Source organism: Geodermatophilus sp. SYSU D00696 (assembly GCF_054050235.1).
Map to the genome: position 1 here is coordinate 55427 of NZ_JBJGYY010000006.1, position 55942 is coordinate 111368.

Here is a 55942-nt window from a genome sequence, read left to right on the forward strand (position 1 = left end):
GAACAATCGCCCGGACCGGTTCTGCGGCCACTCACACGGGGGATGTCCCCGGTGGGGTGCGGCCTAGCATCGGTTCCGTGATCCTGTTGGCCGTCCTCGGCGGCCTCGTCGTCGGCGCGGTCCTGGGGGCCGTCGTCGTCCTGCTGGCCCGGCGGTCGTCCGCCGCGGCCGAGCAGGCCGGGGCCGACCCCGGGGACGCCGCGCGGGAGGCCGCGCTGGCCAGGAGACTGCTCGACCTCATGGACCCCGCCGTCGTCGTCCTCGACAAGGACGACGCCGTCGTGGTGGCCAACCCCGCGGCGCGGGCCCTCGGCATCGTCCGCGACCGGCGGCTGCTGGTCCCCGCCCTGCAGCAGGTGGTGCGCGAGGTGCACTCCTCGGGGAGCCGGCGCGCCGACGTGTCGCTGCCCGGCGAGCTCGTCGGTGGCGGCTCCCGGCTGGTCGGCGTCCACGGCATCCCGCTGGACGCCGTCCCCACCGTCGTCCCCGGCCCGGTCGCCCTCGTGCTCCAGGACGTCACCGAGGCCCGCCGGGTCGAGGCCGTCCGGCGCGACTTCGTCGCCAACGTCGGCCACGAGCTGAAGACGCCGGTGGGCGCCCTGGGGCTGCTGGCCGAGGCCATGCTCGGCGCCGCCGACGACCCCGAGACGGTGCAGCGCTTCGCCGCCCGCATGGCGCACGAGGCCGACCGGCTGGCCAAGCTGGTGCGCGAGCTGATCGACCTGTCGCGACTGCAGGGCGCCGAGCCGCTGCCGGAGCTGGTGCCCGTCGACGTCGACACGGTGCTCGCCGAGGCCGTGGACCGCACCGGGCTGGCCGCCGCCGCGAAGGGGATCACCATCGCCGTCGGTGGCCGGCGCGGGCTGGTGGTCCGCGGCGTCGAGTCCCAGCTGACGACGGCGGTCACCAACCTGCTGGCCAACGCCGTCGCCTACAGCCCGGAGAACACGCGGATCGCCGTCGGGGCGCGGGCGCGCAGCGGGCAGGCCGAGATCGCCGTCACCGACAGCGGGATCGGCATCCCGCGGGCCGACCGCGAGCGGGTCTTCGAGCGCTTCTACCGCGTCGACCAGTCGCGGGCCAGCAGCACCGGGGGCACCGGGCTCGGGCTGGCGATCGTCAAGCACGTCGCCAGCAACCACGGCGGCTCGGTCAGCGTGTGGAGCGAGGAGGGCCTCGGCTCCACCTTCACCCTCCGCATCCCCCTGGCGGTCGAGGACCCCTCCGACCGCCCCGAACCCGCCGGCGCGGCGCGCGACGCCGAGGCCGCGGTCCTGCAGGAAGGACGGTCATGACCCGAGTGCTGGTGGTGGAGGACGAGGAGTCCTTCTCCGACGCGCTGTCCTACATGCTCGGCCGGGAGGGGTTCGAGGCGGTCGTCGCCGCCACCGGGCCCGACGCCCTCGCCGAGTTCGACCGCGCGGGGGCCGACATCGTCCTGCTCGACCTCATGCTCCCCGGCCTGCCGGGCACCGAGGTCTGCCGGGCACTGCGCTCCCGGAGCAACGTCCCCATCATCATGCTCACGGCCAAGGACTCCGAGGTGGACAAGGTCGTCGGCCTGGAACTCGGCGCCGACGACTACGTGACCAAGCCCTACTCGGCCCGGGAGCTGGTCGCCCGCATCCGTGCGGTGCTCCGCCGCCGCGGCGACGTCGAGCCCGCCGACGACGGCACGCTCGAGGCCGGCCCGGTGCGGATGGACGTCGAGCGGCACGTGGTCGCCGTCGACGGCGAGCCGGTGGCGCTGCCGCTCAAGGAGTTCGACCTGCTCGAGCTGCTGTTGCGCAACGCCGGGCGGGTGCTGACCCGCGGGCAGCTCATCGACCGGGTGTGGGGCTCGGACTACGTCGGGGACACCAAGACCCTCGACGTCCACGTCAAGCGGCTGCGGGCCAAGATCGAGCCCGACCCGGCCAACCCCAAGCACCTGGTGACGGTGCGCGGCCTGGGCTACAAGTTCGAGCAGTGAGAGGACCCCTCCGCCCCCCACCGCTCGCTCGCGGCGGGACCCTGCGAAGGGGCCGTTCCAGCACGTCAGCGGGCCGCGGGACCGGCCGGGGTCACTGACCCCGGCCGGTCTCCTCCTGCAGCTCGTCGATCTTGCGCGACGCGTCGGCCTTGGTGATGTCGTCGGGCACGTCCTCGCCGGCCTGGCGGGCCAGCGTGTGCAGGTAGCTCTTCTGGGCGCCGGTGGCGGGCTCGTCGCCGGTCACCCAGTCCGACGGGTCCTTCTCCGCGGTCGGGTCGCCGGCCTGGCCCGTGTTGACGTTCGCTTCGCTCATGTGTTCGATCCTAGGCGGGGGTGAGCTCCGCCGCAGCCCGAGCCGGAGGGGTGGTGGAGCGCGACGCCCAGCGGCGTCCGGTCCGGTAGACGTGCACGCTCCCGCAGGAGGGGCACTCCACACCCAGGGCGATGTGGGTCGGGTGGTTGGTGACCGACCGGATGCGCCGGTCGGCGACCAGCTCGTCGGTCCGGGTCACGGGGCAGGTGATCAGCAACATGCGACGAGCGTGCTCCGCGGCCCCCCGCCGCACGAGTGGCAGGAACGACACGGTCCGCGTCTTTTCTGCCATGCTGTGCGCATGACCGGATCCGACCGTCCCCTCGTCGTCAGCGCCGTCGTCGCCGACGGTCTCGTGGGCAGCTTCGGGGTGGGCGTGGCCGCCGAGGTGTTCGGCTACGACCGGCGGCACATGGGCCTGCCGCGCTTCGACTTCGCCCTGGTCAGCGAGCGGCCCGGGGTCCTGCGCACCGACACCGGCATCGCGATCACCGTCGAGCACGGCTTCGAGCGGCTGGCCGCCAGCGACATCCTGCTGGTGACCGCCTGGGAGCTGGTCGACCACGAGCCCACCACCGCGCTCGTCGAGGCGCTGCGGGCCGCGCACGACCGCGGCGCGCTCATCGTCAGCCACTGCACCGGGGCCTTCGTCGTCGCGGCGGCGGGCCTGCTCGACGGCAAGCGGGCCACCACGCACTGGCGCTACGCCGGCGAGCTGGCCGCCCGGTTCCCGGCCGTGCGGGTCGACCCCGCCGTCCTCTACGTCGACAACGGGCAGGTCATCACCGGTGCCGGCACGGCGGCCGGCGTCGACGCGACGCTGCACCTGGTGCGCCGCGAGTGGGGCGCCGCCGCGGCGAACGCGCTCGCGCGCGAGATGGTCGTCCCGCCGCACCGCGACGGCGGGCAGGCCCAGTTCATCGACGCGCCGGTCGCCCGCTGCGAGGACGACCGGCTCTCGCTGGTCCTCGAGTGGGCCTGCGCGCACCTGGCCGAGGACATCAGCGTCGAGGTGCTCGCCCGCCGCGCGCTGATGAGCCCGCGCAGCTTCGCCCGCCGGTTCAAGGCCACCACCGGGACGACGCCGCACGCGTGGCTGCTCGGCCAGCGGCTGGCCGCCGCCGAGACGCTGCTGGAGGAGAGCGACGCGCCGGTCGAGGAGATCGCGCGGCTGGTCGGCTTCGGGACGGCCGCCGGCTTCCGCGAGCAGTTCGCCCGCCGCCGGGGCGTGTCCCCGCGCGCCTACCGGCAGACCTTCCGGACCGCCGCGGCGGTGCCCGTGGGGGAGGGCTCGGCCGCCTGACCCGGCCGCGGCTCAGTCGAGCGGGATCGGGCGGGCGACGCCGACCAGGGAGTCCAGCCGCCCGGCGTTGCTCGGCGCCAGCGGGCTGCGCACCACCCGGGTGAGGGCGAAGCCGGCCCGGGCCAGCAGCATCGCGTGCGTGCGCGGCGTGAAGTGCCAGATGTGCTCGGCCGGCTTGAGCGTCCACCAGCGGGTGCCCAGCAGCCGGGCGGGCAGCGAGGACACGTAGGGCGTGGAGAACAGCACGACGCCGTCGTCGGCCACCAGCGAGCGCGCCGTCCGCCAGAAGTCGAGCGGGTCGGGCACGTGCTCGACGGTGTCCCACGCGCACAGGACGTCGACGCCGGGCTCCAGCGGCGCCTCGGCGAGCTGACCGCAGAAGACGTCGAGTCCGAGGGCCTCGACGGCGTGCCGGGCGCCGGTGCGCGAGAGCTCGACGCCGCTGGTCCGCCAGCCCGCCGCCCGGGCGGCGTCGAGGAACAGGCCGTACCCGGCGCCCACCTCGAGCAGCCGGCCGCCGGGGGCCCGGCCGCGGACCCGGTCGAGCAGCGCCAGCCGGCCGGCGGTCCAGGTGCGCTGCAGCAGCATCGCGGGGTCGAGACGGCGGGGCTCCTGCGCGGCCTCCCCGTACACCCCGCCCTCGAAGTAGCCGACGTCGTCGTAGAGCCGCTGCAGGGCCGCCGGTGCCAGCCGTGGGCTGACGAACACCAGCGAGCACGACGGGCAGCGGACGACCCCGAAGGGCCGCAGGTCGTGCACGAGTCGGCCGCGCACGCCGCAGAGGCAGCAGTCGACCTCCTCGGTGTCCTCGGCGGTCCACGTCACCGGGGCGGAGGTCACCGGGGCAGCCACGGCGGTCAGCCTACGGAGCGGCCGGCGCTCCTCCCGGTAGCGGTGCGCGCCGCGCCGACCGGCGGGTCGTCGGCACCGCCGACCCCGCTGCCCTCCGCGCCGCCGGGGCCGGCCTCGGGGTAGCGCTGGGCGAGCAGTGCGGTGAGCCGGCGCCTGACCACGGGGGAGACCAGTCCGTCCCCGCCGGTCGGGGCGTCGGCGGCGAGCAGCTCGCCGGGGACGACGACGTAGCGGTCGGGGGCGGCGTCGGCCTGGGCGAGGAAGCCGGCGCGCACCGCGTCGGCGTCGGCGCCGGCCGGGGCCGCGGTGACGTCGGAGTCGACGACGACGGTCAGGTCGGGCAGCAGGCCGCGGGTGGCCCACAGCGAGGTGCGGGTGATGCGGTCGGCGTCGAGGCCCTGCCCGGCGCCGTGGAAGGCGATCGAGGTGTCCACGTAGTGGTTGCACACCACGACCTGGCGCCGCTGCAGCGCCGGGCGGATGACCGTGGCCACGTGCTCGGCGCGGTCGGCGGCGGCCAGCAGCGCCGCGGTGTAGGCGGCCACCGGGCGGCCCTCGCCGTCGGTGACCGGCTGGCCGGGCGCGGCCTCGGGCGCCGACGGGTAGAGCAGCTGGCGCACCTGGCGGCCGAGCGCGGTGTCGCTGGGCTCGTGGGTGGTGACCACCGGGTGGCCGGTGCTGCGCAGCACGCGGGCGAGGTCGGCGGTGTAGCGGCGGGTGAGGTCGCGGTCGGCGCCCTCCACCACGACGAACAGCCCGACGCCGCTGGAGGACGCCGAGAGGATGTCCGAGCTGCCCCACAGCAGCCGCAGCAGGTCCCGGGGGCGGGTGTGCGCCCGGCCGCGGGGGGCGACCTGCCGGACGGCGTAGCCGCTCACCAGCAGCGCGATGACCCCGCCGATCAGCAGGGTCAGCCCCGGGCCGGTCAGGGTGAGCAGCAGCTCCCCGACGCGCAGGTCGTGCGTGCCGAGCAGACCCGCCAGGCCCGGGCCGACGGCGACCGAGAGCAGCAGCACGATCCGCACCGACGAGACGACGAAGGCGAACACCCGCCCGCGCAGCCGGTCCTCGACCTCGAAGCCGATCAGCGTGTAGCCGATGATCCAGGCGATCCCGGCGAACAGGCCGACGAGGAAGGCCGCGGCGGTGGCCAGCACGAAGTCCCGCAGCACCGACATGGCCAGCAGGGCGATGCCGGCCAGGCCGATCGAGCGGGCGAACAGTGACCGCCGCGGCACCGTGGGCAGGATCCGCGGCCCGGTGAGCATGCCCAGGGCCAGGCCGGTGAACACGATGCCGAACACCACGCCGTAGCCGGCCGCGCCGGCGTCGAGCGTGGCGATGTAGAGCTGGGCGACGCCGATGATCAGGCCCCCGGCGCCGAACGCGCCGATCACGCCGACGTAGAGCGCGCGCATCAGCGGCTGGCCGCGCAGGAACGAGATCCCCTCGGCGACGAGGGAGAACACGTTGGTCGGCGCCTCGCGGTCGACGGCCGTGGGCGGGATGAGCCGGCGGGACAGGAACACCGTGACCGCCGAGACCGCGAAGCTCGCGGAGTTGAACAGCAGGGCGACCGTGATCGCCGTGCGCGCGTCGCCGCCCTCCTCGCTCCCGGGGAACACGCGGGCGACGGTGGACAGCAGGGCGAACAGCAGCGAGGCCACCGGCACCGAGCCGTACACGCTGAACAGCGAGACCTGGTTGGCCACCGCGAGCCGCTCCCGCGGCACGATCGCCACCCAGATCGCCTGCTTGGCGGGGTTGGTGAACAGCCCGACGGCCTCGACCAGGAACTGGGCGACGTAGAGCCAGGTCAGCTCGTAGCTGACCGCGATCGACAGGTACAGCCCGCAGGCGAGCAGCTCCCCGACGACGACGGTGATCCGCCGGTCGAGCCGGTCTGCCAGCGCCCCGGCCAGCGGGCCGAGCAGGAGGTCGGGCAGCAGCCGGGTGAGGATGACCCCGGAGATCGCCGCGCCCTGGACCGCGGTCGACTCGTCGCGGGTGAGCTGCTGGGCGAGCGCGGTGGTGGCGAGCAGGCCCAGCCAGTCGCCGAGGCTGGAGACGGTGATCGACGCCCACAGCCGCCGGAACACCGGGATCCGCACCAGCGCGAGCAGCGCGTTGTCGGCCCGGTGCCCGCTCGGCGACGACCCCGACGCGCGCGTGCCCGCCGGGTCCGCCGCCTGTCCGTCGCTCACTGTCCTCGCCGTCCGGTCGTCGCGGTCGTCCTGCGCAGGGTAGTGGCGCGGGGTGACGTCCGGGGGTCACCGCACCCGGACGGAGGAGAACGCTCAGTCCGCCGGCCGCCGCCGCTGCAGCGTCAGGGGGACCGGGGCGGGGCTGGCCGGGTGCGGCGCGACCAGCCCCTGGTCCAGCCGTGCCTCGGTGAGCCGGCGCAGCTCGGCGTAGGCGGCCGGGCCCAGCAGGGCGGTGAGCTCGGCGGCGTAGGTGAGCACGAGCGGCTCGGGGGAGACGTGCGCGGCGGGGGAGCCGGTGCACCACCAGTGCAGGTCGGCGCCGCCGGGGCCCCAGCCGCGGCGGTCGAACTCGCCGACCGTGCTGACCAGCACCGTGCTGCCGTCGGGCCGCTCGACCTCCTCCTGCTCGCGGCGGACCGGCAGCTGCCAGCAGACGTCGGGCTTGGTGTGGAGCGGGTGCAGGTCCTCGCGCAGCGCCATGCGGTGCAGCGCGCAGCCGGTCCCGCCGGGGAAGCCGGGCCGGTTGAGGAACACGCAGGCGCCGTCGACCAGGCGGGTGCGCAGCGACCGGATCCCGCCCTCGTCGTCGGCGGTGTCCTCCTCCGTCCAGGCGCCGCGCCCGACCGGCGCGAGCTGCCAGTCGTCGTCGGCGAGGTCGGCGACGGCGGCGGTGACCCGCGCGAGGTCGTCCTCGTCGCTGAAGAAGGCGCCGTGGCTGCAGCAGCCGTCGTCGGCCCGGCCGGGGACCACGCCGGCGCAGCCGCGGCCGAAGACGCAGGTCCAGGCCGAGGACAGCCAGGTCAGGTCGGCGCGGACCCGGTGCCGGGGGTCGGCCGGGTCGGGGAACTCCACCCACTCGCGGGCGAAGTCGGGATCGACCTCGGGCGGCACGTCCTCCACGGCGCCAGGCTAGAGAAGGGCCGCCTCCCCCTGACGCCGCCCTGCGCTGGGCACGAGTCCCCGGAGGGCGCCAGGCAGACTGGGCCCATGCGGCTCGGGGTGCTGGACGTCGGCTCGAACACCGTCCACCTGCTCGTGGTCGACGCCCACCGCGGGGCCGAGCCCACCGCCCAGCACGACGACCGCTGGCTGCTGCGCCTGGCCGAGCACGTCGGCGCCGACGACGTGCTGTCCAGGGAGGGCGAGAAGGCCCTGGTCAAGGCGGTGCAGAAGGCGTGCGTCCAGGCGGAGGAGGAGGGCTGCGACGAGGTCCTCGCCCTGGTCACCTCGGCCATCCGCGAGGCGCGCAACGGCATGGAGGTGCTCGCGCGGGTCCGCCAGCGGACCGGCGTCGACCTGCAGGTCACCAGCGGCGAGGAGGAGGCCCGGCTGACCTTCCTCGCCGTGCGCCGCTGGTACGGCTGGAGCGCCGGGCGGCTGCTGGTCCTCGACATCGGCGGTGGCTCGCTGGAGCTGGCCGCCGGCACCGACGAGGACCCCGACGTGGCCCTGTCGCTCCCGCTGGGCGCCGGCCGGATGACCCGCCGGTTCCTCCCCGAGGCCGCGACCGGGGGCCGTCCCGACCTGGCCGCGCTCCGCGCGCTCGGCGAGCACGCCGCCGACGTGCTCCGGCCGGCGGCCAAGAAGCTCCGCGGCGCCGGGCCGCCCGACCTGGTCGCGGCCACGAGCAAGACCTTCCGCACGCTGGCCCGGCTCACCGGCGCCGCGCCCTACTCCGCGGGCCTGCGCGTGCCCCGCGAGCTCAGCGCCGACGGCCTGGGCCAGCTGATCGGTTTCGTGTCCCGCATCGAGTCCCGCGCGCTGGCCGAGCTGCGCGGCGTGTCGCCCGACCGCGCCCACCAGGTGCCCGCCGGTGCCGTGGTGGCGCAGGCCGCCATGCAGGCACTGGATCTACCCTCCGTGCGGATCTGCCCGTGGGCCCTGCGCGAGGGCGTCATCCTCCGCCGGCTCGACACCTTGGGAGGCGCGTGATGGCACAGCCCCGCCGGGACCCCGATCCCGGGCGCGGGCCCGAGACCGGCGGGCGGCCGCTGGCCGACATCCTCCGCGAGGCCGGCATCGAGGCACCGCGCAGCGCCCGTCGGCGGCGGGGCGACACCGGCGACGTCCCGATCAAGCAGCGCCAGCGCGACGCCGACACCGACGCCGACCGGCCCAACCCGGGGCGCCGGGCCAGCGACACCGGCCGGGTGTCGGAGAGCAGGGTGTCGGACACCGGCCGCGTCGCCCGCGAGGCAGCCCGGCCTGCCCGGGAGCCGGACCGGGACACCGGGCGGGTGTCGCCGGAGGAGCCCGGCCGCGGGCCACAGGGACCCTCCACGGCGGCCATCCCCGGGATCCGGCCCTCGCGCAAGCCCGGCGTCCCCGGCGCCGACGGTCCCGCTCCCGCCACCGGGCCCATCCCGGTGGCCCGCGCCCGCGAGACGCAGGTCCTCGACGAGCCGCTGGGCGCCCGCGAGGGCGCGCTGGCGTGGCTGCGCTTCGCCGGCGAGCTCGTGGTCGCGCTGGCCGCCGGCGTCGGCATCTACTTCCTCTCCACCGTGGTGTGGGAACAGCTGCCCCAGCTCGCGGTGGTCCTGGTCCCGCTGGCGGTCACCGGGCTGGTCGCGAGCGTGGGGGCGTGGCGCGCGCGGACCGGCCGCGAGCCCACCGGCCCGAGGCTGGTCGCCGTCCTCGTGTTCGCCGGGACGCTGCTCACCATCGCCCCGGCCGCCGGGCTGCTCGCCGCCACCTGAGCCGGCGGGCGGGCCGGCTCACCCGTCCTCGTCGGCCTCGTCGTCGGTGGCCTGCGCGAACCGCTCGACGATCGCCGCGCAGAAGGCGTCGAGGTCGTCGGGGTCGCGGCTGGTGACCAGGTTGCCGTCGACGACGACCTCCTCGTCCACCCACGTCGCGCCGGCGTTGCGCAGGTCGGTCTGCAGCGAGGGCCACGAGGTCATCCGCCGCCCCCGCACGACGTCGGCCTCCGCGAGCACCCAGGGCGCGTGACAGATGGCCGCCACCGGCCGGCCCGCCTCGAAGAAGGCCGTGACGAAGGCGACCGCGTCGGCGTCGGCCCGCACGAAGTCCCCGTTGACGACGCCGCCGGGCAGGACCAGCGCCGCGTAGTCGTCGGGGTCGGCGGTGGCGACCGTCGTGTCGACCTTCTTCTGGTCTCCCTTGTCGAGGTGCTGGAAGGCGGTGATCGTGCCGCCCGCCAGGGACACCAGCTCCGGCTCGGCCCCGGCCTCCTCCAGGGCCTGCCAGGGCCGGTCGAGCTCCACCTGCTCGACGCCGTCGGTCGCGAGCACGGCCACCTTCATCCCGTCCAGTTCTCCTGCCATGCGGGCGCGGCTACCCGGGCCCCCCGGGCAGCACACCCGCGCGCACTACGGTCCCGACCGGGGACCTCGACAGGCGGGAGCGGGCGATGGGCGGACGGCGGGGACTGGCGGTCCTGGGCGGCGGCAAGATGGGCGAGGCCCTGCTGGCGGGGCTGGTGCGGCGCTCGGGCCCCGACGGCGTGGTCGTCTGCGAGCGGCACCCGGAGCGCGGGGCCGAGCTCGCGGCGCGCTACGGCATCGACGCCGTCGGCGTGGCGGAGGCCGCCGCGCGGGCGCGGGTGCTGCTGCTGGCGGTCAAGCCCCAGGACCTGCCGTCGCTGCTCGAGCAGCTCGCGCCGTCGGTGGACCCCGGGCACCTGGTGGTGAGCATCGCCGCCGGCTTCCCCACCGCCGCGATCGAGGCGGCGTTGCCCTCCGGGGTCCCGGTGGTGCGGGTCATGCCCAACACCCCGGCGCTGGTCGACCAGGGGATGAGCGTGCTCTCGGCCGGGAACTCGGCGGGGGAGGCCGAGCTCGACGAGGCCGAGGCGCTGCTGTCGACCGTCGGCCGGGTGGCGCGGGTGCCGGAGTACCAGCAGGACGCGGTGACGGCGCTGTCGGGCAGCGGGCCGGCCTACTTCTTCTACCTCGTCGAGGCGATGGTCGACGCCGGCGTGCTGCTCGGCCTGCCGCGGGCGCTGACCACCGAGCTGGTGGTGCAGACCGCGCTGGGGTCGGCGGTGATGCTGCGCGAGTCCGGGGAGCACCCGGCCCAGCTGCGCGACGCGGTGAGCAGCCCCGGCGGGACGACGATCGCCGGCATCCGCGAGCTGGAGCGCCACTCGGTCCGCTCGGCGCTCATCGCGGCCATCGAGGCGGCCGCGCAGCGCTCGGTCGAGCTCGGCCGGGCCGACGGGAGCCGGTGACCGTACCCCGTCTCACGGCTCCGTTCGTGGACGCTGCGTCACCGTGTCGACACATCTCCTTGCTGACGCGCCGATACAGCTGTGAAGCGAGTTGCATAGGTGTAGTTCTGCCCAGGACGGACCGTTCCGCATGTCCGTTTCTTCCATCGCTTCCGTCACGCGGGTCCCCCTACTCTCTGTGTCAGCACGTGTGAGTCCCGTAGTCGGTGGGGAAGCCGGCGCTCGACTCGTGCTGAGTCCGGAGACAGAGATGACCATGCCCCAGCGCACCAACGCCGCCTACGTCCGCCCGGCCGTCCCCGGCCCGCGCCCGATGGCCCGCCCGATCCCGGCCGCCGCCGTCGCCCGCCCCGTGGGCCCGCAGCACCCCGCCGCCGTCCCGGTCGGCCGCGCCGCCGTCCCGCAGCCGCGCGCCGCGGTCACCTTCCTGACCGTCGCCGAGGTCGCCAGCATGATGCGCGTCTCCAAGATGACCGTGTACCGCCTCGTCCACGCCGGCGAGCTCTCCGCCGTCCGCGTCGGCCGGTCCTTCCGCGTGCCCGAGCGCGCCGTCCAGGACTACCTCCGCGACGCCTACACCGACATCGCCTGACGCCGGCACGCCGTCGGCCCACCGGCCGACGAGGCCCCCACCCGCGACAGCGGTGTCTCGAGGAGTGGGGGCCGGAGGCTCCCGCGAGGAGTGACGGTCGGGCTCCGTGCGACGCGGGAGGGCACCTGGCCGCGGTGTCGCGAGGAGTGGGGGCCGGAGGCTCCCGCGAGGAGTGACGGTCGGGCTCCGCGCGACGCGGGAGGGCACCTGGCCGCGGTGTCGCGAGGAGTGGGGGCCGGAGGCTCCCGCGAGGAGTGACGGTCGGGCTCCGTGCGACGCGGGAGGGCACCTGGCCGCGGTGTCGCGAGGAGTGGGGGCCGGAGGCTCCCGCGAGGAGTGACGGTCGGGCTCCGCGCGACGCGGGAGGGCACCTGGCCGCGGTGTCGCGAGGAGTGGGGGCCGGAGGCTCCCGCGAGGAGTGACGGTCGGGCTCCGTGCGACGCGGGAGGGCACCTGGTCGCGGTGTCACCCGGAGGGTGACGGTGTCAGAGCGTCGCCACGGGGGCGCCGGGTAGGCTCGGGCGCCGAGCGACAACCCCGGCCCCGGCCGGAACCGTCGCACACGAGCTGATCCACACTCGCGTGGCGCCCGGTTCCGACCCCCGCGGTCGCCGGCGGGCGCCCCGCGGCCACGACGTCGGGAGCAGGACATGGGTTCGGTCATCAAGAAGCGCCGCAAGCGGATGGCGAAGAAGAAGCACCGCAAGCTGCTGAAGAAGACCCGCGTGCAGCGTCGCAACAAGAAGTGAGCTGAGGCTCGTGCCGCCTGCCGTCGTCCTGGTCACCGGCGTGAGCCGGTGGCTCGGCGGTGCGCTGGCGGCCGAGCTCGCTCAGGACCCGGCCATCGACCGGGTCATCGGGGTCGACACCGTCCCGCCCTCGGCGGAGCTGCTGCGCCGCCTCGGCCGCACCGAGTTCGTGCGGGCCGACATCCGCAACCCGCTGATCGGCAAGGTGGTCAGCACCGCGGGCGTCGACACGGTCGTCCACATGAACATCAGCTCCACCCCGGCCGGGTCCGGCGGGCGCGGGCCGATGAAGGAGCTCAACGTCATCGGGACGATGCAGCTCCTGGCCGCCTGCCAGCGCGCGCCGTCGGTGCGCCGGCTGGTGCTCAAGTCGACCAGCGCCGTCTACGGCGCCTCGCCGCGCGACCCGGCCGTGTTCACCGAGGCCATGCAGGCCCGCCGGGTCCCCTCGGGCGGCTTCGCCAAGGACAGCCTCGACATCGAGGGCTACGTGCGCTCCTTCTCGCGCCGGCGTCCCGACGTCGGGGTGGCCGTCCTGCGGTTCACCAACTTCATCGGCCCGCGGATCGACTCGGTGCTGAGCGGGTTCCTGCGGATGCCGGTCGTGCCCACGGCGCTGGGCTACGACGCCCGCGTCCAGCTGCTGCACGAGGACGACGCGCTGGGCGTGCTGACCCGGGCCACCACGGGGGAGTTCACCGGCACGGTGAACGTCGGGGGAGAGGGCACGTTGCTGTTGTCGCAGGTCATCCGCCGGCTGGGCCGGCTGCAGCTGCCGGTGCCCTCGCCCGCCCTGGGGTCCCTGGGCCGGCTCACCCGTCGCTTCGGCGGCGTCGACTACTCACCGGAGCAGATGCGCTTCCTCAACTTCGGCCGCGTCGTCGACACCACGGTGCTGCGCACCGAGTTCGGCTACACGCCCCGCTACACCACCGCCGAGGCCCTGGCCGACTACGCGCGCACCGTCCCCCCGGTGGTGTCGCCCGGCCTGGTCGCCGACGTCACCACCCGCGCGCAGGAGCTGGTCTCCCGGGCCGGGTCGGTCGCCTCCTCGGTGGGCTCGACGGTGCACGGCCGGCTGCGCCCGGCACCCGCCCCGCCGGGGCTGCGGGCGGTGCGCGATGCCTGAGGCCCGCGTCATCCGGCTGCGGCCCGACGACGAGCAGCCGCACGTCCCGCTGCCGGCGGACCCGAGCTGGGACGACCAGGTCGCCGGTGGCCTGGACTTCCTCCGCCGCCGGCTGACCGGCGAGTACGAGACCGACGAGTTCGGCTTCGACCCCGACCTCACCGACCACCTCCTGCTGCCGCTGCTGCGGCCGCTGTTCTCCCGCTGGTTCCGGGTGGAGACCCACGGCGTGGAGAACGTGCCCAGCACCGGAGGTGCACTGGTGGTGGCCAACCACTCGGGCACCGTGCCGGTCGACGCGCTGATGACCACCGTGGCCCTGCACGACGACCACCCGGCGCAGCGGCGGTTCCGGCTGCTGGGGGCCGACCTGGTCTTCGAGCTCCCGGCGATCGGGTCGCTCGCCCGCAAGTTCGGCGCCACGCTGGCCTGCAGCGAGGACGCCGAGCGGCTGCTCTGCGGGGACGAGCTGGTCGGGGTCTTCCCCGAGGGGTTCAAGGGCATCGGCAAGCCGTTCCGCGACCGGTACACCCTGCAGCGGTTCGGTCGCGGGGGTTTCGTCACGGCGGCACTGCGCACCGGCAAGCCGATCATCCCGTGCGCGATCGTCGGCGCCGAGGAGATCTACCCGATGATCGGCAACGCCCGGACGCTCGCCCGGCTGCTCGGGCTGCCCTACTTCCCGGTGACGCCGACCTTCCCCGCCCTCGGCCCGCTCGGGCTGGTGCCGCTGCCGTCGAAGTGGCTCATCGCCTTCGGCACCCCCATCGAGACGGCGTCCTACGGCCCCGCCGCCGCCGAGGACCCGATGCTGGTGTTCAACCTGACCGACCAGGTCCGCGAGACCATCCAGCAGTCGATCTACCAGCTGCTCCTGCAGCGCTCCTCCGTCTTCAGTTGATCCCGCGCCGGGCCGCACTTCGTGCACACACCGCGGCCCCGGGCGTCGCCCGAGCGCGCTGCGTGCACGAACCGCGCCGGCCGACGGGTCAGAACGGCCAGGCGTTGCGACGACGGAGGGCCACGGCGCCGCCGACGACGCCGCCGGTGAGCGCCGCCGCGGCGACCGTGGGGACGCCGATCCGCGCCGCCTTGCGGCCGGTGCGGAAGTCGCGCACGGTCCACCCGCGCGAGCGGGCGACGGCGCGCAGCTCGGTGTCGGGGTTGACCGCGATCGCCGTGCCGGTCAGCGAGAGCATCGGCAGGTCGTTGGCCGAGTCGCTGTAGGCGGTGCAGCGGGAGAGGTCCAGCTCCTCCCGCTCGGCCAGCGCCCGCACCGCCTCGGCCTTGGCCTCCCCGTGCATCAGCTCACCGACCAGGCGCCCGGTGTAGCGGCCGTCGACGACCTCGGCCACCGTGCCGAGCGCCCCGGTCAGCCCCAGCCGGTGGGCGATGATCCGCGCCAGCTCGACGGGGGTCGCGGTGACCAGCCAGACCCGCTGCCCGGCGTCGAGGTGCTGCTGGGCGAGGTTGCGGGTGCCCGACCAGATCCGGTCGGCCATCAGCTCGTCGTAGATCTCCTCGCCGGCCTGGGTGATCTCGGCGACCTCCCGGCCGGCGACGAAGGCGAGCGCGTTCTCGCGGATGTTGTGCATGTCGTCGGCGCTCTCGTTGCCGGCGACGCGGAACTTGGCCTGCTGCCAGGCGAACCGGGCGATGTCGCGGGAGCTCAGGTACTTGCGGGAGGCCAGGCCGCGGGCGAACCAGAACAGCGAGGCGCCCATCATCATCGTGTTGTCGACGTCGAAGAAGGCGGCGGCCGTGCGGTCGGCGACGACGACGGGGACCGGCTCGACCTCCGCGGCCGCGGCCGACGCCAGGCCCGCGACGTGCGCGCGGATCTCCTCCTCCGACGGCGCGCCGGCGTCCTCGCGCCGACGGCGCCGGAACGGCAGTCCCGGCACGGGCACCCTCCCCCTGGTCCGGCGGCCGCCGCGTGGCGGCACCCGGTCGACCCTATCGGCACCCCCGGGCGGGGCCGCCGGGCCTCAGCAGACCAGCGGCCGGACGCAGACGGGCAGCGGGGTGTCCAGGAGCGAGCCGGTCGAGCTGCCCGGGACGGCCGGATCCGACGGCGTCGGGCCCGCACCAGGCATCGGGAGCGGCGGCAGCGGCAGCTCCGGCAGCGGCAGCTCGGGCAGCGGGAGCCGCGGGACGGGGAGCTGCGGCACGGGCAGCTGCGGGACCGCCGGCCGGCCGGCCGGTCCCGGCGGCGGCGCCGTCGGCGCGCTGCTCCCGGTCGGCGGGGCGACGCCGGACGGGCTGCCCGCGGTCGGCGCCGCCGGTGACCCGCCCGGGCCCGCCCCGCCTCCCGAGCCGCTCCCCGGAACGGGGGACGTGGGTGTGGCGGGGGGCGGAGCCGCGGGCGATGCCGGGTCCCGGCCCCCGGCGGGTGCGGGTGCGGGTGTGCTGGCGCCGGACGGGGCCGGGACGTCGTCGCACGGCACGGGCAGCGGGCCGAGCTCGTCGGCGCCGGCGGTGACCGGCCCGACCGGGCAGGCGAGGCCCTCCCGCAGCCCCGCGGCCCGCGCGCCGACCTCGCTGACCAGGTCGAGCGACCCCGCGGCACCGGCGTCCGCGGGCAGCGCCCGCTGAAGCTCCGCGAGACCACTGCGCTGCTCGTCGGTCCAGTCGTCGAGCACGGTCAGCGGCGCGGCGTCGCGGGTTTCGGCAGCCCGGGTGAGCACCAGCGCGGCGCCCTCGGTGGTCTGCGCGTCCATCGCCGCCAGCGTGTCGCGCACCAGGTCGGCCGGTGGCGCGCCGGGCGTCGAGCCGACCAGGGCGTCGAGCTCCGCCAGCCGGGTGGTGGCGAACCCGAGCAGCGTCAGGCCGCGCTCGTCGCCGGCCAGGGCCAGCCGGGTCTGCTCGGTGCCGCGCTTGACGCCGTAGAGGACGTCGCCGGGCTGCGCGCTCCCCGACAGCGCGACCACCGCGCCCAGGCCCGTCACCGCGACGGCGACGCCGGCGACCGCGGCGACCGCCCGGGGCCGCCGGACGCGCGCCAGGCCGCGGGAGCGGGCGGGGACCGGCTCCGGGGCGCGGACGGCGGCCATCGTGACCAGCCGGGCACGGGTGGCGGCGCGGAAGCCGGGTGCCGGGTCGCCGTCGAGGTCGGCGGCGAGGGCCCGCAGGCGCTCCTCGACGGCCGCCTCGCGCTCCCGCACGGACACCCGGCGGGACGCCCCCGCGGCAGCGTGGCGGTCGCTCACCTGGCTCCTCCGGTCGGTCGGTCGGCTCTCGGCCGACCGGGGCAACGACGCCGGGCCGGACGCGTTCCGGCGTGTCCCCCGTCCGGGGTCCCGGGCGTCACCGCAGCCCCTCCGGCAGCAGGGCGGCCAGCCGCCGCACGGCGCGGTGCTGCAGCGCCTTGACCGCGCCGTCCCTCTTGCCCATGACCGCGGCGGTCTCCGCCACCGACAGCCCCTGCAGGAAGCGCAGCGAGATGCACTCCTGCTGCTCGCTGCCCAGCCGGCGGACACAGGCCAGCAGCTGCTCGTTGGTCAGCCGCGCGACGACGACGTCCTCGGGGCCGTCGGTGGCGCGGTCGGCGTCGCGCATGTCCGCGGTGGTGACCTCCAGCCGGAACCGGCTGCTCTTCACGTGGTCGAGGACGAGGTTGCGCGCGATGGTCACCAGCCACGCGCCGACGTCGCGGCCCTGGAACGACAGCGAGTCGATGCGGCGCAGCGCCCGGACGAAGGTCTCGCTGGTGAGGTCCTCGGCCAGCGACCGGTCGCCGACCCGGTGGAGCAGGTAGCGGTGGACCGTCGTCACGTAGTGGTCGTACAGCCGGCCGAACGCCTCGGCGTCCCCGTCCTGGCTGCGGCGCACCAGGCCCCACACGTCGACCCGGTCGGCGGGCAGGACCTGCCCCAGGGCGGCGAGCTCCGCGGCGAGGCCGTCGTCCGCCGGCGCGTCCACGGCCGGGAGGGGGGACGGCCGCTCGTCCACCGGGCGCGACTGCGGCATGCGGGACGTCGACCTCCTCGTCGGCCCACCCGACGGAGGTCCGGCCCCTCGGCGGGTCCCGCGCTGCTGCGGGTCGCCACCCATGGTGACAACACCACTGCGATCCGTCCACGCCAGCGGGCGGAGTGGTACCTGCCGGTACCCTTCTGCGGGACCCGCGTCCGCCCGCAGGAGGTGTCCGTGACAGGGCCGGTGACCGAGCCCCGACCCGGGCCCACGCCCCCGACGGGGCTGGCCGCCCTCGTGCGCGCCGCGGCCGCCCGACGTCCCGACGCGCCGGCGGTGGTCGACGGTGCGACCCGGCTGACCTGGGCCGAGCTCGACGCCCTCGTCGACCGGGCCGCGGCCGGTCTCGCCGCCCGTGGGCTCGCCCGCGGGGACCGGGTGGCCGTGCAGCTGCCCAACGGCGTCGACTGGCTGCGCGCGGTGCTCGGAGCCCTGCGCGCCGGCCTGGTCGTGGTCCCGGTCAACACCGCCTACACCGATCCCGAGCTCGAGCACCTCCTCACCGACTCGGGCGCGTCGCTGCTGGTCGCGGCCGCCGCGCGCGAGCCCCTGGCCGGGGTGGCGGTGGTCGCCGGGCCGCCCGAGGCCGACGGCCCACCGCCTCCGGACGACGACGACCCCGCCGCGCTCGCCCTGCTGGCCTACACCAGCGGCACCACCGGCCGGCCCCGCGGCGCGATGCTGACCGCCGCCGCGCTGCGGGCCAACCAGGAGCAGTGCCTCGCGATGGACCCGCCGCCGGTGCGCCCCGACGACCGGGTGCTGCTGGTCCTCCCGCTGTTCCACCTCTACGGCCTCAACACCGGGTTCGGCCTGGTCGCCGCCACCGGCGCGTGCGCGGTGCTCGTGCCGGCCTTCGACCCGCGCGCCACCCTCGACGTCGTGGAGCGCGAGAGGGTCACCGCCGTCCCCGGGGCGCCGCCGGTGTACCAGGCCTGGCTCGCCGTGGCCGCCGACGAGGGCGGCGACGCGCGGCTGCGCCGGGCCCTGTCGTCGGTGCGCACGGCCTCCTCCGGTGCCGCGCTCCTGCCCGCGGCGACCTGGCGGGCGGTGCGCGACCGCGCCGGCGTGCAGGTGTGGGAGGGGTACGGCCTCACCGAGGCCGGCCCCGTGGTGGCCAGCACGCTGGCCACCGGGCGGGCCAAGCCGGAGTGCATCGGCGGTCCGCTGCCCGGCGTCGAGGTGGCCCTGCGGGAGCCCGGCGGCACCGATGCCGAGGACGGGCCGGGCGAGCTGTGGGTGCGCGGTCCCAACCTCTTCTCCGGGTTCTGGCCCGACGGCGCCGACGGCCCCGGTGACGACGGCTGGCTGGCCACCGGCGACCTCGCCCACCGCGACGCCGACGGCGACCTGCACCTGCTCGACCGCCGCACCGACCTGGTGCTGGTCAGCGGGTTCAACGTCTACCCGGCCGAGGTGGAGCGGGTGCTCGACACCCACCCCGCGGTCGCCGAGAGCGCGGTCATCGGCGTGCCCGATCCGCGCACCGGCGCCGCCGTCGTCGCCGTCGTCGTCCCCGCGCCGGGCGCGGAGGTGGACGCCGCGGAGCTGCGCGCGCACGCCGCCGCGTCGCTGGCCCGGTACAAGGTGCCCTCCTCGGTCGTCGTCCGCCCGGCGCTGCCGCACTCGCTCACCGGCAAGGTGAGCCACGCGCGGCTGCGCGAGCTGGGCCTCCTCGAGGTGACCGCGCCCGACGCGGCGGAGGTGGCGGGGTGACCGGGCCGCCGCTCCGCCTGGAGCTGCTCACCCGGGAGAACTGCCACCTGTGCGTGACGGCGGCCGAGACGCTGGTGCGCATCGCCGCGGAGGCCGGCGTCGGCAGCCGCGAGGTCGACGTCGACGCCGATCCCGAGCTGCAGGCCGAGTACGGCGACCGCGTGCCGGTGGTGCTGCTCGACGGCCGCGAGCACTCCTACTTCACCGTCGACGTGCCCCGGCTGCGCCGCGACCTCGGCCTGACCTGACCTCCGGGCCCGGGCGCAGCTGCCCGGCCGGGTATGGTCTCGGACACAGCGCCACGCATCCGCGCAGGCCGGGCGCCCGTGGGCTCGCCTGCGACTTTGTTCGCGCGTTCACAAGCGGTTACCGTGGCAGTCGCCGGGTGGTCGACCGCCCGGATCCCCGATGTCGCCCGCCCCCCTCGGCTCCCGCCGTCGCCCGGGCGCGACCGCTGTGGAGTAGGCCCGTGATGCAGTCGCGGCCCCGGATCCCGGAGGCCACCGTCGCCCGGCTGGCCGTGTACCTGCGGGTGCTCGGCGGCCTCGCCGACAGCGGTCGCACCACCGTCTCCTCCGGCGAGCTGGCCTCGGCGGCCGGGGTGAACCCGGCCGGGCTGCGCAAGGACCTCTCCCACCTCGGCCCCTGCGGCACCCGCGGCGTCGGCTACGAGGTCGCCACGCTGCGCGACCGCATCGCCGCCGTGCTCGGCATGGAGACCGCGCACGCGTGCGTCCTCGTCGGCATCGGCAACCTCGGCGCGGCGCTGGCCGGGTACGGGGGCTTCGGCAGCCGCGGCTTCGAGTTCGTCGGCCTCTTCGACGCCTCCCCGGCCCGGGTGGGCCAGCGGATCGGGGGCCTGCCGGTGCGGCCGGTGACCGAGCTCGAGGACGTCGTGGCCGCCACCGGAGCGACCATCGGGGTCATCGCGACGCCCGCCGAGGTCGCCCAGCGGGTCGCCGACCGGCTCACCGCGGCCGGGGTGAGGAGCATCTTGAACTTCGCGCCGGTCACGCTCACCGCGCCCGCGGGGGTCGACGTCCGCCAGGTCGACCTCTCCGTCGAGCTGCAGGTCCTGGCCTTCCTGGACAAGCAGCGCGGCGCCGTCCCCGGCACGCCGCTGGACGCCGGCCTCGCGCCCGCCGGGGGGATGGCATGAGCCTGCTCGCCGTCGGCATCAGCCACCGGACCGCGCCGGTCGCGCTGCTCGAGCAGTTCGCGATGACCCGCGACGACCAGGTCAAGGCGCTGCACGAGCTGGTCGGCAGCGACCACGTCAGCGAGGCGCTGGTCCTGGCCACCTGCAACCGGGTCGAGGTCTTCGCCGAGGTCGACCGCTTCCACGGCGGCGTCGCCGAGGTCAGCCGCGTGCTGGCCCGCCAGGCCGGCGCCGGGGTCGAGGAGCTCACCCCGTACGTCACCGTCCACTACGAGGACCAGGCCGTCGCCCACCTGTTCACCGTGGCCGCGGGGCTGGACTCGATGGTCGTCGGCGAGACCCAGGTGCTCGGCCAGCTCCGCGCGGCGTACGCCCTCGCGCAGGAGGAGGGCACGGTCGGCCGCTGCCTGCACCCGGTGGCCCAGCACGCGCTGCGCGTGGGCAAGCGGATCCACTCCGAGACCGGCATCGACCGCGCCGGTGCCTCGCTGGTGACGGTGTCCCTCGACCACGCCGAGGACCGCATCGGCCCGCTCGCCGGCCGTCCGGCGCTGGTCGTCGGCGCCGGCTCCATGGGCGCGCTCGCGGCCAGCACGCTCTCGCGCCGCGGCGCGCTGGTCACCGTCGCCAGCCGCTCGCCGGAGTCCGCTGCCCGCCTGGCGGCCGCCGTCGACGGCGGCACCGCCGAGATGGCCGACCTGCGGACGGCGGTCGCCGACGCCGACGTGCTGGTCACGTGCACCGGCGCCACCGGGCTGGTCGTCGGCACCGACGTCGTCGCGGCCGCGATGGCCGGCCGGGCCGACCGGCCGCTGGCCGTCGTCGACCTGGCCCTGCCGCGCGACGTCGACCCCGGCGTGGCCGCGCTGCCCGGCGTGCACGTCGTCGACCTCGCGCTGCTGCAGGGCGAGCGCTCGGCCACCGGGGGGACCGGGGCGGTCGCCGCCGACGACGTCGCCGCCGCGCACGCGCTCATCGAGGCGGAGACCGCGCTGCTGCGCGCCGAGCGGCAGGCGGCCGCCGTCGCGCCCACCGTCTCGGCGCTGCGCAGCCAGGCCGCCGAGGTGGTCGACGCGGAGCTGCTGCGCCTGGCGGCCCGGCTGCCCGACCTCGACGCCCGCGCGCGCAGCGAGATCGCCCGCACCGTGCGCCGCGTCGTCGACAAGCTGCTGCACGAGCCGACCGTCCGGGTCAAGGAGCTGGCCAGCACCCCCGGCGGCGTCGACTACGCCGACGCCCTGCGCGCGCTGTTCGGCCTGGGCCTCGGCGCCGAGGTGCCCGCCGACGGCCCGCGGCTGGCCGAGGCGGTCGCCGTCGACCCCGACGAGCTGCGTCCCGGAGGCGGATCGTGACCTCCCAGACCATCGCGACGCTGCGGCTGGGCACCCGTGCCAGCCAGCTGGCCCGCACCCAGTCGCAGACCGTCGCCGACGCGCTGACCGCCGCCAGCGGCGTGCCGGTCGAGCTGGTGCACATCAGCACCGAGGGCGACCGCTCGGCCGCGGCCATCGCCCAACTCGGCGGCACCGGCGTCTTCGTCACCGCCATCCGGCAGGCACTGCTCGAGGGCACCGTCGACGTCGCCGTGCACAGCTACAAGGACCTGCCCACCGCGCCCGAGCCCGGGCTGGTGCTCGCCGCCGTCCCGCCGCGGGAGGACCCCCGCGACGCGCTGGTCGCCCGCGACCGGCTGACCCTCGGCGAGCTGCCGCCCGGCGCCCGCGTGGGCACCGGGGCGCCGCGCCGCATGGCGCAGCTGCGCGCGCTGGGCCTGGGCCTGGAGGTCGTGCCGATCCGCGGCAACGTCGACACCCGGATGGCCCGCGTCGTCCCGGGCGACCTCGACGCCGTCGTCCTCGCCCGCGCCGGGCTGGCCCGGCTGGGCCGGCTCGACGCGGTCACCGAGGTGCTCGACCCGCTGCAGGTGCTGCCCGCGCCCGCGCAGGGCGCGCTGGCCGTCGAGTGCCGCGCCGACGACGAGCGCACCCTGCAGCTGCTCGCCGCCCTCGACGACCCCGGCACCCGCGCCGCCGTGCTCGCCGAGCGGACCACGCTCGCCGCGCTCGAGGCCGGGTGCAGCGCCCCGGTCGCCGCGCACGCCGAGCTGGCCGAGGGCGACGACGGTCCCGAGCTGTACCTGCGCGCGTCGGTCACCGCGATCGACGGCAGCGACGGCGTCCGCGGCTCGGTGACCGGCCCGGTCGGCGACGCCGAGCGGCTGGGCCGCGAGCTCGCCGCCGACCTGCTCGACCGCGGCGCCGCCGCGCTCGTGGCGGCCTCCCGGTGACCCGCCGGGCCCACCCGGCCGGGCGGTACGCCCCGGCCCCCTCGACCCCCGCACACGCCCACCCCAGGGCCACGACACCAACAAGGACCAGGAGCTCGTGATGACGCGCTTCCGCAAGACCCCAGGCCGCGTCGTCTTCGTCGGCGCCGGCCCCGGCGACCCCGGCATGCTCACCGCCCGGGCCACGGCCGCACTGGCCGAGGCCACGGTCGTGCTGGTCGACCCGGACGTCCCCGCCGCCCTCACCGACGCCGTCCGCGACGGCCGCCCGGGCCTCGAGCCGGCCCCGGTCAGCGGCGAGCCGGCCGACGTCGCCAAGGGCGCCGTCGCCGCGGCGAAGAACGGCGACGTCGTCGTCCGGCTGGTCGCCGGCGACCCCTACACCTCCGAGCACGCGGTCAAGGAGGTGCTCGCCGTCGCCCGCACGTCGGTGCCCTTCGACGTGGTGCCCGGCGTCGCCCCGGCCACCGCGGTGCCGGCCTTCGCCGGCGTCGCCCTCGGCGGCACCTCGCTGACCGCCGACCTGCGCGACGGCGACGTCGACCTGCCCGCGTTGGCCGCCGCGGCCGCCGCCCTCGCCGCGCCCGTGGTGCTGCAGGCCGGCGCCGAGCAGCTCCCCGACGCCGCGGCGCGGCTGGTCGAGGGCGGCCTGTCCGGCAGCACCCCGGTCGTGGTGACCGCGGGCGGCTCGGGCACCGGCCAGAAGAGCGTCGTCGCCAAGCTGGCCGCCGTCGCCGAGAAGACCGCCGACCTCGGCGGCCTCACCGGCCCGGTCGTGGCCACCGTGGGCTCGGCCGTCGACAAGCGCGGCAAGCTCTCCTGGTGGGAGAGCCGGCCGCTGTTCGGCTGGCGGGTGCTGGTGCCGCGCACCAAGGACCAGGCCGGCGACATGAGCGAGCGGCTGCGGGCCTACGGCGCGGTGCCGGTCGAGGTGCCCACCATCGCCGTCGAGCCGCCGCGCAGCGCCGCCCAGATGGACCGGGCGATCAAGGGCCTGGTCACCGGCCGCTACGGCTGGATCGTGTTCACCTCGGCCAACGCCGTGCGCGCGGTCCGGGAGAAGTTCGCCGAGCTCGGCCTCGACGCGCGGGCCTTCGCCGGTGTGAAGGTCGCCTGCGTCGGCGAGCAGACCGCCGACGCGGTGCGGGCCTTCGGCATCGTGCCCGAGCTCGTGCCGAGCGGCGCGCAGTCCAGCGAGGGCCTGCTGGCCGACTTCCCCGAGTACGACGACGTCCTCGACCCGATCAACCGGGTGCTGCTGCCGCGCGCCGACATCGCCACCGAGACCCTCGCCGCGGGCCTGCAGGAGCGCGGCTGGGAGGTCGACGACGTCACCGCCTACCGGACCGTGCGGGCCGCGCCGCCGCCGGCGCCGGTGCGCGAGGCGATCAAGGGCGGCGGCTTCGACGCGGTGTGCTTCACCTCGTCGAGCACGGTCCGCAACCTGGTCGGCATCGCCGGCAAGCCGCACGCCAAGACCGTCGTCGCGGTGATCGGCCCGGCCACCGCGGCCACCGCGCAGGAGTTCGGCCTGCGCGTGGACGTCCAGCCCGAGACCGCCGCGGTCGGCCCGCTGGTCGACGCGCTGGCCGAGTTCGCCGAGGCCCGGCGCGCGGAGGCCGGGCAGTGAGCCCGGCGCAGGGCGGGTCGAGCCCGGGCTTCGCCCGCGGGCGCCGGCTGCGGTCGACGCCCGCCCTGCGCCGGCTCACCGCCCAGACCCGGGTGGCCCCGGCCGACCTGGTGCTGCCGGTGTTCGTCAAGGAGGGCATCGACGAGCCGGTGCCGGTCGGCTCGATGCCCGGCGTCGTCCAGCACACGCTGGACTCGCTGCGGAAGACCGCGCACGAGGCGGCCGGGGCCGGCGTCGGCGGGCTGGTCCTGTTCGGCGTCCCCGCGGAGAAGGACGAGGCCGGCTCGCAGGCCGACGCCGCCGACGGGATCGTCAACGTGGCGCTGCGCCGGCTGCGCGAGGACCTCGGCGACGAGCTGGTGCTCATCGCCGACCTGTGCCTGTGCGAGTACACCTCGCACGGGCACTGCGGGCTGGTCACCCCGGCGGGCGTCGTCGACAACGACCCCACCCTGGACCGCTACGCGTCGGTGGCCATCGCCCAGGCGCAGGCCGGCGCCCACGTCGTCGCCCCCAGCGGGATGATGGACGGGCAGGTGGCCGCGATCCGCCGGGCGCTCGACGGCGCGGCGTACACCGAGACGCCGATCCTGGCCTACGCCGCCAAGTACGCCTCGGGCTTCTACGGCCCGTTCCGCGAGGCGGCCGAGGGCGCGCCGCAGTTCGGCGACCGCTCGACCTACCAGATGGACCCGCCCAACGCCGACGAGGCGCTGCGCGAGGTGGCCCAGGACCTGGCGGAGGGCGCCGACGCCGTCATGGTGAAGCCCGCGCTGCCCTACCTGGACGTCGTGGCGCGGGTCGCCGACGCCGTCGACGTCCCGGTCAGCGCCTACCAGGTCAGCGGCGAGTACGCGATGGTCGAGGCGGCCGCCCGCAACGGCTGGATCGACCGCGAGCGCGCCATCCTCGAGACGCTCACCGCCATCCGGCGGGCCGGTGCCGGCCAGGTGCTGACCTACTGGGCGGTCGAGGCCGCGCACCTGCTGCGCCGGTGACGCACGTCGAGCCCGGCGGCTCCTGGCGGCCGTTCTGGCTGACCGCCGCCGCGCTCGCCGTTCTCGGCGCCCTCGACGTGGTGCTGGCCGGGCCCGGCCTGCCGCCGCCGGCCTGGGCGCTCGTCGCGCTGGCCGCGCTCGGCGTCGCCGCGGCCCTGTGCTCGGCCGCCCGCCGGGTGTGGACGGTCCGGGTGCAGGGCGGCGGTCCCGATGGCGCGCTGTCGGTGGGCCGCGAGCGGGTGCCGCTGGCCGACGTCGACGCCGCCCACCTGCGCGCCGTACGCGAGGGGACGGCGGGCGTCGATGCCGGCGCACCCGTCCTCGGCGGCGGCTGGTCGGTGCCCCGCGGGCGCACCGGCCTGCCGCTGCGGCTCGCCGACGGCCGCACCGTGCTGGTGCCCACCCGCGACCCCGCCGCCCTCACCGGTGCCCTGCTCGCCGCCCTGCCGGGGAGTGGCACGTCACAGGCCGCCGACCCCGACGCCGCCGACGGGCTCCCGGGAGGCAGGGGGACACTGGGGCCGTGACCTCGCTGGACACCACCCGGTACGACTACGCGGCACCCGTCTCCGCGGACCTGTTCGCCCGCGGGAAGCGCGTCACCCCCGGCGGCGTCAACTCGCCGGTGCGCGCCTTCCGCGCCGTCGGCGGCACCCCGCGGTTCATGGCGCAGGGCACGGGCCCGTGGCTCACCGACGCCGACGGCCGCCGCTACGTGGACCTGGTGGCCTCCTGGGGCCCGATGATCCTCGGCCACGCCCACCCGGCCGTGGTCGAGGCGGTCACCGCCGCAGCCCGCCGCGGCTTCTCCTTCGGCACCCCCACCGAGGGCGAGCTGGAGCTGGCCGAGGAGATCATCGACCGGATGCCCCCGGTGGAGCGGGTGCGGCTGGTCAACTCCGGCACCGAGGCGGTGCTCTCGGCGGTCCGGCTGGCCCGCGGCGCCACCGGCCGCCCGCTGGTGGTCAAGTTCGCCGGCTGCTACCACGGCCACGTCGACGCGCTGCTGGCCTCGGCAGGTTCCGGCGTGGCCACCCTCGGCCTGCCCGACACCCCCGGCGTCACCACCGGCGCGGCCGCCGACACGATCGTGCTGCCCTACAACGACGTCGCCGCCGTCGAGGCGGTCTTCGCCGAGCGGGGCGCCGAGATCGCGGTCGTGGTCAGCGAGGCCGCCCCGGGCAACATGGGCGTCGTCCCGCCGCGGGAGGGCTTCAACGCGGAGCTGCGCCGGATCACCGCCGAGCACGGCGCGCTGCTGCTGCTCGACGAGGTGATGACCGGCTTCCGGGTCTCGCCCTCGGGCTGGTACGGCCTCGACCCCGTCGACGCCGACCTGTTCACCTTCGGCAAGGTCATGGGCGGGGGGCTGCCGGCCGCGGCGTTCGGCGGGCGCGCCGACCTCATGGAGCAGCTGGCACCGACCGGGCCGGTCTACCAGGCCGGCACGCTGGCCGGGAACCCCGTCGCCGTCGCCGCCGGGCTGACCACGCTGCGGCACTGCACCGACGACGTCTACGCCCGCTGCGACCGGGTCGCGGTCACCCTGCGCGGCGCGACCAGCGCGGCACTGTTCGCCGCCGGCGTCCCGCACCGGGTGCAGCAGGCCGGCTCGATGTTCTCCGTCTTCTTCGTGCCCGACGAGCGGCAGGTGCGCGACTACGACGACGCCCGCACCCAGGACACCGCGGCGCACCGCGCGTTCTTCCACGAGATGCTCGCCCGCGGCGTGTACCTGCCGCCGTCGGCGTTCGAGTCCTGGTTCGTCAGCGCCGCGCTCGACGACGAGGCCGTGCAGCGGGTGCTCGACGCGCTGCCCGCCGCCGCCCGCGCGGCCGCGGCCGCCGACCCCGCCGACGCGCCGTCCGACGCCGAGTCGAAGGACGCCCAGGAGCTGCAGCCCTGATGGAGACCACCGTCGTCCACCTGCTCCGCCACGGGGAGGTGCACAACCCCGACGGCGTCCTCTACGGCCGCCTGCCGGGCTACCGGCTGTCCCCCGCCGGGGAGGTGATGGCCGAGCGCGCCGCCGAGTGGCTGACCGGCCGCGGCGTCACCCACCTGTACTCCAGCCCGCTCGAGCGGGCCCGGCAGACCGCCGCCCCCGTCGCCGAGGCGCTGGACCTGCCGGTCGCCGTCGACGACCGGCTGATCGAGGCCGGCAACGCCTTCCAGGGCCTGCGGGTCGCCGGCGGCCGCGGCGTGTTCCGGACGCCGGCGCACTGGTGGAAGCTGCGCAACCCGGTGCGGCCGTCCTGGGGCGAGCCCTACGTGGAGATCGCCGCGCGGATGCTGCTCGCCGTGGAGGCCGCCCGCGACGCCGCACGGGGGGCCGCCGCCGTCTGCGTCAGCCACCAGCTGCCGATCTGGACGCTCCGGCTGCACCTGGAGGGCCGCCGGTACACCCACGACCCGCGCCGCCGGCAGTGCGGGCTGGCCAGCGTCACGTCGGTGACCTACGACGGCGACGAGGTCACGCGGATCGACTACGCGGAGCCGGCCGGCGCCACCGACCCCGACGCGGTGCCCGGCGCATGACCACCCCACGGGAACGCTCCGCTGGCGCTCCACGTCCCCGCGGGGGCCCCGGGAGGCGGCTGCTGCCCGCCGCGGCCGCGGCGCTCGCCCTCCTCGCCGGCTGCTCGACCGGCGAGGGCCGGGCCGACGTCACCGACGGCGGCGAGTACCGGTTCGTGGCGGCCACCCCGGCCGGCGAGGTGATCCCCGAGACCGAGCGCGCCCCGGCCCCCGACTTCGGCGGCACGCTGCTCGGCGGTGGCGACTGGACCTCCGACGAGCTGGCCGGGCAGGTCGCCGTCCTCAACTTCTGGGGGTCGTGGTGCCCGCCCTGCCGGGTGGAGACGCCGGAGTTCCAGGAGGTCTACGCCGAGGTCCGCGACGAGGGTGTGGCCTTCCTCGGCCTGAACGTCAAGGAGGTCGACGAGCAGTTCGCGCAGGCGTTCGTCGACAGCCAGGGCATCGAGTTCCCCTCGCTCTACGACCCCGCCGGCGAGGTCGCGCTCGCCTTCCGGGACTACCCCGCCACCGCGATCCCGTCCACGATCGTCCTCGACCGCGACGGCCGGGTGGCGGCCGTCTACACCGGCGCGGTCGCGCAGGACGACCTGCGCGCCGTGGTCGACCGGCTGCTCGGGGAGGGCTGAGGTGGGGCAGGAGTTCGCCGCGCTGGTCACCGACGGCCCGCTGCTCGTGGCCGCGGCCGTCGCGGCGCTGGTCGGGCTGGTCAGCTTCGCCTCGCCCTGCGTGCTGCCGCTGGTGCCCGGCTACCTGTCCTACGTCACCGGTCTGGTCGGCAGCGGGGTGCGGTCCACCGCGCCGGCACCGACCGGTGACGGCGCCACCGCGGGTGCCACCGCGGGTGCCACCGCCACCGCCGTCCGCACCGACGAGCGCTCCCCGCGCGGGCGGATGGTGCTCGGCGCGCTGCTGTTCGTCCTCGGCTTCACCGCGGTCTTCGTCGCCGTGGGCACCGCCTTCGGCGGCCTGGGCCGGCTGCTGGTCCAGTACGACGACGTCATCACCCGCGTCATGGGCGTCGTCGTCATCGTCGTCGGCCTGGCCTTCCTCGGGCGGCTGCCGTTCCTGCAGCGCACCGCGCGGCTCTCGGTGCGCCCGGCCGCCGGGCTCGCGGGCGCGCCGCTGCTCGGCGTCGTCTTCGGCCTGGGCTGGACGCCGTGCCTGGGCCCGACGCTGTCGGCGGTCTACTCGCTGGCCTACACCGAGGCCACCGCCGGCCGCGGCGCGCTGCTGTCGGTGGCGTACTGCCTGGGGCTCGGGATCCCGTTCGTGCTCGTCGCCCTCGGCGCCCGCTGGGCGGTCGGGGCGACGGCGTTCCTGCGCCGGCACGCCCGTGCGGTCACCCGCTTCGGCGGCGCGGTGCTGGTCGTGGTCGGGTTGCTGCTGCTGACCGGGGCCTGGACCGAGATGATGGCGTGGCTGCGCTCCTGGCTGGCCGTCACCGGGCTGGGGGAGTCGCCGCTGTGACCACCACCGCCCCGCCCCGGCAGGCCCCGGCCCCGCCGCCGCCCGCGCGCCCGTCCGCCGCCCGCCGGCTCGGCGGGTTCGCGCTGCGCCAGTGGCGCCGGCTCACCGCCATGCGCACGGCGATCGTGCTGCTGTTCCTGCTCGCGCTCGCGGCCATCCCCGGCTCGCTGCTGCCGCAGCGCTCGCTGTCGCAGAGCGCCGTCGGCCAGTACTTCGCCGACCACCCGACGCTCGCGCCGCTGCTGGACCGGCTGTACCTGTTCGACGTCTTCAGCTCGCCGTGGTTCGCCGCGGTGTACCTGCTGCTGTTCGTCTCGCTCATCGGCTGCGTGCTGCCGCGCGCCCTGGAGCACGCCCGCGCGCTGCGCACCCCGCCGCCCCCGGCGCCGCGCCGGCTGACCCGGCTGCCCGACTCCACGCAGCTGCCCACGCCGCTGCCGGCCGCCGACGCCCTCGACGCCGTCGAGGAGGAGCTGCGGGTGCGCCGCTACCGCGTCGTCCGCCGCGAGCGCGGGGGCGTCGCCGAGCTCTCGGCCGAGAAGGGGTTGCTCAAGGAGACCGGCAACCTGGTGTTCCACCTGGCCCTCGTCGGTCTGCTGCTCGGCCTGGCCGGGGGCAAGCTGTGGGGCTACGAGGGCAGCATCCTGGTCACCGAGGGCCAGCGGTTCTGCAACGCGTTCCAGCAGTACGACACCTACTCCGCCGGGGCGCTGGTCGACAGCGGTGACCTCACCCCGCTGTGCGTCGGCCTCGAGGACTTCCGCGCGGAGTACGAGGAGGACCTCACCGCCGCGTCGTTCACCGCCGACATCACCTACGGCGCGCCGGGCGAGGAGGGCCGGCCGACGACGATCGGCGTCAACGACCCGCTGCGCGTCGACGGCGACCGCGTCTACGTGACCGGCCACGGCTTCAGCCCCCGGTTCACCGTGACGCTGCCCGACGGCACCGCCTTCGACGACGTCTCCGCGCCGTTCCTCCCCACCGAGCAGTCGACGATGGCCAGCGAGGGCGCCCTCAAGCTCCCCGACCTCGGCGCCGGGGCGGAGGACCAGCTCGCGCTGCAGGGCTTCTTCGCCCCCACCGGCCTGGTGCAGGGCGGCATCCTCACCTCCATCGACCCCCGGCCCCTCGCACCGCAGGTCGCGATCGTGGCCTTCCAGGGCTACCTCGGCCTCGACTCCGGGCTGCCGCAGTCGGTGTACTCCCTGGACGCCTCGCAGATCGAGCGCGGCCGGCTGGCGGAGGTCGGCCGGGCGAACCTGTCGGTGGGGGAGTCGCTGACGCTGCCCGACGGGACGACGGTGACCTTCACCGGCTACTCGCAGTTCGCGGCGATGCAGTTCTCGCACGACCCCGGCCAGCTGTGGGTGCTCGGCGCCGCCGTCGCGGTGCTGGCCGGCCTGCTGGGCATGCTGCTGCTGCGCCGCGAGCGCCTCTTCGCCCGCGCCACCGCCGCGCCCAGCGGCGGTAGCGTGCTCGACGTCGGGGCGCTGACCCGTGGCAGCGGCGACGGCGCGCCGCGGTTCGCGGCCCTCACCGACGACCTGCGGGCGGTCCTCGCCGCCCGTGCCCCGACCCACGACGTGACCCGCACCCCGCCCGACGGCGGGGCCGCACCGGAGACCGGAGGCGCACCCGCGTGACCGCCGACCAGCTGTCCGCCCTGTCGGACACCCTGTTCTCGACCAGCGTCGGTCTCTACTCGCTGGCCGTCGTCGCCTTCTGTGCCCAGCTGGCCTTCGGCCGCCGCCCGGCCCGGGAGCAGGCACTGGTCGGCGCCGGCGCCGCCGGGGACGCCGGCGGCCCGGCCGAGGGCGGGGCGTCCCGGGCCGGCGCGCTGTCCGACGACCCCGCGCCGGTGCGCCGCTGGGGCCGGGTGGCGATGCTGCTCACCGCCGCCGGCGCGCTCACCCACACCGGCGTCCTCGTCGCCCGCGGGCTGGCCACCGACCGGCTGCCCTGGGGCAACATGTACGAGTTCGCGACCGCGGTCGTGCTCGTCGCCGTCGTGGCCTTCCTGGTGCTCGCGCTGCGCTCGCCCGGCCTGCGGCACCTGGGCCTGTTCGTGCTGGCGCCGGTGGTGCTCAGCATGGTCGCGATCGGGCTGTTCCTCTACGTCGAGAGCGGCCCGCTGGTGGCCGCGCTGCGGTCGAGCTGGCTGGCCGTGCACGTGACGACGGCGATCCTCGGCTTCGGCATCTTCTTCGTCAGCGGCATCGCCAGCGTCCTGTACCTGGTGCGCTCGCGGTACGAGGCCCGCGGCGGCGACGTCTCCGACGCCCGGATCGTGGGCCGGATGCCGTCGGCCGCCTCGCTGGACCGGGTCGCCCACCGCACCGCGGTCTTCGGCTTCCCGATCTGGACCTTCGCCGTCATCGCCGGTGCCATCTGGGCCGAGAGCGCCTGGGGCCGCTTCTGGGGCTGGGACCCCAAGGAGACCTGGGCCTTCATCGCCTGGGTGGTCTACGCCGCCTACCTGCACGCCCGCACGACCGCCGGCTGGCGGGGCCGCCCCGCGGCCTGGGTCAACGTCGTCGGCCTGGCGGTCATGGTGTTCAACCTGCTGTACGTGAACATGGTGTCCACCGGGCTGCACAGCTATGGCGGGGTCGACTGAATCGCGTCCCATCCACCTCCCAGACCCCTCCCACCCCTCCTGCAGGGGGTGTGGACGGCCACGGCGGGGGTCGCGTGCTCCACTTGACGCCATGACCGCACGCACGGGGGGCTCACGCACAGGAGGCTGCTGTGGGTAGGCACACCGCCGCCGACGGCGCAGGGACCGACCCGATCGTCGCCGCGGCACTCGCCCGCCAGGAGCCCGCCGCCGCGGGCACCCGTCACGCCTCCGCTGCCGACGAGGGCACCGAGGAGGGCACCGAGAGCGGCCTGGGCTGGCCCGGGGACACCACCACCGGCGGCGGCCTGGGCTGGCCCGGGTCCCTGGACGAGGTCCTCCGCGAGACCGCCCGGATGGACGCCGTCCCCGACGTCCCCCGGGCCGGAGCGGCCGGGGACGTCGCACCGGACGAGGCAGGTCCAGAGGCGGGGGCGGAGCTCGGGGCGCCGACCCGGCGCGGCTGGCGGCGGGTGTTCGGCGGCTCCGCCGCCTAGGAGCCGTGCACTTCCGCGGAAGCGCGCGAGAGGGGCGTCGCGAGGGTCAGGCGGGGGAGCCGTCGTCGCGGCGGACGCGGCGGCCGAGCTCGCGCAGGAACTCCGGGTCGTCGTCGGGAGCCACCGGACGGGTGGCACGCGACGGGCGCGGGCGGCGGGCCGGCCGCGGCGGGCGCACGGCACCGCCGGCGGCGGCGGTCGCCCGCAGGACCAGCACGACCACGGCCACGGCGACCACCAGCAGCACCACGAACGCCACCTGGCGCACCCCCTCGGATCGGGCCTCACCGCCACTGTACGACCGCTGGGATACTGGCGGTGCCGCGCGGGACGCGCGCCCGCGCAGACCCCCGCCCCGTCCGGATGGAGCCCGACATCGACGCCGTCGACCGGCAGCTGATCGACCTGCTGCGCGCAAACGGCCGGGCCAGCTACGCCGAGCTCGCCCGCCAGGTCGGCCTGTCCGCCCCGGCGGTGCACGAGCGGGTCGGCAAGCTCGAGGCGGCCGGGACCATCACCGGCTACCGCGCGGTCGTCGACCCCGTCGCGCTCGGGCTCGACGTCACCGCGCTGGTCGGCGTCATCGAGAGCGACTCGGTCGACGACAACGGCGTCGAGGCGGCGCTGCGCGCGATGCCCGAGGTGGAGGACTGCTGGCGGGTGGCCGGCAGCGAGGCCTTCGTGCTCAAGGTGCGGGTGACCGACATCCCGGCACTGGAGGCGGCGATCAACGCGTTGAACAGGATCGAGGGCGTCGCCCGGACCCGCACCACCGTGGTGCTGTCGACGAAGTGGGAGGGCCGTCATGGCTGAGCAGGAGCGCACGCCGGTCACGCCGGTGGGCCCGGACGGGCGGCCCGCGGTGCGGCCGAGGGTGCTGCCCTGGCTGCTCGTGCACACCATCGGGCGGCTGGCCGTCTTCGCGCTGCTGACCGTGGTGCTGTGGATGGTGGGCCTCGACCTCTGGTCGGGCCTGCTGTTCGGCCTGCTGCTGTCGATGCCGGTGTCGTACTTCCTGCTGCGCCGCTCCCGCGAGCAGCTCAGCGTCGCGCTGGTCATGCGCTCGGAGGAGAAGCGCCGCGCCAAGGAGGAGTTCCGCGCCCGGCTCTCCGGCGACGCCGCCTGACCCGCGGAGAGGGTCAGCCCGACAGGGCGAGGCCGGTGGCGAGCAGCACCCCGGTGGCCAGCGTGAGCAGCCCGGTGGCCTGCAGCGCCGCGATGAGCGCCGGCCCGCGGCCACCCGAGAGCACGACCCGCGACGGCGGCACCGCCAGCGGGGCCGCCAGCAGCGCCAGCAGGGCCCACGGCCGGACGACGCCGATCGCGACGACGACGGCGAACGCCCCGGCCAGCAGCCCGACGTAGAGCAGGCGGGTGGCACGGTCGCCCAGCAGCACCGCCAGCGTCCGCTTGCCCACGACCGCGTCCCCGGCGATGTCGCGCAGGTTGTTGACCACCAGCAGCGCCACCGACAGCAGCCCGACGGGCACCGCGGCCGCCAGCGCCAGCCCCTCGACCCGGCCGGTCTGCGCGAACGTCGTCCCCGCGACGGCGACCAGGCCGAAGAACACGAAGACGAACACCTCGCCCAGCGCCCGGTAGCCGTAGGGCAGCGGGCCGCCGGTGTAGGTCCACGCGGCCGCGATGCAGACCGCCCCGACGGCGACCAGCCACCAGCTCGACAGCGCGGCGAGGACCAGCCCGGCGACGCCCGCGACGGCGAAGGCGAGCAGCGCGGCGGCGAGCACCTGGCGAGCCGGTGCGGCGCCCGAGCCCACCAACCGCATCGGGCCGACCCGGTCGGCGTCGGTGCCGCGCTTCCCGTCGGAGTGGTCGTTGGCGTAGTTCACCGCCACCTGCAGGGCGAGGGCGACCAGCAGCGCCAGCAGCGCCGGCACGGGCCGGAACCCGTCGAGCGCGGCGGCGGCGCCGGTGCCGACGAGCACGGGCGCCAGCGCCGCGGGCAGGGTGCGCGGCCGGGCGCCGGCCACCCACTGCGCGGGCGTGGCCATCAGCGGCCGCCGGCCAGCGCGGCCGCCAGGCCGCGGCGGTCGGGCTTGCCGGTGTGCAGGGTGGGCACCGCGTCGACCAGGTGCAGCTCCCGCGGGGCGCTGGGCCTGCCGAGCCGTTGCGCCACCCACGGCCGCAGCGTCGCGAGGTCCGGGCTGGTCCCCGCGGCCGGGACGACGGCGGCCACCACCCGCTGCCCCCACTCCTCGTCGGGCCGGCCGAAGACGACGGCGTCGGCGACGTCGGGGTGCTCGCGCAGCACGCCCTCGACCGCCTGCGGCGCGACGTTCACCCCGCCGCTGACCACCACGTCGTCGAGCCGGCCGGTGACGGTCAGCCGCCCGTCCGGCCCGGTCGACCCCGCGTCGCGGGTGCGGAACCAGCCGCCGGCGAAGGCCTCCGCCGTCGCGCCCGGGTCGCGGCGGTAGCCCAGGGCCAGCACGGGACCGGCGATGGCGACGCCGTCGTCCTCGACCCGGACCCGGACACCGTCGAGCGGGACGCCGTCGTAGACGCAGCCGCCGCACGTCTCGGTCATCCCGTAGGTGGTCACCACGGCCACGCCCTCCCGGCGGGCCCGGGCCAGCAGGGCGGGGTCAGTGGCCGCGCCGCCCACCAGGACGGCGTCGAGGGCGCGCAGCGCGCCGGGCTCCGAGTCGAGGTACCGGCGCAGCTGGGTGGGCACCAGCGAGGCGTACCGGCGGCCGGCGGGCATCCGCGCGACCGCGGCGGCGAGGGGCTCGCCCGGCGCGAGGACCGTGGGCGCGGTGCCGGCCAGGGCCGACCGGACCAGCACCTGCAGCCCGGCGACCGCCGACACCGGCAGCGCGAGCAGCCAGGCGCCGGGTCCGCCGAGCCGGTCGGCGGTGGCGCCGGCCGAGGCCCGCAACGCCGCCGCGGACAGCAGCACCCCGCGGCCGCCGCCGGTGGAGCCGGAGGTGACGACGACGACGTCGGCGCCGTCCTCCAGCGGCTCGTCCGGCGCGAGGACCGCGCGGGCGGCCGCGGCGGCGGGACCCGACGGGAGGACGGCCACCGGCGGACCGCCGTCGAGGGCCGCGCGGACGGCGGGCAGCACGGTGCGCAGCACGCCGTCGGGATCGTCCGGCGCGGGGAGGACGGTCAGCTGCCGGGGCACGTCGAACCAGGGTACGAGGCGCGCGATCTACGCTGGCGGGCGTGATCACCGCCGCCCTCCCGCCGGGGATCGAGGAGGCGGCGGTGTGGTCGGTGCCGATGCGCACCCGCTTCCGCGGCATCGACGTGCGCGACGGCGTCCTGGTGCGCGGCCCGGCCGGCTGGGGCGAGTTCTCGCCCTTCTGGGACTACGGCACCGTCGAGAGCCGCCGCTGGTGGCCGGCCGCCGCCGAGGCCGCGCTGCACGGCTGGCCGGCGCCGCTGCGCGACGCGGTGCCGGTGAACGTGACCGTGCCCGCGGTGGGCCCCGAGCGGGCGCGCGCGATCGTGGTGGCGTCGGGCTGCCGGACGGCGAAGGTCAAGGTGGCCGAGCCCGGGCAGACGCCGGCCGACGACCTCGCCCGCGTGGAGGCCGTCCGCGACGCGCTCGGCCCGTCCGGCGCGCTCCGGGTCGACGCCAACGCCGCCTGGGACGTCGACACCGCGGCCGCCCGCATCCGGGAGCTCGACCGGGTCGGCCTCGAGTACGTCGAGCAGCCGTGCGCGACGCTCGACGAGCTGTGCGCGCTGCGCCGGCGGATCGACGTCCGGATCGCCGCCGACGAGGCCGTCCGGCGCGCCGGCGACCCGCTCGCGGTCGACCTGCGCGGGGCCTGCGACGTCGTCGTCCTCAAGGTGCAGCCGCTGGGCGGTGTGCGCGCGGCGCTGCGGGTCGCCGAGGCGCACGGGCTGCCGTGCGTCGTGTCCTCGGCCCTGGAGTCCTCGGTGGGCCTCGCGGCGGGCGTCGCGCTGGCCGCCGCGCTGCCCGAGCTGCCCTTCGCCTGCGGCCTGGCCACCGCAGCGCTGCTCGACGGCGACGTGAGCGGCGATCCGCTGGTGCCCGTCGACGGCGCGCTGCCGGTGCGGGCGGTGGTGCCCGACCGGCGGGCCGCCGTGGCCGCGCCGGACGACGTGACCGCCCGGTGGTCGGCGCGGCTCACCGCGGTGCTCGCCGCGTGAACCCCTCCACCGCGCTGGCCCGCGTGCTGGTCGACGAGCTGGTCCGCGGCGGGGTCCGCGACGCCGTCCTCGCCCCCGGCTCGCGCTCGGCCCCGGTCGCGCTCGCGCTCGCCGCCGCCGAGCGGGCCGGTGCCGTGCGGCTGCACGTGCGCATCGACGAGCGGACCGCCTCCTTCCTCGCCCTCGGCCTGGCGCGCGCCTCCGGCCGCCCGGTGCCGGTGCTCACCACCTCCGGGACGGCGACCGCGCATCTGCACGCCGCGGTGCTCGAGGCCGACGTCAGCGGCGTCCCGCTGCTCGCGCTCACCGCCGACCGGCCGCCGGAGCTGCGGTCCACCGGTGCCAACCAGACGATCGAGCAGCCCGGCCTCTACGGCGGCGCGGTGCGCTGGGCGGCCGACGTCGGGGTGCCCGAGGCCGGGCGGGAGGCCGCGCAGAACCGCTACTGGCGCTCGGTGGTGTCGCGGGCGCTGCTGTCGGCCACCGGCGCCTTGTCCGGCGACCCCGGCCCCGTGCAGCTGAACCTGTCCTTCCGGGACCCGCTGCTGCCCGACGGGGAGCCCGGCCCGCTCGATGGCCCGTGGGCCGGTCGCGCCGGCGGTGCCCCGTGGACGGCCGGGGCGCCCGCGCCCGTCCCGGCCGGTCCGGTCGGGGACGGGCCGCGCACCCTCGTGGTGGCCGGCGACGGACCACCCGCGGCCGGCCGGGCCTGGGCCGCCGGGGCCGCTGCTTCGGGCTGGCCGGTGGTCGCCGAGCCCAGCGGCGGCGCGTGGACCGGCGACGCCGTCCGCGGCGGGGCGCTGCTGCTCGGCGTCCCCGCCTGGCTGGACACGCACCGGCCCGAGCGGGTCGTGGTGGTCGGCCGGCCCACGCTGTCGCGGCCGGTGTCGGCGCTGCTCGCCGACCCGCGGGTGCGGGTCGAGACGGTCGCGGCGACCCCGCGCTGGCCCGACGCGGGCCGGTCGAGCGCGCTGGTCTCGCGGGCCGCCCCGCCCGCCGGGCCGCCGTCGGACCCCGGCCGGGCCGGGAACCGGGCCGGGGCGTGGGCCGGGGCGTGGTCCGACGCCGCCGCCCGCGTCGGGACCGCCGTCGACGCGCTGCTCGACGCGGCGCCGGGCCTCACCGCCGCCCGCCTGGCCCGCGACGTCGTCGCCGCGCTGCCGGCCGGGGCGCTGCTGGTGCTCGGCTCCTCGACGCCGGTGCGCGACGTCGACCGCCTCGCCGTGCCGCGCGGCGACGTCGCCGTGCTGGCCAACCGCGGGGTGGCCGGCATCGACGGGACCGTCTCGACCGCGGTCGGGGCGGCGCTGGCGCACGGCGGCCCGACGGTGGCGCTCCTGGGCGACCTGACGTTCCTGCACGACCTGCAGGGCCTGCTCACCGGCGAGGGCGAGCCGCGTCCGGACCTCACGCTCGTCGTCCCGGACAACGACGGCGGCGGGATCTTCGCCCAGCTCGAGCCCGGCCGGGCGGCGTACGCGCGCGACTACCGGCGGGTGTTCGGGACGCCGCACGGGCGCGACCTGGCAGCGGTCGCGCAGGCGCTGGGCTGGACGGCGACGGCGGTCTCCTCGGCCGGCGAGCTGCCGGCCGCGCTGGCGGCGGGCGGGCCGCGGGTCGTCGTCGTCCGCACCGACCAGCGCGCCGAGGCCGACCTCGCCGTCGCGCTCCGGGACGCCGCCGCCCACGCCCTCGGCTGACCGGGCGGGACGGGCGGTGGAGGACCGGTCCGTCCCGTGGCGTCCATCACGAGCGACGTGCCCGCAGGGTCCCGGGGGGCCGGTCGCCGGGGCCGCGCCGGACCACGCGGACCGGGGGGCGAGTCGCCGGTGACCAGCGCGTTCCCCACTCCCGGCCCGCCGGCGCCGCAGGCGGTCGGTTGGTCACGGCGGCGTCACGCGCTACCCCACGTGTCCCCTCCTAATCGCAGTGTGACCGGCGACACAGCGACAGTTGCCATGACCGTAGGTAGCTTTTTGGCTGCGCTCAGCAGAACGGAGCGCGGCGCCGGTCCGCCAAACCCTGCCCACCGGTCGTCCACACCAACACCCAGGGCAGGGGTGGGGGACCCACTTCCGGCGCGCGACGGCCCACGGGGGCCGGACCCGAACGCGCCTCGGGGTGAAGCCGCGGACCGCGGCCGGGCACCGATCGCCCGAACCCGACAGCTCACCTCGCCGGCGGTGATCGGGAGATCATCACCATGCCCAAGCACCGCGCACCCCGCTACGTCCGCACCAAGAAGGTCATCGCCCGGGCCCCTGTCGCCGCCGGCGCCACCGTCGTCGGTCTCGGCGTCCTCAGCTCCCCGGCCTCCGCCTCCACCAGCCACGACTGGACCGACGTCGCCCAGTGCGAGTCCAGCGGCAACTGGAGCATCAACACCGGCAACGGCTACTACGGTGGCCTGCAGTTCAGCCAGTCCACCTGGGCCGGCTTCGGCGGCACCGAGCTCGCCGCCCGCGCCGACCTGGCCACCCCGGCCCAGCAGATCGAGATCGCCGAGCGCGTCCTCGAGGGCCAGGGCATCGGCGCCTGGCCGAGCTGCGGCAAGTACCTGACCGAGGGCACCACCGCGGCCGCCGCCGAGGCGCCCGCCGCCCCCGCTCCCGCCGCCGAGGCACCCGCCCCGGCCGCGGAGGCCGGTCACTCCCACGACCACGCCGACGACGCCGCCACCGAGGACTACACCGTCCGCTGGGGCGACACCGTGAAGAAGATCGCCGCCGCCCACCAGCAGGGCTGGCGCGAGCTCTACGAGCGCAACGTCGACGTCATCGGCAGCAACCCGAACCGGATCTACCCCGGTCAGGTGCTCGCCGTCAGCGGCGCGGCCCCGGCCCAGGCCGCTCCGGCCCCGGAGGCCCCCGCCGCGACCGCCTCCGCCGGCGAGTCCGCCCCCGCGCCCGCGGTGGCCCCGCTGGCCGAGGTCGCCCCGCAGGTCGCCTCCGCGATCGCGTCGATCACCAACAGCGCCGGCCCGGTCAAGGCGGTCGTGCAGGCCGCCGCGAACGCCGTCGTGAGCAACGTGCCGGGCGCCGCCGACATCACCCTCGGCGGTACGCGCGGGAGCGCGGTCGACCCGAACGGGCACCCGTCGGGCCTGGCGCTGGACTACATGGTCATGACCGACAACGCCCTCGGTGACGCCATCGCCCAGTACCACGTCGACCACTGGGACGAGCTCGGCGTCGAGTACGTCATCTGGGAGCAGCGGATCCTGACCTCGCCCGACGGCGCGTGGAAGGCGATGGCCGACCGCGGCAGCGTGACCGCGAACCACCACGACCACGTGCACGTGAACTACGTGGGCTGATCCTCACCCCCCGACGAGGGCCCCGGCCGCTGCCCAGCGGCCGGGGCCCTCGTCGTCGGACCGGTCAGCGGCCGCGAGCCGTCCAGTGGGCGAGGTACGAGCGGTGCAGCCACGCGTCCACCCAGGCGCGGTCGGGCGCGGCCGGCACCGCCGGGCTGTCGCGCAGCGCCAGCAGCCGGGCCTCGGCGTCGTCGACCGCGGCGACCACCTCGGCCAGCGGTACCTCGCCCCGGCGGATGCTCCGCAGGTACGTGCGGTGGGGCTCGGGCACCGGCAGGGTGATCCGGCCGGTCGTCAGCAACTCCACCCCCTGGATGCCCAGCCGCAGCGCGTGCATCGCGTACTTGACGTCGAACCCGTGCGCGGCGACGAGTCCAGGGCGGTTCGTGTGCGCGCCGGCTGCGCCGGTCATCGCCGCCCGCTGGCCCCTCAGGTAGCCGAGGAAGCGGTCGGCGGCCACGCGGGAGACGAACCGGTCGGCGTGCGCCACCAGGTCCGCGCCCGCGGCGTCGCGGACGACGACCTCCTCGTCGGGCACGAACAGCAGCAGCAGGACGGTGGGGTTGCCGCCCAGCGCCAGCCGCGCCCACTTCCGCGCCGCGTACACCACGACGTCGAGGTCGCCGGCGCCCGACCGGTTGGCGAGCCCGCCGGGGCGGTCCCACGCGGTGTGCCGGTGGTACTGCTCGAACGGCACGGTCACCGGCGTCGAGAGCCCGGCGGGCACGCGCGCGGTGCCGGTGACGTACTCGGGCGGCTCGAGGCAGATGCCCATCTCGTCGCGGTCGTCCTGCCCCGTCACCGACGTGCCGTGCACGCCGGACCCCACCTGCGCGCGGAGGATCGTCCCCTGCTCGGCGATCTCCCGCGCCCGCGCCGAGGCGTGCGGGTGGTCGAAGGGCGACGGGAGGGAGCGGTCGCCGGCGATGGTCGGGACGGCGGTCACCGGGCCACCCAACCAGCCCGGACGCCGGCCGCCGACCCGTTTCCGGCTCAGCTCTCCAGGGCGGCCTGGAACGCGGCGAACTTCGACTGGGTCTCGGCGAGCTCGGCCGCGGGGTCGGAGCCCGCGACGATGCCGCACCCGGCGAACAGCCGCGCGGTGCACGGGTCGTCCTCGCCGAGCCGGGCACAGCGCAGGGCCAGGCCGAACTCACCGTCGCCGCGGGCGTCGAGCCAGCCGACCGGTCCGGCGTAGCGGCCGCGGTCCATGCCCTCGAGCTCGGCGATCAGCGCGGTGGCCACGTCGGGCGGCGTGCCGCCCACCGCGGCGGTCGGGTGCACCGCCTCGACCAGCTCCAGCAGCCCGGCGCGGCCGCGCGCGCCCGAGCGCCGCTGCGTGCCGGTGACGTCGGTGGCCAGGTGCCGCACGTTCGCCAGCGTCAGCAGCGACGGGGCCTCCGGCACCGAGAGGGCGGTGCAGAACGGGTCGAGCGCCCGCACCAGCGAGTCGACGGCGAGGGCGTGCTCGGCGCGGTCCTTGGCGCTGCTCATCAGCCCGGCGGCCAGCCGCTCGTCGTCGGCGCCCGCGCCCCGCGGGGCGGTGCCGGCCAGCACCCGCGCCGACAGCTGCCGCCCGGTGCGGCGCAGCAGCAGCTCGGGGGTGGCGCCGAGCAGCCCGTCGACGGCGAAGGTCCAGCAGTCGGGGAAGCGCGCGGCGAGCCGGTCGAGCAGCCGGCGGGCGTCCAGCGGCACGTCGGCGGTGACCAGCAGGTCGCGGGCGAGCACCACCTTGGCGAGGTCGCCGTCGTCGATCCGGCGCACGGCGGCGGCCACCGCGCCGCACCAGGACGCGGGGTCGAGGGCCCCGTCGGCGTAGCGCAGCCGGGTGGGCGCGGCGGACGGCGGAGCGGGGTCGCCGGCTGGCACCTCACGGGGGTCGGCGTCGCCGGTGGTGGTCAGCCAGGTGACCCCGTCGCGCCGGCCGACGACGACCTCCGGGACCACGAACACCGACGTCCCGGCCGCGGGGTCGAAGGCGACGCTGGCGAAGACCACCGGCCCCGAGCCGGGGACGCCCACCGCGTCGTCGACCGCGAGCGCGGCGCTGCGCGCGGCCCACCAGGCCGCCGCCTCGGCCAGCGCGCCGGGACCGGAGACCTCGAGCCGGTCGGCCTCGCCCCAGCCCACCAGCCCCTCGCCGCGGCGGACCCAGGACAGCGCGCCGTCGCGGGGCAGCAGGCCCAGCAGGTCGGGGGAGTCGGGCAGCGCCACCGTGGTGACCGCGGGCGCGGCGGCGTCCGGGGAGGTCACCGCCGCGGCTGTCACGCTCCCCAGCGTAGGCAGCCCGGTAGCGTCGGCGCCGTGGCGGACCGGCGAGACAGCGCGCACACCGCCGGACGGCGGGCCGGGCTGGACAAGCAGCCGCACGAGGTCGCGGCCATGTTCGACGGCGTCGCGCGCCGCTACGACCTCACCAACACCGTGCTCTCCGGGGGCCGCGACGCCGCCTGGCGGCGCGCCACCCGCGAGGCGCTGGGCGCCCGGCCGGGCGACGTCGTCCTCGACGTCGCCGCCGGCACCGCGGTGTCCACCGTCGAGCTGGCCGCCGGCGGGGTGCACGCCATCGCCTGCGACTTCTCCCAGGGCATGCTGCGCGCCGGCGCCGCCCGGCCGGTCCCGAAGATCGCCGGCGACGCGATGGCGCTGCCGCTGGCCGACGCGAGCGTCGACGGGCTGGTGATCTCCTTCGGGCTGCGCAACGTCGCCGATCCCGACGCCGCCCTGCGCGAGTTCGCCCGGGTGGTCCGCCCGGGCGGCCGGCTCGTCGTCTGTGAGTTCTCCAGCCCGACCTGGCGCCCGTTCCGCACCCTCTACACCGAGTACCTGATGCGGGCGCTGCCGCGGATCGCGCGCGCGGTGAGCAGCAACCCCGACGCCTACGTGTACCTGGCCGAGTCGATCCGGGCCTGGCCCGACCAGCCGGCGCTGGCCGCGCGCATCCGGGCCGCCGGGTGGGCCGACGTCGAGTGGCGCGACCTCACCGGCGGCATCGTCGCCCTGCACCGCGCCCGCCGCCCGTAGCGGACCAGGACCGGACGGCGGCACCGCGGACTACCGTCCGGTCATGACGACACCGACGCCGATGCCCGAGCCGCCCGGCCCCTCGCCGTCGCCGGTCGACCCGATCTCCCCGCCGTCGCCGGCCCCGCTGCCGCAGCCGAGCCCCACCGACCCGACCGCCCCGCCGCCGACCGGCCCGCAGCCGGTCTGACCGGACCGCGCGGTGCACGGGCCGCCGTTCGCCGACCGGCGCGACGCCGGCCGGCGGCTCGGCGCGCGCCTGGCCGACCCCGCCCGCGACGCGGCCGTGCCGCTCGGCCCGGACGCGCTGGTCCTGGGCCTGCCCCGCGGGGGCGTGCTGGTCGCCGCCGAGGTCGCCGCGGCGCTCGGCGCGGAGCTCGACGTGGTCGCCGTCCGCAAGCTCGGCGTGCCCCGGCGCCCCGAGCTGGCCATGGGCGCGATCGCCGCCGTGGGCGACGCGGTGGAGAGCGTCGGCGTCGAGGCCGTCCTGGCCCGGGTCGACGTCGACGGCGAGGCCGCCGCCGAGGTCCACCGCGCCGAGCTCGCCGAGCTGCACCGCCGCCGGTCGGCCTACCGCGGCGACCGCCCGCCGCCGGTCCTGACCGGGCGCACCGTGGTCCTCGTCGACGACGGCCTGGCCACCGGCGCCACGATGCGGGCGGCGCTGGCCGCCGTCCGCGGGGCCGGCGCGGCCGCCGTCGTCGTCGCCGTGCCGGTCGGCCCGCCGGCGCTGTGCGCCGAGTTGGAGGCCGACGAGGTCGTCTGCCTGGTCACGCCGCAGCCCTTCGGCGCGGTGGGGCGCTGGTACGACGACTTCGGCCAGACCACGGACGACGAGGTCCGGGCGGCCCTGGGTCAGGCATAGGAAGCCATCCGCACGTCCCCCGGCTCCGGACGTGCGGATAGCTTCCACTGCCTGGAGGTCGCCGCCGACCGCAGCCGAGCACCGAGGGGGACACCTCGTGACGAGTCCGACCGCCGGGGGCAGCGCCGACGTCGTCGTGGTGGGCGCGGGCCCGGCGGGGTCGGCGGCGGCCTGGGCGCTGGCCACCGCCGGACTCGACGCGGTGCTGCTGGAGAAGGCCCGCTTCCCGCGCGAGAAGGTCTGCGGCGACGGGCTCACCCCCCGCGCGGTCAAGGCGCTCGACGACATGGGCGTCGACACCTCGCCGGCGGGCGGCTGGGTCCGGCACCGCGGCCTGCGGGTCTTCGGCGGCGGAGAGGTGGTCGAGGTCGACTGGCCGCGGCTGTCCTCCTGGCCCGACTTCGGCCTCATCCGGGCGCGCCGGGACCTCGACCCGGTGCTGGCCGCGCACGCCGTGGCCGCCGGTGCCCGGCTCGAGCAGGAGGTCACGGTCACCGACCCGCTGCTCGACGACGCCGGGCGGGTCGTGGGCGTGCGCGCCCAGGCCGGTCCGGAGCGGGAGCCGGTCACCTGGCGGGCGCCGCTGGTGGTCTCCGCCGAGGGGCTCTCGGGCCGGCTGGCCAAGGCCATCGGCCTGGTCCGCCGCGAGGACCGCCCGCTGGGCGTCGCCGTCCGCCGCTACGCCGAGACGCCGCGCGGCGAGGACCCCTACCTCGACATCTCCTTCGACCTCTCCGCCGAGGGCCCCACCGCCGACTCGATGCCCGGCTACGGCTGGTCGTTCGGCATGGGCGACGGCACGGCCAACGTCGGTTTCGGCCTGCTCGACACCCGTCGCGGCGGGGACGCCGACGCCCGCTCCGTGCTCCGCCGCTGGGTGGCCACGCTCCCCGCGGAGTGGCAGCTGGGCGAGGAGCACGCGGTCACCCCGCTGCGCGGCGCCGGCCTGCCCATGGCGCTGGCCCGCGGCCCCGCCTACACCCGCGGGCTGCTGCTGGCCGGCGACACCGCCGGGGTGGTCAACCCGTTCAACGGCGAGGGGATCAGCTACGCGCTGGAGACCGGCCGGATGGCGGGCGAGACCGCCGTCGAGGCGCTCGCCGCACCCGAGGGTCCGGCCCGCGAGGCGGTGCTGCGCCGCTACCCGCGGCGGCTGCAGGAGGAGTACGGCCGCCACCACCGCCTCGGCACGGCGTTCCTCGCGCTGCTCGACCGGCCGGGCCTGGTCCGGTTCGCCACCGCGCACGGGCTCCGGCGGCCGGCGATGGTGAACGCGGCGCTGCGGCTCATGGGCAACCTCTCCGACGGCCGCGACGGCGACCGCTTCGACCGGGTGGTCGCGGTGCTCACCCGCCTGACGCCGTCCGTGTGAGCCGTGCGGCGGCGCGGACCGTGACCGGACCGTGACCCCCGGAAGTGAACTCACTCACCCCCCGCGCTTCCGATCGCGAGTCGCGCGGCATAGGCTCGTGGCGACGACCTTGTGAAGTTTTTCACAAGCGCACGAGCACGTGAGGGGAGGCGCCGGTGCTCTCGACCTACGTCCCGATCGTGGGCCTGTTCGCGCTGGCCGCGGCCTTCGCGCTGTTCTCGGTGGCGGTCGCGCCGTTCGTCGGCCCGCGCCGCTACAACCGGGCCAAGCTCGAGGCCTACGAGTGCGGCATCGAGCCGGTCGACCAGCCGCTGCACGGCGGCCGGTTCCCGGTGAAGTACTACCTGACGGCGATGATCTTCATCGTCTTCGACATCGAGATCGTCTTCCTCTACCCCTGGGCCGTCGCCAACGACGCGCTCGGCGTCTTCGGCCTGGTCGAGATGGCCGTGTTCATCGCCACCGTCTTCATCGCCTACGTCTACGTGTGGCGCCGCGGCGGCCTGGACTGGGACTGAGAGTGGGACGGACGGTCACGACCCCGACGGCGAGGAGCTGAGATGGGTCTCGAGGAGAAGCTGCCCAGCGGCTTCCTGCTGACCTCGGTCGAGAAGCTGGTCAACTGGACGCGGAAGTCCTCGTTGTGGCCGGCCACCTTCGGCCTGGCCTGCTGCGCCATCGAGATGATGGCCACCGGCGCCGGCCGGTACGACCTCGCGCGCTTCGGCATGGAGGTCTTCCGCGCCTCCCCGCGCCAGGCCGACCTGATGATCGTCGCCGGCCGGGTGAGCCAGAAGATGGCACCGGTCCTGCGGCAGATCTACGACCAGATGCCCGAGCCGCGCTGGGTGCTCGCCATGGGCGTGTGCGCCAGCTCCGGCGGGATGTTCAACAACTACGCGGTGGTGCAGGGCGTCGACCACGTCGTCCCCGTCGACATGTACCTGCCCGGCTGCCCGCCGCGCCCGGAGATGCTGATGGACGCCATCCTCAAGCTCCACCACAAGATCCAGAACGAGCCGCTCGGCGAGCGGCGCGCCCGGCAGCTCGAGCGCGACCGCGCCGAGGGCCGCGTCCGCGACCTGCTGGTCGAGATGCCCTCCACCGTGCGCGTGGACAAGGAGGCGCGGCGCGCCTACGAGGAGGCCGCGGCGGCCGGCCGGGCCGGGCAGTTCCTCATCGAGCGGCGCGGCGGCAACGCCGTCCTGCTGCCCGAGCAGCGCGGCGGCGCACGGTGACCGGCCCGGGCGACCGCAGCGGGGCCGACGCCAGCCGGGGCGTCGCCGCCCCGAGCGGCGGGTTCCGCAAGGGGGCGTTCGGCGTCTCCGGCAGCGGGGACACCTCCGGCTTCGGCGGCCTGGTCCGGGTCGAGCCCGGCGGCGCGGTGGCGCTGCACTCCACCGAGCGCCCCTACGGCGGCTGGTTCGACGAGGTGACCGACGCGCTCACCGAGGCCGTCGGCGAGGCCACGTACGCGGCCGCCGTGCGGCGGGTGCTGGTCGACCGCGGCGAGATCACCTACTTCGTCGCCCGCGAGCACCTGCTCACCCTGGTGCGGGCGCTGCGCGACGACGACGCGCTGCGCTTCGAGCTGTGCAGCAGCGTCTCCGGCGTCGACTACCTCGACAGCGGCGGCCCGGCCACCGGCCCCGGCCGGCCCCGGTTGCACGTCGTCCACCACCTGACCTCGATGACCTACCGGCGGCGGATCCGGCTGGAGGTGGCCGTGCCGGCGGAGGACCCCCACGTGCCGTCGGTGACGTCGGTGTACCCGACGGCGGACTGGCACGAGCGGGAGACCTACGACATGTTCGGCGTCGTCTTCGACGGGCATCCGGCGCTGACCCGGATCCTCATGCCCGACGACTGGGACGGCCACCCCCAGCGCAAGGACTACCCCCTCGGCGGCGTGCCCGTGGAGTACCACGGCGCCACGATCCCGCCCCCTGACACCCGGCGGGCCTACCGATGAGCACCACCTACGACCCCTACGCCGGCTCCCGGGAGACCACCGAGGGCCGGGTCTACACCGTCACCGGCGGCGACTGGGACCAGACCCTCGGCGTCGACCTCTCCGGCGAGGAGCGCCTCGTCGTCAACATGGGGCCCCAGCACCCCTCGACGCACGGCGTGCTGCGGCTGGTCCTCGACCTCGAGGGCGAGACGGTGACCAAGGCGCGGGTGGTCATCGGCTACCTGCACACCGGCATCGAGAAGAACGTCGAGTACCGCAACTGGGTGCAGGGCACCACCTTCGTGACACGGATGGACTACCTGTCCCCGCTGTTCAACGAGGCCGGCTACTGCATGGCCGTCGAGAAGCTGCTCGGCATCGAGGTGCCGCAGCGCGCGCAGACCATCCGCGTGCTGGTCATGGAGATCAACCGGATCGCCTCGCACCTGGTGGGCCTGGCCACCGGCGGGATGGAGCTCGGCGCGCTGACCGGCATGACCAACGGCTTCCGCGAGCGGGAGCTGTGCCTCGACCTGCTCGAGGAGATCACCGGGCTGCGGATGAACCACGCCTACATCCGCCCCGGCGGGGTGGCGCAGGACCTGCCGCCCGGGGTCGAGGACTCGATCCGCGAGTGGCTCGCGGTCATGCCCGAGCGGCTGGCCGGCTACCACCGGCTGCTCACCGGCCAGCCGATCTGGCAGCGCCGGCTCAAGGACGTCGGCTACCTCGACGTCACCGGCTGCGTGGCCCTCGGCGTCACCGGCCCGGTGCTGCGCGCCGCCGGGCTGCCGTGGGACCTGCGCAAGGTGGAGCCCTACCTCGGCTACGAGACCTACGACTTCGAGGTGCCGACGGCCGACACGTCCGACGCGTGGGGCCGCTACCTGGTCCGCATGGCCGAGATGTTCGAGTCGCTGAAGATCGTCGAGCAGGCCCTCGACCGGCTCGAGCCCGGCCCGGTCATGGTCGAGGACAAGAAGATCGCCTGGCCGGCGCAGCTGTCGCTCGGCGCCGACGGGCTGGGCAACTCCCTCGACCACGTCCGGCACATCATGGGCACCTCGATGGAGGCCCTGATCCACCACTTCAAGCTGGTCACCGAGGGCTTCCGGGTGCCGGCCGGGCAGGTCTACGTCCCGGTCGAGTCCCCCCGCGGGGAGCTCGGCTACCACGTGGTCAGCGACGGCAGCACCCGGCCGTGGCGCGTCCACGTGCGCGACCCCAGCTTCGTGAACCTGCAGGCCACCGCGGCGATGAGCGAGGGCGGCATGATCGCCGACGTCATCGCCGCGATCGCCTCGATCGACCCGGTGATGGGAGGTGTCGACCGGTGAGTTCCCTTCCCGGGTCGGCGGAGGGGGCGGCGACGACGGGGCTGGTCGACAGCCCGGTCGAGCCGCCGCCGGCCGACCTGCCGCCGCTGACCGAGCAGACCCGGCTCGAGGCGCGGGCGATCACGTCCCGCTACCCGCAGCCGCGCTCGGCGCTGCTGCCGATGCTGCACCTGGTGCAGAGCTACCAGGGCTACGTCAGCCCCGAGGGCATCGCGCTGTGCGCCGAGGAGCTCGGCCTGACCCGCGCCGAGGTGGGCGCGGTCGCGACCTTCTACACGATGTACAAGCGCCGGCCGACCGGCCGGCACCTGGTCAGCGTCTGCACCAACACGCTGTGCGCCGTCCTGGGCGGGCAGCGGATCATGGACGCGTTGTCGGCGGACCTCGGCGTCCACCACGACGAGACGGCGGCCGACGGCTCGGTCACCCTCGAGCACGCCGAGTGCCTGGCCGCCTGCGACTACGCGCCCGTGGTCACCGTCGACTACGAGTTCTACGACCAGCAGGACGTCGAGAGCGCCCGCGCCCTGGTCGCCGCCCTGCGCCGGGGCGAGAAGCCGCACCCCACCCGCGGCGCGCCGCTCACCGACTTCCGCGGCGTCTCCCGCCAGCTGGCCGGCTTCTCCCAGCACGCCGACGCCGGGGCCGCGCGCGCCGCCGTCGACGCCGAGGGCCAGTGGGAGCCGACGCTGGCCGGCGTCCGGCTGGCCGCCGAGCGCGGCGAGACCGCCCCGCCGATGACCGGCCCCGAGCCGCAGCCGGACGACGCCGGGGAGCCGGCGCAGACGGTCGCGCCCTCGGGCCGGACCGGCCAGACGCCGGAGGAGGAGGCCGCCGACGCCCGCGTCGCCGCCGCCGACACCCCCGCCGAGCGGGCCGGCGCCGCCGAGACCCACCCCGACCGCGGGACCGAGTACGGCCGGAGGACACCCGGCGGCTCCCGTCCCGCACCCGACACCCCCGCGGGCACCGAGCCGGGCACCTCCGGCCAGGGCCCTGCCACCCGGGAGGCCTGACCCGTGCCCCTCACCCCCGTCCTCACCTCGCGCTGGGGCGCCGACCAGCCGTGGCGGCTGTCCACCTACGAGTCCCTCGACGGCTACGCCGCGCTGCGCACCGCGCTGACCATGGAGCCCGACGAGCTGGTCTCGCTGGTCAAGGAGTCCGGCCTGCGCGGCCGCGGCGGCGCCGGGTTCCCCACCGGCATGAAGTGGAGCTTCATCCCCCAGCCCAAGCCGGGGGAGACACCCACCGGCCCGGCCGCGCTGCCCAAGTACCTCGTGGTCAACGCCGACGAGGGCGAGCCGGGCACCTGCAAGGACCTGCCGCTGATGATGACCGACCCGCACTCGCTCATCGAGGGCGTGATCATCTCGGCGTACGCCATCCGCTGCCGGTTCGCCGTCATCTACGTGCGGGGTGAGGCGGTGCACGCCCACCGCCGGCTGGTGTCGGCCGTCGAGGAGGCCTACGCGGCCGGCTACCTGGGCAGCGACGTCCTCGGCTCGGGCTGGGGCCTGGAGCTGGTCGTGCACGCCGGCGCCGGGGCCTACATCTGCGGCGAGGAGACGGCGCTGCTGGACTCCCTGGAGGGCTACCGCGGTCAGCCGCGGCTCAAGCCGCCGTTCCCCGCCGTCGCCGGGCTCTACGGGGCCCCGACGGTCATCAACAACGTCGAGACCCTGGCCACCGTGCCCTTCGTCGTGCGCGGCGGCGCGGAGTGGTTCAAGCAGTTCGGGCCGGAGAAGTCGCCCGGCCCGAAGATCTTCTCGCTGTCGGGCCGGGTGAACCGTCCCGGCCAGTACGAGGCGCCGATGGGCACCACCATGCGTGAACTGCTGGAGATGGCCGGCGGGGTGCGCGCCGGGCACGAGCTGAAGTTCTGGACGCCGGGCGGCTCGTCGACGCCGTACTTCACCGCCGAGCACCTCGACGTCCCGCTCGACTTCGACTCGGTGGCCGCCGCGGGCTCCATGCTCGGCACCACCGCGCTGATGGTGTTCGACGAGACCGACTCGATCGTCGAGGCCACGCTGCGCTTCACCGAGTTCTACGCGCACGAGAGCTGCGGCAAGTGCACCCCGTGCCGTGAGGGGACCTACTGGCTGGTGCAGGTGCTGCAGCGGCTGGTCGACGGCCGGGGCACCGCGGCCGACCTCGACCTGCTCACCGACACCTGCGACAACATCCTCGGCCGGTCGTTCTGCGCCCTCGGTGACGGCGCGACCAGCTGCATCACCAGCTCGCTCCAGTACTTCCGCGACGACTACGTCGCCCTGCTGCCGCCCGAGGAGCAGGCCCGCCTGGGCCGCTCCCTGCGCCTCGAGCCCGTCGGAGTCGCCTCGTGACCGTCACACCGGTCTCCCCCGAGCCCGCGGCGGCCGTGCCGCCCGGTGTCCCCGGGCCGCACACCCCGCCCGACGCCGTCCACTGCACCATCGACGGCTTCGACGTCGCGGTGCCCAAGGGGACGCTGATCATCCGGGCCGCCGAGATGGTCGGCATCCAGATCCCCCGGTTCTGCGACCACCCGCTGCTCGACCCGGTGGGCGCCTGCCGGCAGTGCCTGGTCGAGGTGGAGGGCCAGCGCAAGCCGGTGGCCTCCTGCACCATGCCGGTCACCGACGGCATGGCGGTCAAGACCCAGCTGACCAGCGCGGTCGCCGACAAGGCGCAGCAGGGCACGATGGAGCTGCTGCTCATCAACCACCCGCTGGACTGCCCGGTCTGCGACAAGGGCGGCGAGTGCCCGCTGCAGAACCAGGCGATGAGCAACGGCCGTGCGGAGTCCCGCTTCGTCGACGTCAAGCGGACCTATCCCAAGCCGCTGCCGATCAGCACGGAGATCCTGCTCGACCGCGAGCGGTGCGTGCTCTGCGCCCGCTGCACCCGGTTCTCCCAGCAGGTGGCCGGCGACCCGTTCATCGAGCTGTTCGAGCGAGGTGCGCTCGAGCAGGTCGCCATCGCCGAGGACGAGCCGTTCTCCTCCTACTTCTCGGGCAACACGACGCAGATCTGCCCGGTCGGTGCGCTCACCAGCGCCCAGTACCGGTTCCGCTCGCGGCCCTTCGACCTGCGCAGCGAGCCCTCGGTGTGCGAGCACTGCGCCTCGGGCTGCGCGATGCGCACCGACTACCGGCGCGGCAAGGTCATGCGCCGGCTGGCGGGGGAGGACCCCGCGGTCAACGAGGAGTGGACCTGCGACAAGGGCCGCTTCGCGTTCCGCTACGCCGCCACCAACGACCGGCTGGGCACGCCGATGGTGCGCCGTGACGGGGTGCTCGAGCCGGCCTCCTGGCCGGAGGCCTGGGCCGCGGCGGCCGAGGGGCTGCGCGCCGCCCGGGCCGCGGGCGGCGTCGGTGTGCTGCCCGGCGGCCGGCTGACGGTCGAGGACGCCTACGCCTACGCCAAGTTCGCCCGCGTGGCGCTGGGCAGCAACGACGTCGACGCCCGTGCCCGGGCGCACTCCCCGGAGGAGCAGGCCTTCCTCGCCGCGCACGTCGCGGGCACCGGCCCCGGCCGGGGCGCGGTCACCTACGACGACCTCGCCGCCGCGCCCGCCCTGCTGCTGGCCGGGTTCGAGCCGGAGGAGGAGTCGCCGATCGTCTTCCTCCGCCTGCGCAAGGCGGTCCGCAAGGGCTCGCTCACCGTGTACGACCTGGCGCCGTTCGCCACCCGCGCGGCGCAGAAGCTCCAGGCCACCGTGCTGGTCACCCGGCCCGGCGACGAGGCCCGCGCGCTGGTCGCGCTGGCCGAGGGCAGCTGGGGCGGTCCGGCGGTCGAGGCGCTGCGGCAGCCCGGCGCGGTGGTCCTGGTCGGCGAGCGGCTGGCGGAGGTGCCCGGCGCGTTCAGCGCGGTCGCCGCGCTGGCCCGCGCCACCGGCGCCCGGCCGGCCTGGGTGCCGCGGCGGGCCGGGGAGCGCGGTGCGGTCGAGGCCGGCGCGCTGCCCGGGCTGCTGCCCGGCGGCCGGCCGGTCGACGACCCCGTCGCCCGGGCCGAGGTGGCCACGCTGTGGGGCGTCGACCCCGTCGACCTGCCCGCCGTCCCCGGGCGGGACACCACCGGCATCCTGACCGCGGTCCGCGACGGCCGGCTGGCCGGACTCGTGGTCGGCGGCGTCGACCCGGCCGACCTGCCCGACCCCGCGCTGGCCGAGGCGGCGCTGGCCGCGGCGGCGTTCGTGGTCAGCCTCGAGCAGCGACCCACCGCCGTCACCGAGCACGCCGACGTCGTCCTGCCGGTCGCCGCGGCCGCGGAGAAGGCCGGCAGCTACCTCGACTGGGAGGGCCGGGTCCGCCCGTTCGACGCCACGCTGCACGGCACCGGTCAGCTGCCCGACGGCCGGGTGCTGCACGGCCTGGCCGAGTACCTCGACGTCGACCTGCGACTGCCCGAGCCCACGGCCGCCCGCGCCGAGCTCGCGGCCCTGGGGGCCACCGGCGCCCGCGCCGACGAGACCGGCCTCGACGTCCCCCCTGTCGTCGTGCCCGAGCCGGCCGACGGCGAGGCGCTGCTGGCCTCCTGGCGCATGCTGCTCGACGTCGGCACGCTGCAGCGCGACGAGCCCGAGCTCGCCGGCACCGCCCGCCCACCGGTGGCCCGGCTCGCTCCGGACGCCGCCGCGCGCCTCGGCCTGGCCGACGGCGACCTGCTGACCGTCACCGGCGCCACCGGGTCGGTGACCCTGCCGGTGCTGCTGACCGAGATGCCCGACGGCGTGGTGTGGCTGCCGATGCGCTCGCCCGGCAGCGAGGTGCGCGCCGGCCTCGGCACCGCGCCGGGCGGCGTCGTCCGGCTCAGCGCGGGAGGTGTCGCGTGACCCTGCTCGCCGCCGCCGACCAGCCGACGCTCGAGGACTTCGGGCAGGACGTCTGGTGGATCGTCCTGATCAAGATCGTCGGCGTCTTCGCCGTGCTCGTGCTGATGACGCTGTTCGCCATCGTCTTCGAGCGCAAGGTCGTCGCCCGCATGCAGCAGCGGCTGGGCCCCAACCGGGTCGGCCCCCGCGGCTCGCTGCAGAGCCTCGCCGACGGGCTGAAGCTGGCGTTCAAGGAAGACATCATGCCGGCGCTCGCGGACAAGCCGGTGTACTTCCTGGCGCCGGTCATCTCCGCCGTCCCGGCGTTCCTGGCCTTCTCGGTCATCCCGCTCGGCCCGACGGTCAGCATCTTCGGCGAGCGCACCCCGCTGCAGCTCACCGACGCCCCCATCGGCGTGCTCGTCGTGCTGGCCTGCTCGGCGATGGGCGTCTACGGCATCGTGCTGGCCGGCTGGGCGTCGGGCTCGACCTATCCGCTGCTCGGCGGGCTGCGCAGCGCCGCGCAGATGGTCAGCTACGAGATCGCCATGGGCCTGTCGATCGTCGCGGTGTTCCTCTACGCCGGCTCGATGTCGACCTCGGAGATCGTCGCGGCCCAGGCCGACGGCCCCCCGCTGTCGTTCTTCGGCCTGGAGTTCACCGGCCCCGGCTGGTTCGGGATCCTGCTCCCGGTCAGCTTCGTCATCTACGTGATCGCCGTCGTCGGGGAGACCAACCGGGCGCCCTTCGACCTCCCCGAGGCCGAGAGCGAGCTGGTCGGCGGCTTCCACACCGAGTACACGTCGCTGAAGTTCGCGCTGTTCTTCCTCGCCGAGTACATCAACATGGTCACCGTCTCCGCGCTGGCCGCGACGCTGTTCCTCGGCGGCTGGCGGGCGCCGTGGCCGCTGTCGATCTGGGACGGCGCCAACTCCGGCTGGTGGCCGCTGCTGTGGTTCTTCCTCAAGGTCGCCGCGGCGCTGTTCGTCTTCATCTGGCTGCGCGGGACCCTGCCCCGGCTGCGCTACGACCAGTTCATGCGGTTCGGCTGGAAGGTCCTGGTGCCGACGGCGCTGGTCTGGATCCTCGCCGTCGCCACCATGCGCACCGTCTCCCGCGAGACCGACCTGTCCACAGGCCAGGTGGCCGTCTTCGTCGGCGTGCCGATCGCCCTGCTCGTGCTGATCGGCCTCTCGCTGGTCAGCCGCGCCAGCAACCGCGACACCCGGCTCATGGCCGCCGACGCCGCCGCCGGCGGGGTCCACGCCACCGATCCCGACCCCGACCCCGAGGTGCTGCCCCCCGCCGGGCCGCGCCACCGCCCGGCCCGGCGCACCGGACCCGCCCGCGCCGAGGGCGGGTTCCCGGTGCCACCGATGGACCTCACTGTGCCGCCCTCGCCGCGGCTGCGCCGCACCGAGCCGGTGGGCGCCCGCCCCGAGGGCGGCGTGGTCAGCAGCGGCCGCCGTGCCACCGGGGGCAGCAGGGGCAGCACCGCGACCAGCGCACAGGAGGACTCCGATGTCTGAGCGGACCCCCGCGGGGGCCACCCCGGCCCGGCGCGGCGGTGGCGAGGTCGAGCGGGCCGGCCGGGACACCGGCGCGCCCGCGGCCCGCCGCAGCCTGCTGCCGGCGCCCGGCCAGGGCTTCGGCGTCACCTTCGCCCAGATGTTCAAGAAGGTGACCACCGAGCAGTACCCCGAGACCCCGAAGGTCACCAAGCCGCGCTACCACGGCCGGCACGTGCTCAACCGGCACCCCGACGGGCTGGAGAAGTGCGTCGGCTGCGAGCTGTGCGCCTGGGCCTGCCCGGCCGACGCGATCTACGTCGAGGGCGGCGACAACACCGAGGACGCCCGCTACTCGCCCGGCGAGCGGTACGGCGCGGTCTACCAGATCAACTACCTGCGCTGCATCTTCTGCGGGCTGTGCATCGAGGCCTGCCCGACCCGCTCGCTGACCATGAGCAACGACTTCGAGCTCGCCGACGACGACCGCCGCGACCTGATCTACACCAAGGAGCAGCTCATGGCCCCGCTCCTGCCCGGGATGGAGGCCCCGCCGCACCCGATGCGCCTCGGGGACGACGAGAAGGCGTACTACGTGCGCGAGCCCCAGCAGGGGTCGGCCGCCGAGCCGGTCACGGCGGAGCGGGCATGACCGACGTCGCCATCGGGACCGGCGAGGCCGTCGTCTTCTGGGTCCTCGGGCCGGTCGCGCTCGCCGGGGCGCTCGGGATGGTGTTCAGCCGCAACGCCGTGCACTCCGCGCTGTGGCTGGTCAACACGATGCTCGCGCTGGGCGTCTTCTACGTCGTCCAGTCCGCGCCGTTCCTCGGGGCCGTGCAGATCATCGTCTACACCGGCGCGATCATGATCCTGTTCCTGTTCGTCCTCATGATGGTCGGCCGGGACTCGTCGGACTCCGTCGTCGAGACGCTGCGCGGGCAGCGGGTCGCAGCCACGGTGCTCGGGGTCGGCTTCGCCGGGCTGGTGGGCGCCGGCATCGCCCGCGCCACCCAGGACACCCGCGTCGAGGGCCTCGGTGACGCCGGCGGCACGGGCAACATCCAGACCATCGCCGAGGTGCTGTTCACCCGCTACCTGCTGGCCTTCGAGGTCACCAGCGCGCTGCTGATCACCGCCGCCGTCGGTGCGATGGTGCTCGCCCACATCGAGCGCGAGCCCGGCAGCCGGCAGACGCAGAAGGAGCTCTCCCGCGCCCGGTTCCTCACCGACCGGCCGCAGACCCTGCCCGGCCCGGGTGTCTTCGCGCGGGCCAACTCCGTGGCCACCGGCGCGCTGCTGCCCGACGGCCGCACCGCCGAGGACAGCCTGGCCACCGGCATCGAGCCCCGGGAGGTCGAGCAGATGCCCCGCCCCACCGGCCGTGCCCAGCTGGGCAGCCCCGACGCCGCGCTCGGCACGACGGACGACCCGC

The 55942-nt window shown here is 76.3% G+C and carries 58 protein-coding genes and 1 riboswitch (1 of these 59 only partly in view); of the genes, 44 read left to right on the forward strand and 14 right to left on the reverse strand.

Features of this window, described 5'->3' with window-relative positions:
- The first annotated feature begins 77 nt into the window (after window positions 1-77).
- Both ACI79O_RS05835 and ACI79O_RS05840 read left to right on the forward strand, forming a co-directional pair.
- Window positions 78-1295 carry a sensor histidine kinase gene (locus tag ACI79O_RS05835; protein WP_456888657.1) on the forward strand — a complete coding sequence of 406 codons (1218 nt, stop codon included), beginning with the start codon at window positions 78-80 and terminating at the stop codon, window positions 1293-1295.
- Window positions 1292-1972 (forward strand): winged helix-turn-helix domain-containing protein, encoded by a 681-nt coding sequence (locus ACI79O_RS05840; RefSeq protein WP_456888659.1) that lies wholly within the window; start codon window positions 1292-1294, stop codon window positions 1970-1972. Before ACI79O_RS05835 ends, ACI79O_RS05840 begins: the two co-directional genes overlap by 4 nt.
- Before the next feature lie 91 nt (window positions 1973-2063).
- Here the strand turns inward: ACI79O_RS05840 and ACI79O_RS05845 are convergent, their stop codons facing one another.
- Window positions 2064-2285, reverse strand: a complete 222-nt coding sequence (locus ACI79O_RS05845) for a DUF3072 domain-containing protein (RefSeq protein ID WP_456888660.1) — start codon at window positions 2283-2285, stop codon at window positions 2064-2066.
- A gap of 10 nt (window positions 2286-2295) precedes the next feature.
- Window positions 2296-2505, reverse strand: coding sequence for a hypothetical protein (locus ACI79O_RS05850; RefSeq protein ID WP_456876312.1), 210 nt, complete (start codon window positions 2503-2505; stop codon window positions 2296-2298).
- An 81-nt stretch (window positions 2506-2586) separates the two neighbouring features.
- Between ACI79O_RS05850 and ACI79O_RS05855 the strand changes: the two genes are divergently transcribed.
- Window positions 2587-3588 carry a helix-turn-helix domain-containing protein gene (locus tag ACI79O_RS05855; RefSeq protein ID WP_456888662.1) on the forward strand — a complete coding sequence of 334 codons (1002 nt, stop codon included), beginning with the start codon at window positions 2587-2589 and terminating at the stop codon, window positions 3586-3588.
- Window positions 3589-3600: 12 nt separating this feature from the next.
- Here ACI79O_RS05855 and ACI79O_RS05860 read toward each other — a convergent pair whose 3' ends face one another.
- From ACI79O_RS05860 to ACI79O_RS05870, 3 genes are all read right to left on the reverse strand, one after another.
- Window positions 3601-4440 carry a class I SAM-dependent methyltransferase gene (locus ACI79O_RS05860; protein ID WP_456913558.1) on the reverse strand — a complete coding sequence of 280 codons (840 nt, stop codon included), beginning with the start codon at window positions 4438-4440 and terminating at the stop codon, window positions 3601-3603.
- 5 nt (window positions 4441-4445) lie between these two features.
- Complete coding sequence (locus ACI79O_RS05865) at window positions 4446-6644, reverse strand: bifunctional MFS transporter/dTMP kinase (RefSeq protein ID WP_456913559.1); 2199 nt, start codon at window positions 6642-6644, stop codon at window positions 4446-4448.
- Between the two features lie 93 nt (window positions 6645-6737).
- The gene (locus tag ACI79O_RS05870) at window positions 6738-7544 is read right to left on the reverse strand and encodes a hypothetical protein (RefSeq protein ID WP_456913560.1); all 807 of its coding nucleotides are present in this window, start codon (window positions 7542-7544) and stop codon (window positions 6738-6740) included.
- A gap of 87 nt (window positions 7545-7631) precedes the next feature.
- Between ACI79O_RS05870 and ACI79O_RS05875 the strand changes: the two genes are divergently transcribed.
- Both ACI79O_RS05875 and ACI79O_RS05880 read left to right on the forward strand, forming a co-directional pair.
- Window positions 7632-8576 carry a Ppx/GppA phosphatase family protein gene (locus ACI79O_RS05875; protein ID WP_456888669.1) on the forward strand — a complete coding sequence of 315 codons (945 nt, stop codon included), beginning with the start codon at window positions 7632-7634 and terminating at the stop codon, window positions 8574-8576.
- Window positions 8576-9340, forward strand: coding sequence for a hypothetical protein (locus tag ACI79O_RS05880; protein WP_456888671.1), 765 nt, complete (start codon window positions 8576-8578; stop codon window positions 9338-9340). The genes ACI79O_RS05875 and ACI79O_RS05880 overlap by 1 nt, the downstream gene beginning before the upstream one ends.
- A gap of 18 nt (window positions 9341-9358) precedes the next feature.
- Here ACI79O_RS05880 and ACI79O_RS05885 read toward each other — a convergent pair whose 3' ends face one another.
- On the reverse strand, window positions 9359-9928 hold the full coding sequence (locus tag ACI79O_RS05885) for a type 1 glutamine amidotransferase domain-containing protein (protein ID WP_456913561.1): 570 nt from the start codon (window positions 9926-9928) through the stop codon (window positions 9359-9361).
- Between the two features lie 86 nt (window positions 9929-10014).
- On the opposite strand from ACI79O_RS05885, the gene proC reads away from it, so the two are divergent.
- The 5 genes from proC (at window position 10015) to ACI79O_RS05910 (ending at window position 14204) form a co-directional block, all read left to right on the forward strand.
- Window positions 10015-10833 carry a pyrroline-5-carboxylate reductase gene (gene proC, locus ACI79O_RS05890; protein WP_456876304.1) on the forward strand — a complete coding sequence of 273 codons (819 nt, stop codon included), beginning with the start codon at window positions 10015-10017 and terminating at the stop codon, window positions 10831-10833.
- Window positions 10834-11083: 250 nt separating this feature from the next.
- A complete protein-coding gene (locus ACI79O_RS05895; protein ID WP_456876303.1) occupies window positions 11084-11425 on the forward strand; it encodes a helix-turn-helix domain-containing protein in 342 nt (113 codons plus the stop codon).
- Window positions 11426-12075: 650 nt separating this feature from the next.
- Window positions 12076-12174: a 30S ribosomal protein bS22 gene (locus ACI79O_RS05900; RefSeq protein WP_012854759.1), complete on the forward strand. Its 99-nt coding sequence runs from the start codon at window positions 12076-12078 to the stop codon at window positions 12172-12174.
- A 10-nt stretch (window positions 12175-12184) separates the two neighbouring features.
- On the forward strand, window positions 12185-13303 hold the full coding sequence (locus ACI79O_RS05905; RefSeq protein WP_456888673.1) for an NAD-dependent epimerase/dehydratase family protein: 1119 nt from the start codon (window positions 12185-12187) through the stop codon (window positions 13301-13303).
- Window positions 13296-14204 carry a lysophospholipid acyltransferase family protein gene (locus ACI79O_RS05910; RefSeq protein ID WP_456888674.1) on the forward strand — a complete coding sequence of 303 codons (909 nt, stop codon included), beginning with the start codon at window positions 13296-13298 and terminating at the stop codon, window positions 14202-14204. Before ACI79O_RS05905 ends, ACI79O_RS05910 begins: the two co-directional genes overlap by 8 nt.
- Window positions 14205-14292: 88 nt before the next feature.
- Here ACI79O_RS05910 and ACI79O_RS05915 read toward each other — a convergent pair whose 3' ends face one another.
- The 3 genes from ACI79O_RS05915 to ACI79O_RS05925 form a co-directional block, all read right to left on the reverse strand.
- A complete protein-coding gene (locus ACI79O_RS05915; RefSeq protein ID WP_456874379.1) occupies window positions 14293-15207 on the reverse strand; it encodes an HAD family hydrolase in 915 nt (304 codons plus the stop codon).
- An 84-nt stretch (window positions 15208-15291) separates the two neighbouring features.
- On the reverse strand, window positions 15292-16512 hold the full coding sequence (locus ACI79O_RS05920; protein ID WP_456888675.1) for a DUF5667 domain-containing protein: 1221 nt from the start codon (window positions 16510-16512) through the stop codon (window positions 15292-15294).
- A gap of 97 nt (window positions 16513-16609) precedes the next feature.
- On the reverse strand, window positions 16610-17224 hold the full coding sequence (locus ACI79O_RS05925) for a sigma-70 family RNA polymerase sigma factor (protein WP_456888677.1): 615 nt from the start codon (window positions 17222-17224) through the stop codon (window positions 16610-16612).
- A 228-nt stretch (window positions 17225-17452) separates the two neighbouring features.
- Between ACI79O_RS05925 and ACI79O_RS05930 the strand changes: the two genes are divergently transcribed.
- From ACI79O_RS05930 to ACI79O_RS06000, 15 genes are all read left to right on the forward strand, one after another.
- Complete coding sequence (locus tag ACI79O_RS05930; protein WP_456913562.1) at window positions 17453-18994, forward strand: class I adenylate-forming enzyme family protein; 1542 nt, start codon at window positions 17453-17455, stop codon at window positions 18992-18994.
- Window positions 18991-19242: a glutaredoxin family protein gene (locus ACI79O_RS05935; RefSeq protein WP_456888682.1), complete on the forward strand. Its 252-nt coding sequence runs from the start codon at window positions 18991-18993 to the stop codon at window positions 19240-19242. The genes ACI79O_RS05930 and ACI79O_RS05935 overlap by 4 nt, the downstream gene beginning before the upstream one ends.
- A 224-nt stretch (window positions 19243-19466) precedes the next feature.
- Entirely contained in the window at window positions 19467-20153 is a 687-nt protein-coding gene (locus ACI79O_RS05940) for a redox-sensing transcriptional repressor Rex (RefSeq protein WP_456888790.1), read from the forward strand.
- Complete coding sequence (locus tag ACI79O_RS05945; RefSeq protein WP_456913563.1) at window positions 20150-21505, forward strand: glutamyl-tRNA reductase; 1356 nt, start codon at window positions 20150-20152, stop codon at window positions 21503-21505. The genes ACI79O_RS05940 and ACI79O_RS05945 overlap by 4 nt, the downstream gene beginning before the upstream one ends.
- Entirely contained in the window at window positions 21502-22440 is a 939-nt protein-coding gene (gene hemC, locus ACI79O_RS05950) for a hydroxymethylbilane synthase (RefSeq protein ID WP_456913564.1), read from the forward strand. Before ACI79O_RS05945 ends, hemC begins: the two co-directional genes overlap by 4 nt.
- Before the next feature lie 100 nt (window positions 22441-22540).
- Window positions 22541-24070 (forward strand): uroporphyrinogen-III synthase, encoded by a 1530-nt coding sequence (locus ACI79O_RS05955; protein ID WP_456874372.1) that lies wholly within the window; start codon window positions 22541-22543, stop codon window positions 24068-24070.
- Window positions 24067-25068 carry a porphobilinogen synthase gene (gene hemB, locus ACI79O_RS05960; protein ID WP_456913565.1) on the forward strand — a complete coding sequence of 334 codons (1002 nt, stop codon included), beginning with the start codon at window positions 24067-24069 and terminating at the stop codon, window positions 25066-25068. The genes ACI79O_RS05955 and hemB overlap by 4 nt, the downstream gene beginning before the upstream one ends.
- A complete protein-coding gene (locus ACI79O_RS05965) occupies window positions 25065-25595 on the forward strand; it encodes a hypothetical protein (RefSeq protein ID WP_456913566.1) in 531 nt (176 codons plus the stop codon). The genes hemB and ACI79O_RS05965 overlap by 4 nt, the downstream gene beginning before the upstream one ends.
- Window positions 25592-26974: a glutamate-1-semialdehyde 2,1-aminomutase gene (gene hemL / locus ACI79O_RS05970; protein WP_456913567.1), complete on the forward strand. Its 1383-nt coding sequence runs from the start codon at window positions 25592-25594 to the stop codon at window positions 26972-26974. Before ACI79O_RS05965 ends, hemL begins: the two co-directional genes overlap by 4 nt.
- Complete coding sequence (locus ACI79O_RS05975) at window positions 26974-27606, forward strand: histidine phosphatase family protein (protein ID WP_456888696.1); 633 nt, start codon at window positions 26974-26976, stop codon at window positions 27604-27606. The genes hemL and ACI79O_RS05975 overlap by 1 nt, the downstream gene beginning before the upstream one ends.
- A complete protein-coding gene (locus tag ACI79O_RS05980) occupies window positions 27603-28232 on the forward strand; it encodes a TlpA family protein disulfide reductase (RefSeq protein WP_456913568.1) in 630 nt (209 codons plus the stop codon). The genes ACI79O_RS05975 and ACI79O_RS05980 overlap by 4 nt, the downstream gene beginning before the upstream one ends.
- A gap of 1 nt (window position 28233) precedes the next feature.
- Window positions 28234-29073: a cytochrome c biogenesis CcdA family protein gene (locus ACI79O_RS05985; protein WP_456888698.1), complete on the forward strand. Its 840-nt coding sequence runs from the start codon at window positions 28234-28236 to the stop codon at window positions 29071-29073.
- On the forward strand, window positions 29070-30719 hold the full coding sequence (gene resB, locus ACI79O_RS05990; protein ID WP_456888700.1) for a cytochrome c biogenesis protein ResB: 1650 nt from the start codon (window positions 29070-29072) through the stop codon (window positions 30717-30719). Before ACI79O_RS05985 ends, resB begins: the two co-directional genes overlap by 4 nt.
- On the forward strand, window positions 30716-31693 hold the full coding sequence (gene ccsB, locus ACI79O_RS05995) for a c-type cytochrome biogenesis protein CcsB (protein ID WP_456913569.1): 978 nt from the start codon (window positions 30716-30718) through the stop codon (window positions 31691-31693). The genes resB and ccsB overlap by 4 nt, the downstream gene beginning before the upstream one ends.
- 131 nt (window positions 31694-31824) lie before the next feature.
- Entirely contained in the window at window positions 31825-32190 is a 366-nt protein-coding gene (locus tag ACI79O_RS06000; RefSeq protein WP_456888702.1) for a hypothetical protein, read from the forward strand.
- Window positions 32191-32236: 46 nt separating this feature from the next.
- Here ACI79O_RS06000 and ACI79O_RS06005 read toward each other — a convergent pair whose 3' ends face one another.
- The gene (locus tag ACI79O_RS06005) at window positions 32237-32449 is read right to left on the reverse strand and encodes a hypothetical protein (protein ID WP_456874362.1); all 213 of its coding nucleotides are present in this window, start codon (window positions 32447-32449) and stop codon (window positions 32237-32239) included.
- Between the two features lie 104 nt (window positions 32450-32553).
- On the opposite strand from ACI79O_RS06005, the gene ACI79O_RS06010 reads away from it, so the two are divergent.
- Together ACI79O_RS06010 and ACI79O_RS06015 are read left to right on the forward strand one after the other, a co-directional pair.
- The gene (locus ACI79O_RS06010) at window positions 32554-33003 is read left to right on the forward strand and encodes an Lrp/AsnC family transcriptional regulator (protein ID WP_456874361.1); all 450 of its coding nucleotides are present in this window, start codon (window positions 32554-32556) and stop codon (window positions 33001-33003) included.
- The gene (locus ACI79O_RS06015) at window positions 32996-33316 is read left to right on the forward strand and encodes a DUF4229 domain-containing protein (protein ID WP_456888703.1); all 321 of its coding nucleotides are present in this window, start codon (window positions 32996-32998) and stop codon (window positions 33314-33316) included. The genes ACI79O_RS06010 and ACI79O_RS06015 overlap by 8 nt, the downstream gene beginning before the upstream one ends.
- Before the next feature lie 13 nt (window positions 33317-33329).
- Here ACI79O_RS06015 and ACI79O_RS06020 read toward each other — a convergent pair whose 3' ends face one another.
- Window positions 33330-34202 carry a 1,4-dihydroxy-2-naphthoate polyprenyltransferase gene (locus tag ACI79O_RS06020; protein WP_456888704.1) on the reverse strand — a complete coding sequence of 291 codons (873 nt, stop codon included), beginning with the start codon at window positions 34200-34202 and terminating at the stop codon, window positions 33330-33332.
- A complete protein-coding gene (gene menE, locus ACI79O_RS06025; RefSeq protein ID WP_456888705.1) occupies window positions 34202-35338 on the reverse strand; it encodes an o-succinylbenzoate--CoA ligase in 1137 nt (378 codons plus the stop codon). Before menE ends, ACI79O_RS06020 begins: the two co-directional genes overlap by 1 nt.
- Window positions 35339-35379: 41 nt before the next feature.
- Here menE and ACI79O_RS06030 point away from each other — a divergent pair, with 41 nt between their 5' ends.
- The 3 genes from ACI79O_RS06030 (at window position 35380) to ACI79O_RS06040 (ending at window position 39652) form a co-directional block, all read left to right on the forward strand.
- On the forward strand, window positions 35380-36336 hold the full coding sequence (locus ACI79O_RS06030) for an o-succinylbenzoate synthase (RefSeq protein ID WP_456888706.1): 957 nt from the start codon (window positions 35380-35382) through the stop codon (window positions 36334-36336).
- A complete protein-coding gene (menD, locus tag ACI79O_RS06035) occupies window positions 36333-38036 on the forward strand; it encodes a 2-succinyl-5-enolpyruvyl-6-hydroxy-3-cyclohexene-1-carboxylic-acid synthase (protein ID WP_456913570.1) in 1704 nt (567 codons plus the stop codon). Before ACI79O_RS06030 ends, menD begins: the two co-directional genes overlap by 4 nt.
- A 330-nt stretch (window positions 38037-38366) precedes the next feature.
- Window positions 38367-38535, forward strand: a riboswitch (cyclic di-AMP (ydaO/yuaA leader).
- A gap of 4 nt (window positions 38536-38539) precedes the next feature.
- Entirely contained in the window at window positions 38540-39652 is a 1113-nt protein-coding gene (locus tag ACI79O_RS06040) for a transglycosylase family protein (RefSeq protein ID WP_456913571.1), read from the forward strand.
- Between the two features lie 64 nt (window positions 39653-39716).
- Here ACI79O_RS06040 and ACI79O_RS06045 read toward each other — a convergent pair whose 3' ends face one another.
- On the reverse strand, window positions 39717-40598 hold the full coding sequence (locus tag ACI79O_RS06045; RefSeq protein WP_456888710.1) for a nucleotidyltransferase domain-containing protein: 882 nt from the start codon (window positions 40596-40598) through the stop codon (window positions 39717-39719).
- A 47-nt stretch (window positions 40599-40645) separates the two neighbouring features.
- Window positions 40646-41920: an isochorismate synthase gene (locus ACI79O_RS06050; RefSeq protein ID WP_456888711.1), complete on the reverse strand. Its 1275-nt coding sequence runs from the start codon at window positions 41918-41920 to the stop codon at window positions 40646-40648.
- Between the two features lie 36 nt (window positions 41921-41956).
- Between ACI79O_RS06050 and ACI79O_RS06055 the strand changes: the two genes are divergently transcribed.
- The 14 genes from ACI79O_RS06055 to ACI79O_RS06120 form a co-directional block, all read left to right on the forward strand.
- Window positions 41957-42676, forward strand: coding sequence for a demethylmenaquinone methyltransferase (locus ACI79O_RS06055; RefSeq protein WP_456888712.1), 720 nt, complete (start codon window positions 41957-41959; stop codon window positions 42674-42676).
- A 43-nt stretch (window positions 42677-42719) separates the two neighbouring features.
- Window positions 42720-42866: a hypothetical protein gene (locus ACI79O_RS06060; RefSeq protein ID WP_170149164.1), complete on the forward strand. Its 147-nt coding sequence runs from the start codon at window positions 42720-42722 to the stop codon at window positions 42864-42866.
- A 12-nt stretch (window positions 42867-42878) separates the two neighbouring features.
- Window positions 42879-43541: a phosphoribosyltransferase gene (locus tag ACI79O_RS06065; protein WP_456913572.1), complete on the forward strand. Its 663-nt coding sequence runs from the start codon at window positions 42879-42881 to the stop codon at window positions 43539-43541.
- A 97-nt stretch (window positions 43542-43638) separates the two neighbouring features.
- The gene (locus ACI79O_RS06070) at window positions 43639-44913 is read left to right on the forward strand and encodes a geranylgeranyl reductase family protein (protein ID WP_456913573.1); all 1275 of its coding nucleotides are present in this window, start codon (window positions 43639-43641) and stop codon (window positions 44911-44913) included.
- Window positions 44914-45068: 155 nt separating this feature from the next.
- Entirely contained in the window at window positions 45069-45431 is a 363-nt protein-coding gene (locus ACI79O_RS06075) for an NADH-quinone oxidoreductase subunit A (RefSeq protein ID WP_456888718.1), read from the forward strand.
- 42 nt (window positions 45432-45473) lie between these two features.
- Window positions 45474-46151 carry a NuoB/complex I 20 kDa subunit family protein gene (locus tag ACI79O_RS06080; protein WP_456913574.1) on the forward strand — a complete coding sequence of 226 codons (678 nt, stop codon included), beginning with the start codon at window positions 45474-45476 and terminating at the stop codon, window positions 46149-46151.
- Window positions 46148-46885 (forward strand): NADH-quinone oxidoreductase subunit C, encoded by a 738-nt coding sequence (locus tag ACI79O_RS06085; protein WP_456888723.1) that lies wholly within the window; start codon window positions 46148-46150, stop codon window positions 46883-46885. The genes ACI79O_RS06080 and ACI79O_RS06085 overlap by 4 nt, the downstream gene beginning before the upstream one ends.
- Entirely contained in the window at window positions 46882-48204 is a 1323-nt protein-coding gene (locus ACI79O_RS06090) for an NADH-quinone oxidoreductase subunit D (protein ID WP_456874346.1), read from the forward strand. The genes ACI79O_RS06085 and ACI79O_RS06090 overlap by 4 nt, the downstream gene beginning before the upstream one ends.
- On the forward strand, window positions 48201-49220 hold the full coding sequence (gene nuoE / locus ACI79O_RS06095) for an NADH-quinone oxidoreductase subunit NuoE (RefSeq protein WP_456913575.1): 1020 nt from the start codon (window positions 48201-48203) through the stop codon (window positions 49218-49220). Before ACI79O_RS06090 ends, nuoE begins: the two co-directional genes overlap by 4 nt.
- Before the next feature lie 3 nt (window positions 49221-49223).
- Window positions 49224-50552 carry an NADH-quinone oxidoreductase subunit NuoF gene (gene nuoF / locus ACI79O_RS06100; protein ID WP_456913576.1) on the forward strand — a complete coding sequence of 443 codons (1329 nt, stop codon included), beginning with the start codon at window positions 49224-49226 and terminating at the stop codon, window positions 50550-50552.
- Entirely contained in the window at window positions 50549-53023 is a 2475-nt protein-coding gene (locus ACI79O_RS06105) for an NADH-quinone oxidoreductase subunit G (RefSeq protein WP_456913577.1), read from the forward strand. Before nuoF ends, ACI79O_RS06105 begins: the two co-directional genes overlap by 4 nt.
- Window positions 53020-54531 carry an NADH-quinone oxidoreductase subunit NuoH gene (gene nuoH / locus ACI79O_RS06110; protein WP_456913578.1) on the forward strand — a complete coding sequence of 504 codons (1512 nt, stop codon included), beginning with the start codon at window positions 53020-53022 and terminating at the stop codon, window positions 54529-54531. Before ACI79O_RS06105 ends, nuoH begins: the two co-directional genes overlap by 4 nt.
- A complete protein-coding gene (nuoI, locus tag ACI79O_RS06115) occupies window positions 54524-55162 on the forward strand; it encodes an NADH-quinone oxidoreductase subunit NuoI (protein ID WP_456874341.1) in 639 nt (212 codons plus the stop codon). Before nuoH ends, nuoI begins: the two co-directional genes overlap by 8 nt.
- On the forward strand, window positions 55159-55942 hold the 5' portion of the coding sequence (locus ACI79O_RS06120) for an NADH-quinone oxidoreductase subunit J (protein ID WP_456913579.1). It continues 5 nt past the right edge of the window; 784 of the gene's 789 nt are visible here — the first part of the coding sequence; its start codon is at window positions 55159-55161; the stop codon falls past the right edge of the window. The genes nuoI and ACI79O_RS06120 overlap by 4 nt, the downstream gene beginning before the upstream one ends.

Coding starts and splice junctions, on each gene's coding strand:
- ACI79O_RS05895 (WP_456876303.1), top strand. CDS start 11,084: ATGACCATGCCCCAGCGCACCAACGCCGCCTACGTCCGCCCGGCCGTC.
- ACI79O_RS06020 (WP_456888704.1), bottom strand. CDS start 34,202: ATGGCCACGCCCGCGCAGTGGGTGGCCGGCGCCCGGCCGCGCACCCTG.
- ACI79O_RS05910 (WP_456888674.1), top strand. CDS start 13,296: ATGCCTGAGGCCCGCGTCATCCGGCTGCGGCCCGACGACGAGCAGCCG.
- proC (WP_456876304.1), top strand. CDS start 10,015: ATGGGCGGACGGCGGGGACTGGCGGTCCTGGGCGGCGGCAAGATGGGC.
- ACI79O_RS05955 (WP_456874372.1), top strand. CDS start 22,541: ATGACGCGCTTCCGCAAGACCCCAGGCCGCGTCGTCTTCGTCGGCGCC.
- ACI79O_RS05880 (WP_456888671.1), top strand. CDS start 8,576: ATGGCACAGCCCCGCCGGGACCCCGATCCCGGGCGCGGGCCCGAGACC.
- ACI79O_RS06015 (WP_456888703.1), top strand. CDS start 32,996: ATGGCTGAGCAGGAGCGCACGCCGGTCACGCCGGTGGGCCCGGACGGG.
- nuoI (WP_456874341.1), top strand. CDS start 54,524: ATGTCTGAGCGGACCCCCGCGGGGGCCACCCCGGCCCGGCGCGGCGGT.
- ACI79O_RS05840 (WP_456888659.1), top strand. CDS start 1,292: ATGACCCGAGTGCTGGTGGTGGAGGACGAGGAGTCCTTCTCCGACGCG.
- ACI79O_RS06040 (WP_456913571.1), top strand. CDS start 38,540: ATGCCCAAGCACCGCGCACCCCGCTACGTCCGCACCAAGAAGGTCATC.
- ACI79O_RS05975 (WP_456888696.1), top strand. CDS start 26,974: ATGGAGACCACCGTCGTCCACCTGCTCCGCCACGGGGAGGTGCACAAC.
- ACI79O_RS05945 (WP_456913563.1), top strand. CDS start 20,150: ATGAGCCTGCTCGCCGTCGGCATCAGCCACCGGACCGCGCCGGTCGCG.
- ACI79O_RS05980 (WP_456913568.1), top strand. CDS start 27,603: ATGACCACCCCACGGGAACGCTCCGCTGGCGCTCCACGTCCCCGCGGG.
- ACI79O_RS06010 (WP_456874361.1), top strand. CDS start 32,554: ATGGAGCCCGACATCGACGCCGTCGACCGGCAGCTGATCGACCTGCTG.
- ACI79O_RS05875 (WP_456888669.1), top strand. CDS start 7,632: ATGCGGCTCGGGGTGCTGGACGTCGGCTCGAACACCGTCCACCTGCTC.
- ACI79O_RS06090 (WP_456874346.1), top strand. CDS start 46,882: ATGAGCACCACCTACGACCCCTACGCCGGCTCCCGGGAGACCACCGAG.
- ACI79O_RS05900 (WP_012854759.1), top strand. CDS start 12,076: ATGGGTTCGGTCATCAAGAAGCGCCGCAAGCGGATGGCGAAGAAGAAG.
- ACI79O_RS06080 (WP_456913574.1), top strand. CDS start 45,474: ATGGGTCTCGAGGAGAAGCTGCCCAGCGGCTTCCTGCTGACCTCGGTC.
- ACI79O_RS05850 (WP_456876312.1), bottom strand. CDS start 2,505: ATGTTGCTGATCACCTGCCCCGTGACCCGGACCGACGAGCTGGTCGCC.
- ACI79O_RS05845 (WP_456888660.1), bottom strand. CDS start 2,285: ATGAGCGAAGCGAACGTCAACACGGGCCAGGCCGGCGACCCGACCGCG.
- ACI79O_RS05855 (WP_456888662.1), top strand. CDS start 2,587: ATGACCGGATCCGACCGTCCCCTCGTCGTCAGCGCCGTCGTCGCCGAC.
- ACI79O_RS05885 (WP_456913561.1), bottom strand. CDS start 9,928: ATGGCAGGAGAACTGGACGGGATGAAGGTGGCCGTGCTCGCGACCGAC.
- ACI79O_RS05940 (WP_456888790.1), top strand. CDS start 19,467: ATGCAGTCGCGGCCCCGGATCCCGGAGGCCACCGTCGCCCGGCTGGCC.
- ACI79O_RS06060 (WP_170149164.1), top strand. CDS start 42,720: ATGACGACACCGACGCCGATGCCCGAGCCGCCCGGCCCCTCGCCGTCG.